The sequence below is a fragment of the Microbacterium sorbitolivorans genome (genome assembly GCF_003327285.1).
Lineage (GTDB): Bacteria > Actinomycetota > Actinomycetes > Actinomycetales > Microbacteriaceae > Microbacterium > Microbacterium sorbitolivorans.
The window spans coordinates 230,687-287,375 of the sequence record NZ_KZ848474.1 but is presented as its reverse complement, the minus strand read 5'-3'; the positions used below and the strand labels follow the sequence as shown (position 1 = coordinate 287,375).

Sequence of the window (56,689 nt, the reverse complement as noted above, 5' to 3'; positions counted from 1 at the left end):
GCTCGACTATGTCTTCCACCTCGAGATCATCGGGCATGACGACAACCGCGTCGTCGCCGAGATCTCGCGCTCGCTCGCGCCGCGGCTCTACCGGCTGACCCACCTCGCCGTCGTGAACGCGGTCGACCTCGGGCGGCTCCACGCCGAGCACGTCGCGCTCGCGGGCGCGCTGCGCGACGGCGACGCCGAGCTGTTCCGCGACCTCATGGCGCAGCACATCGGCGCCGGCCACGCGGGCTACGAGGTGGCGGAATGACCGGGGTTACTCTCCCCGCGAGATCGCACTCTTTTCGCGAGCCCTCCCCCGCGAGGTCGCATTCATTTCGCGAGGTCGCACTGAATTCGGTGCGATCTCGCGAGAAGAGTGAGATCTCGCGGGGTGGGGTCGATGCGGGCATGTGCGCGGGGTCCGGGATCCGGGGCGCGCGATGAACCGGCGCGCGTGGCTGCTGCCCGTGCCGACGGTGTTCGTACTCGCGTGGGGCGGCAACCACTTCACGCCGCTGCTGCACCTGTACGAATCGCTCGGCGGATACGCCCCGTGGCAGGCCAACCTGCTGCTCGGCATGTACGTGTTCGGGCTCGTCCCAGGCCTGCTCGTCGCGTCGGCGTTCTCGGACCAGCACGGCCGCCGGTCCGCCACCTGGATCGGCCTCGCGGTCTCCGCGATCGCGAGCGGCCTGCTCGCCGCGGGGTTCGGATCCCTCACGCTGCTCTGCATCGGCCGCATCTTCGCGGGCCTCGGCGTGGGTGTCGCGATGTCGGTGGGATCCAGCTGGATCAAGGAGCTCTCGTCCGGCGCGCCCTCGCCCACGGCGGGCGCGCGGCGCTCGTCGATGACCCTGACGCTGGGCTTCGGCCTCGGCGCCGGCGTCACGGGCGTGCTCGCGCAGTGGGGCCCGCTCCCCGCAGAGCTTCCGTATTTCGTGCACCTGGCGCTCTGCGTGGTCGCGGCGGCGGCGCTCCTGCGCGCGCCCGAATCACTGGATCCGGCCCGCCGCGCCGCGGGCCCCTGGTGGAAGGACCTGCGGGTGCCATCGGCGGCGCAGCGTCCCTTCCTGCGCATCGTTCTCCCGGCGGCTCCGTGGGTGTTCGCGGCCGCCGGCGTCGCCTACGCGATCATGCCGAGCGTCGTCGAGCACCGGCTCGGCGCGCACGCGACGCTCTACGCCACGGCGCTGACGGTCGTGACCCTCGGCGTCGGCGCGGTGTTCCAGACGCTCGTGCCGTGGATCAACCGCATCACCCGCGGCCGCGCCCTCATCGTGGGGCTGTCGGGGATGACGGCCGGTATGATCCTCGCCGCCGTCTCGGCCGAGATCGGTGATCCGGCGCTCGCGTTCCTCGTCGCCGCGGTGCTCGGGGCGTCGTACGGCGTGTGCATGGTGTCGGGCCTCGTGGTCGCGCAGAGCCTCGCGACGCCGAGCGACCTCGCCGGTATCACGGGCGTGTACTACTCGCTGACGTACGTCGGATTCCTCCTTCCGACGCTGGTCGCCGCGCTCCTGCCGGTACTGAGTTACCTGTCGAGCCTGATCATCATCGCTGCGGTCTGCGCGGCGTGCCTGCTGGTGGTGGCCCGCAACCTGCGGGTGCGGTGAGTGCTGCCCCGCCCCGCGAGCGCACAAGATTTGCCCGAACGCCTACGTTATTTCGTATCCGTTCGGGTAAAGCTTGTGCGTTCGGCGGACGTGACGCTCGGCGCGAGACAATAGACGCATGGATCGCAACGACTCCCTCAACGATCGCGCCCAGAAGGTCATCCCGGGCGGCGTGAACTCGCCCGTTCGGGCCTACGGATCCGTCGGCGGCACCCCGCGCTTCCTCGCCTCCGCGAGGGGCGCGTACGTGACCGACGCCGCGGGCCGCGAATACGTCGACCTCGTCGCCACGTGGGGCCCGGCGCTGCTCGGCCACGCGCACCCCGAGGTCGTCGAGGCGGTGCAGCAGGCCGCCGCGCGCGGGCTGTCGTTCGGCGCCCCGACCGAGGGCGAGATCCGCCTCGCCGAGATGATCGTCGAGCGCGTGCAGGCCGGCGGCCTCGCGCCCGTCGACGAGGTGCGCCTCGTGTCGACGGGCACGGAGGCGACGATGACCGCGATCCGCCTCGCCCGCGGATTCACGAGCCGCGACCTGCTCGTGAAGTTCGACGGCAACTACCACGGGCACTCCGACGGGCTGCTCGCGGCCGCCGGATCCGGGGTTGCGACCCTCGCCCTGCCCGGTACCGCCGGCGTCCCGGCGTCGGTCGCGGCGTCGACGCTCGTGGTTCCCTACGGCGACCTCGACGCGGTGCGCGAGGTCTTCGCGGCGCACGGCGACAACATCGCCGCGATCATCGTCGAGGCGGCGCCCGCCAACATGGGCGTCATCGAGCCGCCCGCGGGCTTCAACGCGGCGCTCGCCGAGATCGCGCACGCGAGCGGATCCCTTCTGATCGTCGACGAGGTGCTCACCGGTTTCCGCGTGCACCCCGCGGGCGAGTGGGGGCGCCAGGTCGAGGCGGGCCACGCCTACACGCCCGACATCATCACGTTCGGCAAGGTCGTCGGCGGCGGCATGCCGCTCGCGGCGCTCGGCGGTCGACGCGAGGTCATGGAGTACCTCGCTCCCGTCGGCCCCGTCTACCAGGCGGGCACGCTCTCGGGTAACCCGCTGTCGGTCGCGGCCGGCATCAAGACGCTCGAACTCGCGACGCCCGCCGTCTACGAGCAGCTCGACCGCGCCGCCGATCGCGTGATCGCCGACCTCACGGCCGCGCTCGACGCCGAGGGCGTCGCGCACTCGATCTCGCGCGTCGGATCCCTCTTCGGCCTCGCCTTCATGTCCGACAAGCCGGGCGACTACGACGAGGCGAAGACGCAGGACGCGCACCGCTTCACGCCGTTCTTCCACTCGATGCTCGACAGCGGTGTGAACCTGCCGCCGAGCATCTACGAGGCGTGGTTCGTCACGATGGCGCACGACGAGGAGGCGCTGGCACGCATCGCCGCGGCCCTCCCCGCGGCGGCCGCGGCGGCGGCCCGGGCCTAACCCTCCCGGTTGGGTCGCCATAAATCGTCGCCTCGGCGTGGCTTGAGGCGACGTTTTTTGGCGACCCATGTGTTGGGTGAGGGTCGCCACAAAACGTCGCCTGCGCGTGCGTTCAGACGGCATTTTTTGGCGACCCATTCGGGGCGCTACTTAAACGTCGCGCCCTCGAGCTCGAGGAGGAAGCGCTTCACGTCCTCGCGGCCGGAGAACTCTCCCGCGGATCCGTCGGCCCGGATCACCCGGTGCACCGGCACCACGAGCGTCAGCGGCGTGAAGCGGCAGGCCGTGCCTACGGCGCGGTGCGCGCGCGGGCGCCCCGCCATCTCAGCCACCTCGCCGTAGCTCGCGGTCTCGCCGTAGGGGATTTCGGTGACGCACTGCAGGGCGTCGCGCGCGAATCCGTCGGTCAGCGCCCAGTCGATCTCGACGTCGAACGCTGTGCGGGATCCGTCGAAGTATTCGCCGAGCTGGGATCCGAGACCCGCGACGTCGCCGTCGGCCGGCGCGAGGGATCCGCGGATCTCGCGCGCGACCGCGTCGACCACCCAGAGCGGATCCTCGGCCGTGCCGAGCGCGACCAGCGCGTCGGCCGGCGTGAACACCGCGACGGCGGCCCCGAAGGGCGTCGCCGTGACGGTGTAAAGGTAGCCACTCCGAGGCATGTCCCACTTTCGGTCGTTATTCCCACACTAAGTGGGACACGCTCCTAAGCATGTCCCAGTTGTGGCGGGAATGAGGGCGCTATTCCCACATTAAGTGGGACACGCTCCGGGGTATGTCCCACTTTGTGTCGGAATGAGGGCGCTATTCCCACCCAAACTGGGACACGCCCCCAGCGCCTACGCCACCGAGCGGGCGCGGGCGGCGTTCAGCAGGGCTGCGGTGCGCGGGCCGACGCCGAGCTCGTACGCCGCGTCGAGGTGCTCGACGGTGTCGACGTCGCGCCGCAGCGTGCTCGTCGCGGGCACGGGCAGGCGCACGTGGCCGGCCTCGGCGTGCTTGTCGGCGGATCCGGATCCGAAGTGCGGCTCGAACGTCGCGGGGGTGCGCCACGCGACGAAGATCGTGCCGGTCTCCTCGGCGTCGGGAACGAACGAGCGCTCCTCGGCCGACGCCGAGAGCAGCGCCCGGTCGAGGTCGGTCGGGCGTAGCGCGGGCAGGTCGCCGAGCATCGCGACGCGCGCGTCGTGCGTGGCGCGCTCGAGGCCCGCCCGGGCGGCGCCGTTGAGGCCCATGCCGGGATCCGAGATCCACGCGGCCCCGTCGATCTGGTCGACGCCGGCCTGCACGTCGGCGTCGCTCGTCACGACGAGCACTTCGCCGACGGTTTCGGCGCTCGCGGCGGCCGCAATCGTGTCGAGCGCGATCGCGAGGGCGAGCTGGGGGCGGTCGGTCCCGGGAAGTTCCAGGCGCGTTTTCGCGGCCTGGGTGGTCTTCACGGGAATGATGACGCTCCAGAGCATGGGATCCCTTCAGGGGAGGACAGGGCAGGCCCTAGGCTACCGCGGCCCGGAGCTTTGGCAAGACATCACGTCCGTAGATGTCGAGGAAGTCGGCCTGATCGTGACCCGGATCGTGGAACACGAGGTGCGTGAAGCCGAGGTCGAGGTAGCGCTGAATCTGCGCGACGTGCTCGTCGGGGTCGTCCGAGACGATGAAGCGGCTGGCGGCGCGCTCGATCGGCAGCTGCTCGGCGAGGCGCTGCATCTCGACCGGATCGTGAACGCCCGTTTTCTCCTCGGGGCTCAGCGCGAGCGGCGCCCAAAAACGCGTGTTCTCGAGGGCCTTGGCGCGGTCCGGACGGAACGACACCTTCACCTCGAGCATGCGGTCGACGCCCGTCTGGCCGCCCTTCGCGAGCCCATCCTCGAACGCGGGGATGAGCGTCTCGGTGTACAGCGACGGATCCTTGCCGCTCGTCGTGATCCAGCCGTCGGCCATGCGGCCGGCGAGCCGCGTCGCCGCGGGCCCGGACGCGCCGATGTAGATCGGCACCTCCTGCTCCGGGCGATCGTAGATCGTCGCGTTGTTCACCTGATAGAACGTTCCGTCATAGCTCACCCGTTCGCCGCGCCACAGCCCGCGGATCAACAGGATCGCCTCCTTCATCCGCTGGAACCGCTCCGGCGGATCCGGCCACGTCTGCCCCAGCGTGACCTCGTTGAGCGCCTCGCCCGTGCCGACGCCGAGGATGATGCGCCCGGGGTTCATGGATCCGAGGGTCGCGAACTCCTGCGCGATCACGCCCGGGTGGTAGCGGAAGGTTGGCGTGAGAACCGAGGTGCCGAGCAGCACGCGCGACGTCGCCTGCCCCGCCGCACCGAGCCACGGGATCGCCGCCGGCGCGTGCCCGCCCTCGTGCATCCAGGGCTGCAGGTGATCGCTGAGGAACACCGAGTCGAAGCCGTTCTCCTCCGCCCCGACGGCGTAGTCGAGCAGCTCGCTCGGGCCGAACTGCTCGCTCGAGGCCTTGTATCCGAAGCGAATAGTCATGGGAGTGTTCCTTCTAGTCTTTGCCGGAATTCGGCGACAGTGCCGGGCCATAAGAGGGCGAGTGCGCCGCTGCGTTCGTCCACATACCAATTCTGGCATCCGCCGGTGAGCCAGGGCGTGCGGGCGGCGCGACGGGCGATATCGGCCGTCGATTCGCGCTCGGCCTCGGCCGTCACCGACACCCGATCGCCGCGCGCGATGAGGCCGGCGGCGAACCGCGCCTGCGCCTCCGAGATGAGGATCGACGAGTTGTGCCCCAGCGACGCGTTCGGCCCGTTGAGCACGTACAGGTTCGGGAACCCCGACACGAGCGTCGACGCGACCGCCGTCATGCCGCGCGCCCAGTGTTCGTCGAGCGTCTCGAACTCGCCCATGACGAGCGCCGCGTACGGCTGGCGGGTGGTCTCGAAGCCGGTCGCGAGCACGACGACGTCGGCGTCGTAGCTCGCGCCGCTGGCGGCGACGAGGCGGGATCCGCGCACCGCCGCGAGCGCGGACGGTTCGAGAGCGATGGATCCGTCGGCGATCGCCGGGTAGAAATCGTCGCTCAACAGCACGCGCTTGCAGCCGAACGCGTATCCGGGGGTGAGCTGCTCGCGCAGCAGCGGATCCGCGACCTGCGCCGCGAGGTGATCTCGCGCGATGCGCTCGGCGGCTGCGGCCGCGTCCGGATCCCCGGACCGCGACGCGAAGCGCGCCTCGCCCTCGGCGTAGAGCTCGTCGCGGTGCCGGGCGAGCAGGGCCGGGTCGTCCTCGTAGGCGCGCATCTCGGATCCGTCGACGGCGCGGTCGCCGCGCGGAACGATCCACGCGGGGGTGCGCTGGAAGAGGGTGACGCGGGCGCCGAGGCGGGCGAGGGCGGGCGCGAGTTGGATCGCCGTGGCGCCCGTGCCGACCACCGCGACCCTCTTGTCTGCCAGATCGAGGTCGTGGCGCCACCGGGCGGAGTGGAACATGGGGCCCGGGAAGGTGTGGAGGCCCGGAATCTGGGGGATTTTGGGCTCAGTCAGGCGGCCGGCGGCCAGGATCAGGCTGTCGGCTACAACCTCCCGCGTACACAACGACGCAAGTTTTTGGCCCCGACCCCCGCGGGTACCGGTTTCTGACACTTTTGGCCGAGAATTTGCGTCGTTATGTACGGGGGTGACGGGGAAGGGGGTGGTGAGGGTGACGTGCCAGGTCGAGCCGTCCCACCGGGCCGAGGTCATGGTGGATCCGAGCAACAGGTGGCGGTCGAGCCCCTCCGTGACCACGACGCGCTCGAGGTACTCGCGGATCTCGGCACCCGGCGCGAAGACCCGCGACCACCCGGGCCACGGGTGGGTCTCGAGGCCGTAGAGGTGTGAGGGCACGTCGCAGGCGATGCCGGGGTAGGAGTTGTCGCGCCACGTGCCGCCGACCGACTCGGCGCGCTCCGCGATGAAGAACGACCTCACCCCGGCATCGCGCAGGGTGAGCCCCTGGGCAATACCGGCGAAGCCCGCCCCGATGATGAGGGCATCGACGCGTACGGTCACGACACCTCGCCGTAGCTGGTGGTGCGCTCGCGCAGCGGGCGGAACAGGGGCCGCACGAGCGCGCGGGCGTCGTCGAAGGTGAGCGTGGCGCCGGCCTCGACGCCGCTTCGCGGGCCCACGCGTCCGTCGAGCAGCGTGCCGCCGAGGTCGTCTCCGCCGGCATTCAGCAGGATCGCGGTCGCGGGCAGCCCGAGGCGCGTCCACGGCAGCTGGATGTGCGCGATCGTGCCCGACAGCATGAGGCGCGACACCGCGACCATCGCGCGGTGCTCGTCGATGTCGGCGCGGCCCTCGACGAGCGGGCGGCCCCAGCCCGGCATCGGGATCGGCACGAACTCCGTGAAGCCGCCCGTCTCGTTCTGGATCCGGATCAGCTCGCGCAGGTGCGCGATCCGTTCCTCCGCCGTCTCGACGTGGCCGTAGAACATCACCGAGGTCGAGGTGAAGCCGGCGCGGTGCGCGGCGGTGATCCCGCGGATCCAATCGGAGATCGCGAGGTCGCCCGGCGCGACCTCGCGGCGCACCCGCTCGGAGAGCACCTTCACCCCCGTGCCGGGGACGGTGTCGACGCCCGCCTCGCGCAGGGCCGACAGCGCAGCTTCGAGCGAGAGCCCGCTGCGGTCGGCGAAGTCGCGCACGTCCTGCGGGCGGTAGGCGTGCAGGTGGATCCCGGGGGCCGCGGCCTTGATGGCGCGCGCGATCTCGAGGTAGCCCTCGGCGGGGCCGGGCACGACGCCCTGCACGCAGATCTCGGTCAGGCCGAGGTCCGCCGCATCGCGCGCCATGTCGGCGAGCTGCGCGAGGTCGTATCCGCCGTCGTCCGCGGATCCGTAGAGCGTCGACGCGATGTTGCGGTTCGCGACGAGCGACACGGCCTCGCCGACGGTGTAGCGGCGAACATCGTCGGCGGCCTGCACGACGGCGTCGAGCTCGTCGCCCGTGGCGGTGAGAAGGCGCACCCACTCGCCGTCGTCGAGGGATCCGGGATCCTCCGCCGCCCGCTCGACGAGCGCGGCCACGAGCCCGCCCGGCGCGAACAGCACAGGCGCGTCCTCCGCCTCCGCAGGGTCGCCAAAAAATGTCGCCTCGGGTGCCCCGAAGGCGACATTTTTTGGCGACCCAAGCGAAGTGGCGCGCCCACCCGGAGCGTGGCGCGCACCCGAAGCAGACCCCGAAGCGTGGCTCACCGGCAGCGCCCCCTCGATGGCGAGGCCCGTCGCCGGGTCGGCGAGGGCGCGCGTCGCCTCGCGCATCTCGGGCGCGAGCCACTCGTCGCGCAGGTACTCGGGGTGCGCCGTCAGGCGCTCGCGCAGGGTGAAGCCGAGCTCGGCGGTGCGCGCGGCGAGGTCGTCGAGGTGCGGCCACGGCCGCTCGGGGTTGACGTGGTCGGCCGTCAGCGGCGACACCCCGCCCCAGTCATCCGCCCCGGCCCGGGCGAGCAGCGACAGCTCGACGATGTCCTGAAGGTTCGGCGGCACCTGGATCCGCATCCGCGGCCCCATCACGATCCGCGTCACGGCGACGGCCGCGGTGTACTCCATGAGCTGCGCGTCGGGCGCGTTCTGCATCGCCGTGCGGGGCTTCGCGCGGAAGTTCTGCACGATCACCTCTTGGATGTGCCCGTGCCGCTCGTGCGATTCGCGCAGCGCCACCATCGACTCGGCGCGGTCGCGCAGCGTCTCGCCGATGCCGACGAGGATGCCGGTCGTGAACGGGATCCGCGCGGCGCCCGCGTTGTCGATGACGGTGAGGCGCAGGGCGGGATCCTTGTCCGGGGATCCGTAGTGCACCTCGCCCCGGTTCTCGAAGAGCGCCCGCGACGTCGTCTCGAGCATGATGCCCATCGACGGCGCCGTGGCGCGCAGCATCGCGAGCTCGTCGGGGTGCATGACGCCGGGGTTGATGTGGGGGAGGAGCCCCGTCTCGTCGCGGATCAGCCGGGCCATGTCGGCGACGTATTCGAGCGTCGAACCGTAGCCGTGCTCGTCGAGCCAGGCGCGCGCCTCGGGCCAGCGGTCCTCGGGGCGGTCGCCGAGCGTCAGCAGCGCCTCCTTGCACCCCTTCGCCTGACCCTGCCGCGCGACCGCGAGCACCTGGCTCGCCGACATGTAGGCGGGCTTGTGCTTCGCGAGAAGCTGGTTCGGGGTGTCGACGAAAACGCAGTAGTGGCAGCGGTCGCGGCACAGCGTCGTCAGCGGGATGAACACCTTGCGCGAGTAGGTGATGATGCCCTCGCGCCCCGCGAGGCGCAGGCCCTCGTCGCGCAGGGATCCGGCGATCTCGAGCAGGCGGTCGAAGTCGGCTCCGGTGGCCGAGAGCAGGGCCTCGGCGTCGTTGGCGTCGAGGCGCTCGCCGCGGGCGGCGCGGTCGAGGACGGGTGCGAGCGAAGTCATCACTCCCAGTCTTCCACCGACCGCGCGCCCGGGGCCCGCTACGTCGCGGTGACCGTCAGCGCGACGGTCGCCTCCCCGGCGCTCGACCGGGCCGTGACCTCCGCGGGGCCCTCGTCCGTCGGCCGGATCACCGCGATCGCCCGCCCGTCGAAGGTGCGCCACGTGGTGTCGGCGAAGCGCTCGGTCGTCTTCGGGTTGGCGCTCGCCATACCGGCGAGCTCGGCGGATCCCGTCACCGTGACGGTCACCTCGGTGTCGGCGTCGGCGACGAGCACCCCGTCGGCGTCTCGCAGCTCGAGCGCGACGTAGGCGAGGTCGGAGTCGCCCGCGACGAGCGCGGAGGATCCGGCCCTCGTCTCGGAGCTCGGCATGATCGGCGCGGGCGCGCCCGCGCGAGCGATGCTCGATCTCGCGGATCCGCCGACCGCGATCTTCGCGGCGAGCGACCCCTCGGCTCTCGACGTGATCCGCAGCCTCACCCGCGACGGCTTCCGGATCCCCGAGGACGTCAGCGTCATCGGCTACGACGACACCTACGCGATGTTGCCGGCGCCGAGGCTCCTCACGACCGTGCACACGCCGGTTCCGGAGCTCGGGGCGCTCGCGGTGCGCACCGTGCTCGGGCTGCGCGACGGCGTCGCCCCGGTCTCGCACCACGTCGATCTCGCGACGTCACTCGTCGTGCGCGAGACGACAAGCCCGCCAATTCAATGAGCGGCCCGCCGCGCGAAGTGCCAGGATAGAAGGCATGGTCAGGCTGCTGGTGGATTCCGACGAACTCGAGGTTCAGCTCTCCTCGCTCGAGCGCACCCTCGCGCTCCGCAAGCTGAGCGTGCGCGTGGACCGCGCCCATATTCGCAAGGTGCAGTTGACCGACGACCCGTTCACGTGGCTGCGCGGCGTGCGCGCCCCCGGATCCCACGTGCCCGGCCGCCTCGCCTACGGCACCTGGCGATCGGTCTTCGGATCCGACTTCGCCGCAGTGCGCACCGGGCGCCCCGGCGTCGTCATCGACCTCGAGGGTGACCCCGAGTTCGAGCGCATCGTCGTCACCACCAAGCACGGCATCGGCCTGGTGAAGGCCCTGCAGCGCGAGGGCGTCGACACCGGAGACGTGTCGGAGCTCGAGTAGTTAGTCTCCGTCGCCCCCGTCGGCGTCGCCCAGACCCTCGCCCGGGAACGGGTCGACCTCGATGACGGTCGCGGTCGCGCCGTCGGCGTCGCGGGTCTCGAACATCGCCTCGATCTCGGCGACCGCGTCGACGTTGTCGGCGCGGATCTCCTGCGTCTCGATGTCGGCCTCGATGTCGCCCATCTGAGCCTCGAGCTCGCCCGCCCGCGCGAACGCGGCGGCAAGGCCGGGGGAGACGAGCCCGTCGGGGATGTCGTCGTCCGACGCCTCGTCGTCCGAGCGCAGCCCGTTCGCGAGCCCCGCGAGCCCGGCGACCCCGGGCAGGGATCCGGCGGCCACCGCCGCGGTGCGGGCGGTGGTGGTGTCGTCGAACGTCCCGGCGGGGAACACGGAGTTCGCGGCGTCGTCTTCGGCCTCGTCCGCGGGCAGCTCGAAGCTCGCCGCGGGGAACGCGGAGCCCTCGTCGTCCGCCGCAAGCGCGAAGCTCGCCGCCGGGAACCCCGCCGCCGCGGCGCCTTCGGCGCCATCCCGCGAGGTCTCACTCTTTTCGGTGTCCTCGGCGTCGTCAGCCTCCGCATCCCGCGAGGTCTCACTCTTTTCGGTGTCCTCGGCGTCGTCAGCCTCCGCATCCCGCGAGGTCTCACTCTTTTCGGGGTCCTTCGCGTCCGCCGGATCCTCGTCGGTCGCCTCGGCGTCGTCGCCTTCGGAATCCCGCGAGATCGCATTGTTTTCAGCGACCTCCGGATCCTCGTCCACCGGATCCGCCTCGCCCGACTCGGCGGGCGCGGCGTCGTCATCCGAGTCGCTACCGGCCGCAGCCGCGCCGGCAAGACCAGCGGCAGCAAGACCGGCACCCGCGGCGGTACCCGCAGCGGCAGCACCAGCACCCGCGGCACCCCCGGCCGCCACCCCGGCAGCCCCGGTCGCAACAACAGCGGCCTCACCCTCGGCATCCGCGGGCTCGCCCACCAGCACGTCGTCGAACGACAGCGGCGCCGGCGCGAGAGCGGCGGTGCGCGCGGGGGCGACCCAGGATCCGTCGATGATCTGCAGGTAGACGTCCTCGAGCGTCGGCCCGCGGTGCGTGAGCGTCGTCAGCGCGATGCCGGCGGTCTTCGCGAGGGATCCGATCTCGGAGGTCGTCGTGTCGTCGATCGCGAGGCCCGAACGCAGCACGCGGTACGAGAGCCCGGCGCTCGTGAGCGCCTTCGCGAGCGCGGCGCGGTCGTCGGCGTCGACGGTGACCATGCCACCCTCGGCCTCGGCGAGCAGCTCGATGGGGCCCTCGAAGAGCACCCGGCCCTCGTTGAGAATCAGTAGCGCGTCGGCGACCTGCTCGACCTCGCTCAGCAGGTGCGACGACATGAGCACGGTGCGGCCCTCGTCGGCGAAGCCGCGCATGAGCAGGCGGATCCAGCGGATCCCCTCCGGATCCAGCCCGTTCGCGGGCTCGTCAAAAACGAGCACGCCCGGGTCGCCGAGGAGCGCCTCGGCGACGGCGAGGCGGTGCTTCATGCCGAGCGAGAGGCTGCCGATGCGCATGTCGCCCATCTCGCCGAGGCCGACGATCTGTAGCACCTCGCGGACGCGCGAGGATCCGACGCCGATGCGGCGCGCGGAGCGCGTGAGGTACTTGGTGGCCGTCTTGCGGCGCGCGCGCTCGAGCGGCGCGATCGACATGACGGCGCCGATGGAGGAGGCCGGCTTCGCGATGCGCGTGTACTCGGTGCCGCCGATCGTCGCGGTGCCGTTCGTGGCGCGCAGGTCGCCGAGGAGCATGCGGAGCGTCGTCGTCTTGCCGGCGCCGTTCGGGCCGAGGAACGCGGTCACGCGCCCGGGCTCGACGCGCGCGGTGAGGTCTTCGACGGCGGGAGTATCGCCGAATGTCATCGACACTCCGACGAACTCGATCACCTTGCCTTCGCTCACGGCACCCTCCTTATAACCAGAACGTCTTCCCATCTTTGCGGATAAGGCTGGATCCTTGCGTAGCAGGGGCGTGTTTTATTTGCGGGAACGCGGATCCGGTGCGGGGCGACTACCGTGAAGAACGTGACCCAGACTGTCTCCGACGAGCGGATCCTCGTCAAGAAGCACACCGCGCTCGGACGCATCACGATCGACCGCCCCCGCGCCATCGGGGCGCTCGACACCGGCATGGTCGAGGCATTCGCCGAGGCCCTCGCGGCCCTCGCGACCGACACCGACATCGACACCCTGCTGCTCGACGCGACCGACGACCGGGGCTTCTGCTCGGGCGGAGACCTGCGCCGCCTGCACCAGCAGATCACCGATGGCGACATCGAGGCCGTCGACCGATTCTTCCGTGCGGAGTACACGCTCGACGCCGCGATCGCCGACTTCCCGCACCCCGTCGTGACCTTCGCGAACGGCGTGACGATGGGCGGCGGCGTGGGCCTCGCGTGCCACGCCCCCGTGCGCATCGTGACCGAGACCTCGCGCCTCGCGATGCCCGAGACCCGCATCGGATTCACCCCCGACGTCGGCGGCACGCTGCTGCTCGCCAACGCCCCGGGCCGCATCGGCGAGTACCTCGCCCTGACGAGCGCCGAGATGGACGCCGCCGATGCAATCTACGCCGGATTCGCCGACCACCTCGTGCGCTTCGAGGATCTCGCGGCCGTGCGCGAGGCGCTCGAGACCCGCGCGGATCCGTCGACCCCCGGCGAACTGATCCTCCTCTTCGACGAGACCCCGGATCCGGCGGCCCTCGCCGCGGCACGCGGCTGGGTCGACGACGCCTTCTCTCGCGGATCCGTGCCGGAGATCCGCGCCCGGCTCGCGGAGCTCGCGGCGGATCCGGCTCTCGCAGAGCAGGCCGATCTCGGGCCGCATACGCCCGCGGCGGCGCTCGCTCTGCTGGAGCAGCGCCCGCCGCTCGCGCTCGCGATCACGCTCGAATCGGTGCGCCGGGCCCGCGAAAACGGCGACCTGAAGGCCGTCATCGAGCAGGAGTACCGCCTCATGATGTGGTACGTGACGACGCAGCCCGACATGGTCGAGGGGATCCGCGCGCAGATGATCGACAAGGACGCCGCGCCCCGCTGGCAGCTCACGAGCGACACGCAGGTGACGCGCGAACTCGTCGAATCGGCGTTCGAGCACGAGGCCACGCCGCTCTTCGGCTGACGTTTCCAGGGGGTCCGGTGCGTCCCAGGGTTGCGCCCGGTTACGTCATAGACACCACATTGAAACCTCTAGTGCGTAGGGTGGGCTACTCAGCGACCAGGAGGGGAGACCATGGTCAGCAAGAAGCAACACGGTCACAGCGGAGCCTTTGGTGCATTCGGCGTCTGGCTTGGCGAGGGTGCGTGGGTACCCGGCACCGCGGCCGTGGCGGAGCGACTCGGCTACCGCACGCTCTGGATCGGCGGTTCCCCCGCCGCTGGCCTGGAAAGCGCCTCCGCCATCCTCAATGAGACCGAGCACGTCACCGTCGCGACGGGGATCGTGAACATCTGGAAGGCCGACGCGCTCGAGGTCGCCGAGTCGTACCTGCGGATCCAGGAGGAGCACCCGGGGCGCTTCGTGCTGGGTATCGGATCCGGGCACCGCGAACGCGATCAGCAGCGCGTGCGTCCGCTCGCGGCCCTGAACGACTACCTCGACGTGCTCGACGACGCCGGCGTCCCGGCGCACGCCCGCGTGCTCGCGGCGCTCGGCGACAAGACGCTCGCGCTCGCGGCTACGCGGTCGCTGGGCGCGCACCCCTACCTGACGACGCCCGCCCACACGGCCCACGCCCGCGAGATCCTGGGCGAGGCGCCCCTCCTGGCGCCCGAGCTGAAGGTCACGCTCGACGCGAGCCCCGAGGCCGCGCGGCGTCGCGCCCGCGACTACCTCGCGAGCTACTTCGCCCTCGAGAACTACGTGGGCATGCTGAAGCGTTTCGGTGCAAGCGACGCCGACTTCGAGGGCGGCGGATCCGACGCCCTCATCGATCAGGTGTGCGCCGGCCCGAGCGCCGAGATCGCGGCCGCGGGCCTGCGCGCCCACCTCAAGGCCGGCGCCGACCACGTCGCCGTGCAGCCCGTAGGCCACGACCCCCTCGGTGACCTAGAACGCGTCGCCGACGCCCTGGGGCTGACGAAGTAGGCTCGTTGTGTCGTTTTGGCGGGGCGTGGCGCGTCGCTCCCGCCAGGGGATGCCGTCGTGTCGTTCTGACGCCCCATAGCGACACGAACGCATCCTTCAAGGCGTCGCCAGGGGTCAGGCGCGCCTGAGGGATGTCGTTGTGCCGTTCTGGCCGTTCATAACGACATGAAGGCATCCCGCAGGGTGTGGCTCCCACTTGGGGGATGGCATCGTGTCGTTATGGCGCCTCGTAACGACGCGAACGCATCCCGCAGTGATGGTGGGGCCGCCTACCGAGCGCAGCGGGCGCCGGCTTGGCGCCGCCGGCATCGGGATTGGCGGTGAGAGGCCGCGGAGCGGACTCGAGGGGACTGCGGCGACAAGTCGGCGCCCGCGAAGCGAACGCAACGAAGCGAACGCAACGAAGCGAACGCAACGAAGCGAACGCAACGAAGCGAACGCAACGAAGCGAACGCAACGAAGCGAACGCAACGAAGCGAACGCAACGAAGCGAACGCAACGAGGTGGGGCAACGCAACGAAGCGGGACGACCCAACGGCAACAGGGGCCACCGCAAAAGCTCCAGCAAGCCCCCACAAAGCACAACGCGGGCGCCCCAACGGGGCGCCCGCGCGGGGGAGTGGCGCGTTAGTCGTCGCCCTCGGCGGCGTCGGCGGCGTGCTCGAACTGGCTCTGGTAGAGGCGCCAGTAGGCGCCCTGGCGGGCGATGAGCTCTTCGTGGTTGCCCTGCTCGACGATGGATCCGTGTTCCATGACCAGGATCAGGTCGGCGTCGCGGATCGTCGAGAGGCGGTGGGCGATGACGAAGGAGGTGCGGCCCTCGCGGAGGGCGGCCATGGCCTTCTGCAGGAGGAGCTCGGTGCGGGTGTCGACGGAGCTGGTGGCCTCGTCGAGGATGAGCACCTGGGGCCGGCGGACGAATGCGCGCGCGATGGTGATGAGCTGGCGTTCGCCGGCGGAGACGTTCGCGGCGTCTTCCTCGAGCACGGTGTCGTAGCCGTCGGGCAGCGAGTGCACGAAGCGGTCGACGTAGGTGGCCTCGGCGGCGGCGTGTACCTCGTCGTCGGTCGCGGAGGCGTTGCCGTAGCGGATGTTCTCGCGGATGGTGCCGGCGAAGAGCCAGGGATCCTGGAGGACCATTCCGGTGCGGGAGCGGAGGTCGGCGCGGCTCATCTCGGCGACGGGCTGGCCGTCGAGCAGGATGGCGCCGCCCTTGGTCTCGTAGAACCGCATGAGGAGGTTCACGAGGGTCGTCTTGCCGGCACCGGTGGGGCCGACGATCGCGACCGTCTGGCCGGGCTCGACGCGGAACGACACATTGTCGATGAGCGGCTGGTCGTCGGAGTACGAGAAGCTGACGTCGCGGAACTCGATAACGCCGCGGCCGTCTTCGGGAACGGTCGGCGCGTCGACGGCGTCGGGCTCTTCCTCGTCTTCGTCGAGCAGCGCGAAGACGCGCTCGGCGGAGGCGGTGCCGGACTGGACGACGGGTAGCATGCCGCCGAGTTCGGTGAGGGGCTGGGTGAACTGCTGCGAGTACTGCACGAAGGCCTGCACGTCGCCGATGCGGATCTGGCCGTTCGCGACCATGACGCCGCCGAGCACGGCGATGCCGGCGTAGCTGAGGTAGCCGACGAACTGCATCGACGGCATCATCACGCCGGAGAGGAACTGGGCCTTGAACGATGCCTCGTAGAGCTCTTCGTTCTCGCCCTCGAATGCCTCGCTCATGGCCTTCTCGCGGCCGTAGACCTTGACGAGCGCGTGGCCGGAGAACGACTCCTCGACGCGGGAGTTGAGGCGGCCGACCTTCTTCCACTGCGCCTGGAAGGCCTTCTGCGACTTCGGGCCGATGACGCCCATGATGACGCCGATGAGCGGCAGCGCGATGAGGGCCACGAGGGCGAGCTGCCACGAGATCGAGAACATCATGGCGATGACGCCGACGACGGTGAGCATCGAGGTGATCGCACCCGAGAGCGACTGCTGCAGCGTCTGCGTCATGTTGTCGACGTCGTTGGTGACGCGGCTAATGAGCTCGCCGCGCTGCACCTTGTCGAAGTACGACAGGGGCAGGCGGTTGATCTTGCGCTCGATGTCTTCGCGCACGCGCCACATGGTGCGGACCATGATGACGTTGACGATGTAGCCCTGCAGCCACTGCAGGATCGAGGCGACAACGTACACCGCGACGGCCCAGAGGACGACGACGCGCAGGCTCTCGAAGTCGATGCCCGAGCCGGGGTTGAAGTTGTCCATCTTGGCGATGATGTCGGCGACGTCGCCCTGGCCGGCGTCGCGGAGCGCGGCGACGGCCTCGGCCTTCGTCATGCCCTCGAACTGCGCGCCGTAGGTCTTCGAGAGCACGCCCTCGAAGACGATGTTGGTGGCCTCGCCGAGGATCTTCGGGCCCGCGACGGCGAGCACGACACCGATGGCGCCGAGCAGCGACGCGAACGCGAAGGCCCACTTGTAGGGCGCGAGCAGGCCGAGGAAGCGGCGGAAGCTTGGCCAGAAGTCTTTGGCCTTGCCGCCCATAGCTCCGGGCTCGTTGGCGCCCGCCGCGATCATGGCGTCTTGCGCGGCCTGATCTTCGTCGTGGAGAGCGGTGTTGTCGCTCATGCCCCGACCTCGCTTTCGTCTGCGCCCATCTGCGATTGCGCGATCTCTTGGTAGGTGGTGCTCGACTCGAGCAGCTGCTCGTGCGTGCCGTAGCCTGCGACCTTGCCATCGTCGAGCACGAGGATCCGGTCGGCGTCGACGATCGTCGAGACGCGTTGCGCGACGACGATCTTCGTCACCTGCGGCAGCTCGCGCCACAGCGCCTGCCGCAGGCGGGCGTCGGTCGTGAGGTCGAGCGCCGAGAACGAGTCGTCGAAGACGAGAATGTCGGGCTGGCGCACGATCGCGCGGGCGATCGCGAGGCGCTGGCGCTGGCCGCCCGAGACGTTCGTGCCGCCCTGGGCGATCGGCGCGTCGAGGCCCTCGGGCCTCTCACGCACGAAGTCGGCCGCCTGGGCGATCTCGAGCGCGTGCCAGAGCTCGTCGTCTGTGGCCTCCTCGCGCCCGAACCGGAGGTTCGAGGCGATCGTGCCTGAGAACAGGAACGGGCGCTGCGGCACGAGGCCGATGCCCTTCCACAGCTCGTCGAGGTCGGCGCGCGCGACGTCGACGCCCTGCACGCTCACGGATCCGCTGGTCGCGTCGAAGAGGCGCGGGATCAGCGAGACGAGGGTCGTCTTTCCGGATCCGGTGGAGCCGATGACGGCGACGGTCTCGCCGGGGTCAGCGCGGAACGTCACGTGCGAGAGGATCGGCTGCTCGGCGCCCGGGTAGGTGAACGACACGTCGTCGAAGGCGACGACGCCCGGCTCTGCCATCTCGGTGACGGGATTCTCGGGGCGCACGAGCGACGACTCGCTGTCGAGCACCTCGCCGATACGGTCGGCGGAGACGGCCGCGCGCGGGATCATGATCGCCATGAAGCTCGCCATCATCACGCCGCCGAGGATCTGACCGACGTACTGCATGAAGGCGAACAGCGTGCCGATCTCGGTCGTGCCGGCGTCGACCTCGACGCCGCCGAACCACACGACGCCCACGATCGTGACGTTGAGCACGAGCATGACGAGCGGGAACATCAGCACGAAGAGCGAGCCGACCCTGCGGCCCACGAGGTAGATGTCGGTGTTGGCGAGGCGGAAGCGCTCTTCCTCGATCGACTCGCGCACGAAGGCGCGCACGACGCGGACGCCGGTCAGCTGCTCGCGCATGACGCGGTTCACGGCGTCGAGCTTGCCCTGGAAGCTGCGGAACAGCGGCACCATGCGGCTGATCACGAGCGCCGCCACGAGTAGCAGTACGGGGATCGAGACCGCCAGGATCCAGCTCAGGCTCACGTCTTGGCGCAGCGCCATGATGATGCCGCCGATGGCCATCATGGGCGCCATGATGAGCATCGTCGCGCTCATCATCGCCAGCATCTGCACCTGCTGCACGTCGTTGGTGTTGCGGGTGATGAGCGAGCCGGCGCCGAAGCCCGACACCTCGCGCTCGCTGAACCCGCTCACGCGCTGGTACACGTCGCGGCGGATGTCCCGGCCGAGCCCCATCGCTGCGCGCGCGGCGCAATACGTCGCGATGATCGCGGCGAGGATCTGACCCAGCGCGACCAGCAGCATCCACAGGCCAGTGCGTACGATGTACGGCACATCGCCCGTCGTCACGCCGGTGTCGATGAGGTCGGCGTTGAGGGTCGGCAGGTAGAGCGCGGCGAGCGCCGACGCGAATTGGAACACGAGCACACCCGCCAGGAGGATCTTGTACCTGGCGAGGTACCGCACGAGGAGTTTGAGGAGCACGATAAGAAGCCAACCACGGACCACTGACAAACGAAACGTTCCGGGCAGTATTTAGGGTCGATCGGACAGAATGGGCCCATGGCCCTCACGTTCCGCGCCGCGCACGACCAGACCTCCTCGCTCCATGAGTCAGACGGAGCCCCCGCGGCGAATGAGTCGCACTTCGCCCCGATCGCGGGGCTCGCGGAGGCGGTCGACGCCGAACTCGCGCACAACGGCGAGCACGGATCCCGCGTCGAGCAGGCGACCCGCGCGATCGCCCGCGCGCACGGAACGGATCCCGAGCGGGTGCTTCTCGGATCCGGGCCCGCGGACCTGTTGCGTGCCCTCGCGGGCGCGGTGTGCGGGCCGGGCGACGAGGTCGTCGTGAGCGGGCTCGGGTGGGGATCCGCGACGCGGGTCGCGACCGCACCCGACGGATCCCATGACGTCGACGCGCTGCTCGCCGCGATCACGCCGCGCACGCGGATCCTGTTGATCGCGAGCCCCCACGCGCTCACGGGCAGGGCGCTGACGCGCGACCAGCTCGCGCGGCTCATCGCCGAGGTGCCGGGCGACGTCATGCTCGCGCTCGACGAGGCGCACAGCGAGTTCGCCTCGAGCCCCCGCGCGGCCTTCGTCGCGCCCCTCGAGCGCGATCTCATGCGCGTGCCCGAGAACGTCGTCGTCGTGCGGTCGATCTCGACCGTCGTCGCGCTGGCGGGCTTCGGGATCGGGTACCTGATCGCGGATCCGCGGGTCGTGGAGGCCATCGCCGGCGCGCAGGAGGCCGTCGACCGCCTCGCGATCGCGTCGACGGAGCACAGTTTTTCGCCCGACGGCCTCGCCCAGATCGAGGACCGGGTCGAGTGGATCAAGGCCGAGCGCCAGCGCATCGAGCGCACGCTCCGCGACCGCATGGAGCGCGCCGAGATCGACGGCAAGCCGTTCATCGAGATCGTGCACTCGGACGGGAACTTCGTGTGGATCCCGGTCGGCGAGAGGGCCGACGAGCTGCGCGATCACCTGGCAGGCACCGGCCTTGCCCCGCGGTCGTTCGCGGGCGAGGGCGTGCGCTACACCGTCATCGACGAGGCCCACAACGACGCGTTCATCGACGCCGTCGCCGAGTGGGCGACCCGCTAGGAGCTCTCCCCGGCCCTCACGGCCATGCCGACGAGGCCGCCCGCGATGACGATCGCGAGCAGGGCGCTGCCGATCATCGCGATCGTGATGACGAGCGGGGCGTGGGCGAAGACCACGACGGCGCACAGCACACACGCGAGGGCCGCGATGATGGCGGCGCTTGCCGCATACGTTGCGCGCATATTCATGTCGGAAACCCTAACCCCGTCTCGTTATGAATGGGAAGAGATTACTTCCCGAATCCCAGCAGCTCGAGGGGGTGCGAGAGGCGCCACTCGACCGACGGCCGCGGCAGTTCCTTCGTCGTGGTCAGGGGAATTGTCGTGGATCCGAACTCGCTCGTGAGCGTCACGGTGCCCACCTCGGTTCCGGCCGCGGTGCCAAGCGGAACGTCGTAATCGACCGTCACGTCGGCCTCCTCGCCGTTCCAGAGGCTGAGGTCGGCGGTCTCGGACGCGATGATGTTCGTCGACTCGCCCCACGGCGTCGTCACGGTGCCGACGACGGTTCCGGCCGCCATCACCTCGACGGGCTGGAGGGCGTCAGTGATGGCCTGCAGCAGCTCGCGGGTCTCCTCGCCGAAGGGGCTCTGCTCCGTCGGCTCGGGCTGGCCCGTCACGACCGAGTAGACGCGCACCGTCTCGGCGCCCGCCTCGTCGGACAGCGGCACGTCGGCGGCCGTCATGAGGTTGTAGCTCACCAGGCTCCACGTGTTGAGGTGGCCGGTCTTGATGCCGATTACGCCCAACTCGCCGAGCAGCGGGTTCGAGTTTTCGACCACGCCGGCGCCCGGCAGGACCACCTGATCCTCGCCCACGATCTCGGCGAAGGTCGGGTTTTGCATTGCGATCTTCGCGATCTGCACGAGGTCGGTCGCGGTCGACTGCGTCAGCGGGTTGATGCCCGTCGGGTCGACGAGGTTCGTGTCGCTCAAGCCGTTCTGCTGCAGCCACGTCAGGGCGTCGTTGCGGAAGGCGTCGCGGTTGTAATCCCACAGATCGTCGACGAGCTTGTTCACGTAGTTTCCGGCCGAGGCCAGCATGATTCCCTCGAGCACCTGGCGGTACGTGAGCGTGCCGTCGACGGGCACCTCGAGCACCGACTCGCCGCTCCAGAGCAGGTTGTCGTACTGCTGCTTGTCGGCCCAACCGAACTCGTAGTCGGGGCCGTCCTCGCCCTCGGCGAGCGGCTGCTTGTTCAGGATCGTCATGACCGTGATGACCTTCGCGAGGCTCGCCGTCGCGGCGGGGCTGAGCGTCGCGTCGGCATCGCCCGACGTCAGCGGGGTCTCGTCATCGCCCACGAGCAGCGCCGCCTGGCCGGTCTCGGGCCAGGGCAGGTTCGCGACCGGCGCGACCGGCGTCGAGATCTCGGCGTTCGCCGCCGTCGGGTTGACGTTACTGAGCGGCCAGACCGCGAAGGCGACGAGGTAGACGACCGCGAGGATCAGCGCCGTGACGAACGGCGCGACGACCGCCGCCACCCAGCGGCTGCGGCGGCGAGGAACGATCGACACCGCGGATCCGATGGCCGGGGCCTGCCCCGACGCCACGTTCTCGGACGCGAGCCAGGCGAGCGCCTGCTCGGTCTCGTTGTTCGCGTCGCTCGGCACGTAGGTGGTTTTGACCGGGCGGGCGGTCGCGGGGCCGGACGGCTCGCTGCTCGACACGTCGTTCTCCTTGCTGGTGTGCGTCGTCGGGGCGGCGGATCCGGAAATCACCGTCGCGAAGTCGGCCGGCGTCGCGGCCGCGGCGGCTGCCGCAATCACCGCGATGGATCCGGTCGCCTCGTCGCCCGCGGCGTCGTCGACCGACTCCGCGTCGGCCTCGTCGTCGGTGCCGTCGTCCGCGCCGGCGTCGGGCTCCTGCGGCGCCTCGGCGGCGGATCCGCGACGGAAGCCGCGGAACATCTCGGCGAAGATCCGCACCGAGTCGGTATCGGTCGATTCGGCCGGGGCCGCGGGCGCCTCGGGCGCCACGTCGATCTCCGGATCCGGTGCCGGCTCGCTCGCGAACAGCCCGAGGAACGTGGGCACCGCGTCGGTCTCGGGGGCGGGGGCGGGATCCTCCGGGTCGGGGGCGATCTCGGTCGGCTCGGGCTCGCTCGGCTCAGGTGCGACCTCGGTCGGCTCGGGAGCGGCCTCGGCCAGTTCGGCCTCGACCTCTTCGGACGCGACCTCGACCGGCGCAGGCTCGGTCGGCTTGGGGCTGACCTCGGTCGCCTGGGTAGCGAACTCGATCGGCTCGGGCTCGGTCTGCTCGGGCTCGGTCTGCTCGGGGGCGACCTCGCTCGTCTCGGGAGCCTCCTCCGGGACGTCGTCGACCGGATCCGGCACGATCGAGTCCTCGGGGGTCTCGTCCACTGGATCCGCGGGCGCGCCCGCCTCGATCTCGTCGGCCGGTGACGCGCCGGCGGGGTCGCCGATCACATCGCGCTCGTCGCGCCCGTCCGTGTCCTCGAGACTCCCCACGCGGTCAACTTACTGGATCCTGGCTGTGATACAGGCGCGGGCCCGCCGGTTGCGTCTCACGATTCGGTGACATTCGCGGAATAACGGGCATCGCGGGCTATCCGAGCGTGATGCAGGCGCGGTGAGCGGAGAGCCCGAAGCGCTCCTCGACGGCGCGCCGAAGCGCCTCGACGTCGGGGCTCGGGCAGTCGATCGCGAACGCCGACATCATGTCGTCGGTGATGAGCGATCCCATCGCCGACCACTCGCCGCGCCGGCTTGCAGCGTGAAGCGCGTCGGCCGTGTCCTCCCAACCATGCAGCTCCATGACGCCGCGGTAGCTGGGCGTGGATCCGTAGAACGCGATCTGCTCGCGCACCGCCCGCTCGCTGGCGGCGCGGGCGGCCTCGTCGGATCCGGTGACGACGAACGGGGTCACGATGACGTCGGTGCTCTCGCGGCCGGTGCGGTCGCGGCCCTCCGCGAGCGCCGGCAGGCTGACCTGCTCGATGTAGTCGGCGGTCGTGAACGCGTGGGCGATGAATCCGTCGGCGGCCTCGCCCGCGAGCTTTGTCATCGCGGGGCCGACGGCGGCGAGCCAGATGTCGGGGGATCCGTGCGGGTTCGGACCCGGCGAGAACATCGGTGTCATGAGCGAGTGCGAATAGTGCTCGCCCTCGAATGCGAGCTTCTCGCCCGACTCCCACGAGCGCCAGATCGCCCGCACGGCACCGATGAACTCGCGCATGCGCGGCGCGGGGGCCGTCCACGGCATCGAGAAGCGGCGCTCGATGTGCGCCTTCACCTGCGATCCGAGGCCCAGCGAGAAGCGGCCGTGCGACGCGAGCTGCGCGTCGTTCGCCGCCTGCGCGACGACCATTGGGTTGCGCGCGAACGCGACGGTCACGCTCGTCGCGGTGCGGATCCGTTCGGTCGCGGAGCCCGCCAGCGCGCACGCGACGAGGGGATCGTGCGCGAGCTCGGGGAACTGGATCCCATCAAAGCCGCCGGCTTCTGCGCGGCGGGCGGCGGCGAGGGCATTATCTGGTGCGGCGTCTCTGACGCCCAGATCGATCTGCATGCGTCCAGCCTGCCAACATTTGCTGTCACGGCCGCTTCGTTTGTGGCGGCCCCACAACCGGCGGGCGGGCCGTTCCGGTCGCCCAATCGGCTGTTCGCCGCGGTTCCGGTCGCGCAATCGGTCCTTCGTGGTGCCCGGGAAGAGCAGTTTGCGCGACGGGAGCGGGCGGGCGGCTGGTTCCGGTTCGGAAATCTGCTCCAAAACCGGCGAGGAGGAGCAGATTCTCAAACGGGAGCGGTCGGGCCGTGCCTCCGGTCGCGCAATCGGTCCTTTGTGGTGCCCGGGAGGAGCAGCCTGAGCGACGGGAGCGGCGGGTGGGCGGTTCCGGTCGCGTAATCGGTCCTTCAGCGGATCCGGGAAGAGCAGTTTGCGCGACGGGAACAGGCGGGCGGCTGGTTCCGGTTCGGAAATCTGCTCCAGATCTCGCCGGGAGGAGCAGATTTTCAAACCGGAGCGGGCGGGCCGCGGTTCCGGTCGCGCAATCGGTCGTTTGTGGTGCCCGCGAGCAGCAGTTTGAGCGACGGGAGCGGCGGGGCCGCGGTTCCGGTGCGGAAATCTGCTCTAAAACCGGCGAGGAGGAGCAGATTCTCAAACCGGAGCGGCCGGGCCGCGCCTCCGGTCGCGCAACCTGTCCTTCGGCGGATCCGGGAGGAGCAGTTTGCGCGACCGGAGGGCCGGGGGAGAGCACGGCAGAAGGACGGGCGTTCATCAGGCAGAACCCGTACCGTAGAAGGCATGACGACGTCGGGAATTCGCCAGGTCAAGCCCAAGGCCGAGGGCTGGGAGCAGCGCAAGGACAACAGCGGGCGACCGCTGCTGCAGTTCGCGAGCCCGAAGCGCGGCAAGCCGCCGGTGCACCTCGCGGATCTGACCCCCGAGCAGCGCGTCGAGAAGGTGAAGGAGCTCGGCCTGCCGGGCTTCCGTGCCAAGCAGCTCGCGAAGCACTACTTCGAGCGCTACACGCGCGACCCCGAGCTCATGACCGACCTCCCGAAGGACGGCCGCGAGGAGCTCGTGAACGGCATGCTCCCGACGCTCCTGACCGAGGTACGACGCCTGCAGACCGACGGCGGCGACACCATCAAGTTCCTCTGGAAGCTGCACGACGGCGCCCTCGTCGAGTCGGTTCTCATGCGCTACCCCGGCCGCATCACGCTGTGCGTGAGCTCGCAGGCCGGCTGCGGCATGAACTGCCCCTTCTGTGCGACGGGCCAGAACGGCCTGACCCGCAACATGTCGGCGGCCGAGATCGTCGACCAGGTCGTGCGCGCCAACGAGATCATCGCCAAGGGCGAGCTCGGCGGCAAGCGCGAGGACGACAATAGCGCCGAGCGCGTCAGCAACATCGTCTTCATGGGCATGGGCGAGCCGCTCGCGAACTACGCCCGCGTCATGCAGGCCGTGCGCACGATGGTCGACAAGAAGGAGGGCCTCGGCATGAGCGCCCGAGGCATCACGGTCTCGACCGTCGGCCTCGCGCCCGCGATCCGCAAGCTCACCGAGGAAGACATCCCCGTCACCTTCGCGCTCTCGCTGCACGCTCCCGACGACGAGCTGCGCGACGAGATGATCCCCGTGAACTCGCGCTGGAAGGTCGACGAGGTGCTCGACGCCGCGCGCGCCTACTTCGACAAGACCGGCCGCCGCGTGTCGATCGAGTACGCCCTCATCAAGGACATGAACGACCACCCGTGGCGCGCAGACCTCCTCGCCGAGAAGCTGCTCGCCCGCGGTAAGGGATGGGTGCACGTCAACCCGATCCCGCTGAACCCGACCCCCGGATCCGTCTGGGATGCCTCGACGCTGCCCGCCCAGCGCGAGTTCGTGCGTCGCCTCAATGACAAGGGCATTCCGACGACGATCCGCGACACCCGCGGCAAGGAGATCGACGGCGCCTGCGGTCAGCTCGTCGTGACGGAAGAGGACGAGCGCGCCTCGGAGGCCGCCGCGGTCTAAGCGGGGTTGTAACTCCGCACTTTCCCGCTCAGCCGTCAATTCTCCGCGCGGTCATCTGCGAATAGCAGATGACCGCGCGGAGAATTGCAGAGTTAGCGCTTCGGGAGCACCTTCACGTTGCCGAAGATGCGGGCGGGGCGCGCGATCCAGTCGTCGCGCATCGCCGCGCGCCAGCCGAAGACCATGAGCACGATCGAGCCCGCGAACACCGCGAAGCCGATCCAGCTCACGTCGTCGCGCCCCGCGTACATGTGGTTGAGGTTGCGCAGTACCCCGGTCGTCAGCACGAGCCCGACGTGCACGATGACGAAGGCGACGAAGAAGAGCATGGTGGGGAAGTGGATCCGCTTCGCGAGGTCCCATGAGAACGCGCGCTCCCACTTCGGCGGGTAGAAGGTGCTCAGCCGGAAGCCCGTGATGGCCGCGAGGGGAGCCGCGAGGAACACGATCGCGAAGTAGCTCAGCTGCTGCAGCGCGTTGTAATAGGCCCAGCTGTTCTGCGTCGGCCAGTCGAGCGACACGTACTGCAGCAGCGCCGAGAGCGCGTTCGGGAAGACCTCCCAGCTCGTCGGCACGATGCGCGCCCAGTGGCCCGTCGCGAAGAGCAAGACGACGAAGACGACGCCGTTCAGGATCCAGAAGCAGTCGACCGCGATGTGCCCCCAGAGCGCGAGCGACATGCGGCGCTTCTTGACGCGCGTCGACGTCCAGAGCCCTCCCGCGCGCTTCTCGGTGCGCACGCGGATGCCGGTGCGCACGATGAGGACGAGGAAGAACGCGTTGAGGAAGTGCGTCCACGACAGCCACGCCGGGAAACCCTCGGGCGTCGACGCTGGCTGCGGCGCGTCTCCCGGATAGCGGTCGAGGAAGCCCTGCAGCTCCGGCGTCGATAGCACGCCCCGCACGATAAAGACGACGCACCAGGCGGCGAGCACGAGCGCCGCGGCGCCGAAAAGGCCGGCGACGACCTGGACCCAGGTCGGACGCGGAAGGTTGTCACTCACCCGAATATTCTCACCGATTTCGCTGGGCGGGCGCGGAGTTCGCCCTCTTTCGGGGTGTTCTCTGCGGCTGCGGATCCCGTCACAGACACGAGCGCGGGCCCGCTCCCCGAAGGGGGCGGGCCCGCGTGGGATCCCGTGGGATCAGGCCTTGCGGCGGCTGCGGAGTCCGATCACGAGACCCGCGGCGATGAGCGCGGCGGCGCCCATCGCGAGGCCGTAACCCATGTCTCCGCCGGTCGGCGAGAGCTCGTCGTCGGGGCTGGCCGTGGGTGCGGCGGTCGGCGAAGGATCCTGCGGACCGGCCGTCGGCTCGGCCGTGGGCTCGGCGGTGGGCTCAGCCGTGGGTTCGGCGGTGGGCTCAGCCGTGGGTTCGGCGGTGGGCTCAGCCGTGGGTTCGGCGGTGGGCTCAGCCGTCGGTTCGGCGGTGGGCTCAGCGGTCGGCTCCGAAGTGGGCGCGGCGGTCGGCTCAGCCGTCGGCTCCGAAGTCGGCTCGACGGAAGGCTCCGTCGTGGGCTCCACCGAAGGCTCCTCGGAGGGCTCCTCGGAGGGCTCGACCGAGGGCTCGACCGTGGGCTCCTGCGTGGGCTCCGTCGGCTCTCCGGTCGGCTCTTCCGTCGGCTCCTCGGTCGGCTCCGCAGTCGGCGCCCCATCCAGCGTGAAGAGCGTCGTCGTGCCCGAGACCTCGTTGCCCGTGACGATCATCGGGATGCCCGTCGGCGAGTCGTCGGCGGCGATGAAGTCGAGGCCCTCGGGGCCGAGGTCGCCGACCGAGTTGACGAGCTCGGCGAGTTCCTCGTCCGTGGCGCCGGCGTCCTCGAGCTCCTCGTAGGCGTCGCCGAGCGACACGTCGAAGGAGCGGTTGTTGATGTACTCGACGTACGTCGGGGCGGCGGGCGTCGTGATGTCGTAGACGGCGACGCCGCCGAGGCGCTCGAAGCCGATGAAGGCGTAGGTGCGGCCGTCGATCTCACCGATGGTGAGGTTCTCGGGCTCGACGCCCTTGGCGTCGCTGCGGCTGTCGAACTCGTTGTCGTCGTGGCCCGAGTTGAAGACGAGGTCGGTCGACTCGGAGAGGCGCGCCTCGAGCTCCTCGAACTGCGAGCCCGAGTCGAAGACGAGTTCGCCGTCGGTCGTGTAGATCGCGAACGAGCGGCCGCCGAAGGCGTACAGCTCGTCGTAGCAGCCGCGCTCCTCGTTGAAGCCCATCTCCTTGGTGACCTCGAGGCGGCCGAGGGCCGCATCGTCTGCGTAGTCGGCGATCTCCTCGCACAGCGGCCCCGTTCCGGGGGCCTCTTCCTCGTCGCCGAGGTGCTTCACGCGGGCGGGCTCGACGTAGTCGCCCCACTCGCGGGCATCTCCCTCGTTGGCCGTGACGATGTAGGTCTCGCCGCCGGACTGGAACGAGTGGATGCCGTCGGGCATCGGCACGCCGTAGAGGCCCGGGTAGGTGGCGATGTTGATCGTCGGGTCGTCCTTGGGGTCGCGGTCGGACGCGTCGAGCGGCACGACGCCGCGGTCGATGAAGCCGAGGCCGAAGACGTCGGTCACGGTCGCCGAGTCGAGGTCGACCGTCGCGATGGCGTTGGCCTCCTGCAGCGAGACGTAGGCGACGCCGTCCTGCACCGTGATGTACTCGGGCTCCCAGTTGGTCGAGCGCGGGAACTCGTCGTTGAGGATCGGGCCGAACGCGTCGCGCACCGACTCGTCGAGCTCGACGTCTTCGTACGCGTGGAAGTCGGCGACGCGCACATCGGCCTGCGTCGGCGCCGCGATGCCGGCGGGCAGCGCGATGACGCCCACGGATCCCTCGGGGTCGCTCGAGAAGTCGTCGGCCGGCTCGCCCTCGTTGGCGACGACGGCGTAGGCGCCGTCGGGCGAGACGGTCACCATGTCGGGCAGGGATCCGGCAACCACGGTGCCGAGGATGGTCGGCTCGTCGGCGTTCGCGTCGAAGAAGAGCACGCGGCCGGGGGCCGTCTTGTCGTTCGCGTCTTCGAGCGCGACGACGCCGAGGCCGTCTGCGCGGATCGCGACCGAGTTGGCGACGGCGCCCTCGGCACCGACCTGGTACAGCTCGGTCATGTTGGCGGGGTCGCTCATGTCGATCGCGAACACCGTGCCGGCGTCGGCGTTGACCGAGAAGAGGCGGTCCTTGTAGGCCTGCACGATCTCGCTCGCGCCGGCGTCGAAGATGCCGGTCTCGAAGGTGCCGGCAACGGAGAGGTCGAAGGGAGCGTCGTCGATCGCGTCGTAGATCGGCTCGATGCTGCCCGGCTGCGCCGCGAAGGCGACGACGGGGCTCAGTGCCAGGGCGCAGGCAGCGCCGGAGGCAAGCAGAATGCGTGGGAGTCGGGACATGCGTGCAATTTTTGTGGCCACGGGTAGTCACGGGGTGTCTGCCCGGTGAACACAGCGTGTACGCGGAACGGGCCCGCACCTCGGAGGATGCGGGCCCGTTCGGGCGATGGATCCGGCGCTTAGGCCTTGCGGCGCATGCGCGTCGCGATTACGAGACCGGCCGCGATCATGAACGCGGCACCGAGGCCGAGGCCCCAGCTCATCTCGCCACCGGTCGGCGAGAGCTCGTTGCCCGGGGTCTCGCTGGGCGTGGGCTCGGCGGTCGCGGTGGGCTCAGCGGTAGCGGTCGGCTCGGCCGTGGGCTCCGTGGTGGGCTCGGTCGTCGGCTCAGCCGTGGGCTCCGCGGTCGGCTCAGCGGTGGGCTCGGCGGTCGGCTCAGCGGTCGGCTCGACCGTGGGCTCGGCGGTGGGCTCAGCGGTCGGCTCGACCGTGGGCTCCGGCGTGGGCTCTTCCTCGACGTACTCGACGGCGCGGCCCAGCGGGGCCGGGTCGACAACGTCGTGCTCGCTCAGGTAGTCGACCGAGGCCTCGAGGTCGATGAGGCCCGTGTCGCGGTACGGGGCGTTCGAGAACGAGGTGAAGCCGTCGCCACCCGCGGCGATGAACGAGTTGGTCGTGACCGTGTAGGTCGCGGCCGGGTCGATCTCGGCGCCGTCGAGCGTCATCGAGACGACGTGCTCACCGGCGGCGGCGTCTTCGATGTACTCGTAGCTGAAACCGTCCGACACACCGAGGTGAAGCTTCGGGCGGTCGTTGCCGGGCTGCCACTGCTCCTCAAGGATCTCCTTGATGTCGGCACCGGTCAGCTCGCTCGTCGTGAGCGTGTTGGCGAAGGGCTGCACGGCGGCGGCCTCGGCGTAGGTCACCACACCGTCGCCCTCTCCGACGTTGCTCGACGCGAAGATGAGGTCGTCGCGCAGACCACCCGGGTTCATGAAGGCGATGTCGGCCGCTTCTCCGCCGTACTTGGCGTAGTCGGTCGTGGCCCAGAGGTACATGTCGGCGACGAGGTTACCCATCGTCGACTCGACACCGCGGTCGTCACCGGGAACCTCGCCACCGCGGAGGATGTCGGCGCTGATCGTGCCGACGGGCTCGTTGCCCTGAATCTCGGCGTAGGCGACGGCGTCGTCAACGACGGCCTGCACGTCTTCGGCCGGGGCGTAGGCGGGGTTACCCTCTTCGTCGGTCAGGGGCAGGAGCGACGAGTCGATCGACACGAGCGAGGTCACGCCGGCGTTGTCGGTCGAGACCTGGATATCGAGCTTCGACAGGTTGGCGCCGTAGCTGCCGGTCTGCAGAACGGGGCGACCCTCGATCGTGCAGGGGTAGTTCTGGTGCGTGTGACCCGAGAGGATCGCGTCGACGGCCGGCGAGGCGCCGCGAACGAGTGCGCCGAAGTCGGTGTCTTCGTTCTCGATGTCGGTGCAGGTGGTGTCGTCGGATCCGGAAACCTCGGCACCCGAGTGCGTGAGGAGGATCGTCACGTCGACCTGGTCGTCGATCTCGGCGGCGACGCGGTTGACGGCCTCGAGCTGGTCGCCGAACTCGATGTCGGCGATGCCGGCGGGCGAGACGAGCGTCTGCGTGTCGGCGGTGATCGTGCCGATGAAGCCGATCTTGATGCCGTCGACCTCGCGGATCGCGTACTCCTTGAGGGCGGGCTCGGTCGTGCCCTTCTTGTACACGTTCGCACCGAGCGTGAGGTCGGCGCCGTACTCTGCGTTGTCGCCACCGAACTGCTGGTAGAACGGCTGCACGCGGTCGGTCAGGTCGGCGAAGCCCTGGTCGAACTCGTGATTACCGACAACGCTGACGTCGAGGCCACCGAGGCCGAGCGACTCCATCGTCGGGGTGTCCTGCTGGATGAACGACGTGAACGTCGAGGCGCCGATGTTGTCGCCCGACGAGACGAAGAGCGTGTTCGGGTTCTCGGCTTCGAGCGCGCGAACGGCGCCGACGAGGCCCGAGGCGCCCGGCAGTCCGCCGTAAGCGTCGGCCTCGATGCGGCCGTGGAAGTCGTTGATGCCGACGATCTGAATGTCGGTCGTCGATGCGACGATGGCGTTCAGGTCGGTGTCGCCGTCAGCGGCGAGCGCCGCCTGCGGCACGAACAGCAGCGCGCCGGCGGTCGCGAACGCCGCGCCCGCGCCGATGCAACGCCGAACCGACGCTCGGGGGAAAGTGTGCGATGTGATTCGCATGGGGTCCTCACAGGTCCTCACGGTTAGAAACGTGCCCCAGAAGGAGGCATCCCCACTTTTCTAGTGCTTCGATATGCTCCGCGCGAGACTCCTGGGTGAAATGTTTATGAAGAAGCCTCGAAACCGGCCTCATATCCCTCTGAGTACCCGGCCTCGTACCCGTCCGCGTACGCCTCGTCGTACCCTTTGCGGAACATGTCGCTCGGGCCCGTGCGCGGGATCGTCCGCGCGCCCGGCAGGTCGAGCGAGCCGACGAGGTCGCCGCGTCCGCGCACGACGGCGACCGGGATCCCCGTCGCCTTGCCCTTCACGAGCTCGGCGGCCGAGCAGAGCTCGTCGGCGACGCACGGCAGGGTGACGACGAGGGGGCGCCCCTGCGCGTCGGTGGATCCGCGCAGGTCCTCGAAGACCGTCACCCCCGCGGATCCGATCGCCTGGTCGATCTGCCCGTCGCGCCAGGCGCGGCCGAGGGTGTCGCTGACGAGCACGCCGACGTCGCAGCCGAAGCGCTCGCGCAGCGCGGCCGCGATCCGGCGCGCCGACGCGTCCGGGTCCTCGGGCAGGAGCAGCACCGTGCCCTCGGGGGTGTTCGACGCGTCGACGCCCGCCGCGGCCTGCACGATGCCGAGCCGGTTCTCGACGATGCGGGTCGTGGATCCGGTGTTCGGGTTCGTGCGCGACGCCACGACGCGCACGGTTTCGGCCGTGATCGCATCCTCGCGGTCGTCGGCGGTGACGAAGCGCCCCTCGGCCTTCGAGACGATCTTGCTCGTGACGACGACGATGTCGCCGCCCGCGAGCCCCGGATCCGCGTGCTCGGCCGCGTCGCCGATGATCGTCGCGAGGTCGTCGCCCGTGACGATCTCGCCGATGCCGTGAAGGCCCCAGATCTGCATCATGATGTGTCCTTACTTTGCGTCGCGTTCATGCGCGAGGGGCGGGCACCGACCTGTCGATGCCCGCCCCTCGCAGCCGGTGGATCACCGGCTGAAACGGATCTCCGTGAGCTCCTCGCCGAGGAACGGCTCGGAGCGCTTCGTGCCGTCGATCTCGAAGCCGCGCTTCGTGTAGAAGTCGGTTCCGCCGGGGTAGTTCTCGGCGATCCAGCCGTACAGCGGCTCGTCATCGTCGACGACGGCGTCGAAGAGCTGACGGCCGATGCCCTTGCGGTGCCAGCTGTCGAGAAGGAACACGAAGTAGAGCTCGCGCTCTGCGGGGGCGTCGTCGTCGCGGGCGGGGCCCGAGGCGGCGAAGCCGACGATCTCGCCGTCGACGAGCGCGGCGGCGTGGCGGTGCTCCTCGCCGCGGTCGGCGTAGTTGCTCCACAGGTCGGCGAGACGCTTGGGTGAAACGGCCTCGAGGGCCGCCGTCGAGATCATGCCGTCGTAGGTCTCGTGCCAGACCTTGGCGTGAACCTTGCCCATCTCGACGGCGTCGACATCGCGTATGGGGCGGATCAGAACCTCGAGTTGTGCTGTACTGCTCGTGTCGGTGCTCATGGCGCGAGCCTATTGCGCACCCGCCCCGGATGCGAATCGAGGGGCACAATATGAAAAAGGCGTGCTCGAGCGTAGGCGTTTAGTTGCTCCGCCGGGCCCCAGGACAGCGTCCGCCAGTGGTGAACAACGAGGAGCAAAAGACGATGGCTCTTAACCGCAGGACCTACCTCATGAGTCGGCCGGATCACTTCACGGTCTCGTACTCGATCAACCCGTGGATGCACCCCGCGGATCCGACCGACACGGCCCGCGCCGTCGCGCAGTGGCAGAAGCTGTACGACGCGTACATCGCGCTCGGCCACGAGGTCGAGCTGATCGAGCAGGCGCCGGGCCTTCCCGACATGGTCTACACCGCCAACGGCGGTTTCGTGATCGATGGCAGGGCGTACATCCCGAAGTTCCGCTACGCCGAGCGGCAGCCCGAGTCGGCCCTCTTCGCCGACTGGTTCCGCGACAACGGCTACGAGGTGCTCGAGCCCGAATACACCAACGAGGGCGAGGGTGACTTCCTGCTCGCGGGCGAGCGAATCCTCGCCGGCCGCGGCTTCCGATCCGCCGACGACAGCCACCGCGAGATCGCCGACCTCTTCGGCCGCGAGGTGCTCTCGCTGACCCTCGTGGATCCGCGGTTCTACCACCTCGACACGGCCCTCAGCGTGCTGGATCCGGTCGTCGCGCCCGGCGCCGAACCCACCATCGCGTACCTGCCCGGCGCGTTCGACGACGCCAGCCGCGAGGTGCTCGAGGAGCACTTCCCGAACGCCATCCGGGTGTCGGACGAGGACGGATCCGTCTTCGGCCTGAACTCGGCCAGCGACGGCGAGAACGTGTTCCTCTCGCCGCGCGCGACGGGCTTCATCGCCCAGGTCGCCGAGCGCGGGTACACGCCCGTGACGGTCGACCTGTCGGAGCTGCTGCTCGGCGGCGGCGGCATCAAGTGCTGCACCCTGGAGCTGAGGAAATGACCTCCCACCTCGCGCGGAACTACGCGCCCCTGCCCGTCGACATCGACACCGCCGAGGGCGCCTGGGTGACCGACGTCACCGGCAAGCGATACCTCGACATGCTCGCCGGATACTCGGCGCTGAACTTCGGGCACCGCCACCCCGGCCTCATCGCGGCCGCGCGCGAGCAGCTGGGCCGCGTGACCCTCACGAGCCGCGCCTTCGGATCCGCCGCCCTCGAACCCTTCGCCGAGGCGCTCGCGGCCCTCTGCGGCAAGGACCTCGTGCTGCCGATGAACACCGGCGCCGAGGCGGTCGAGACCGGCATCAAGCTCGCCCGCGCCTGGGGATACCGCGTCAAGGGGATCCCCGCCGGCCGCGCGAAGGTCGTCGTTGCCGCGAACAACTTCCACGGCCGCACGACCACGATCGTCAGCTTCTCGAGCGACCCCGACGCCCGCGAAGACTTCGACCCGTTCACGCCCGGATTCGTCACGGTGCCCTTCGGCGACGCCGACGCGCTCGCCGCGGCCATCGACGACGACACCGCCGCCGTGCTGATCGAGCCGATCCAGGGCGAGGCGGGCGTCATCATCCCGCCCGAGGGATACCTCGCCCGCGTGCGCGAGATCACCGCCGAGCGGGGCGTGCTGTTCATCGCCGACGAGATCCAATCGGGCCTCGGCCGCGTCGGCGAGACCTTCGCGTGCGACCGCGAGGGCGTCGTGCCCGACGTCTACCTGCTCGGCAAGGCGCTCGGCGGCGGCGTCGTTCCCGTCTCGGCGGTCGTCGCGGACGAGGAGGTGCTCGGCGTCTTCGAGCCGGGCCAGCACGGCTCCACCTTCGGCGGTAACCCGCTCGCGGCGGCCGTCGGCCTCGAGGTCGTGCGCATGCTTGAGACCGGCGAGTGGCAGGAGCGCGCCCGCCTTCTCGGCGAGCACCTGGGTGAGAAGCTGGATCCGCTCATCGGCCACGGCGTCACCGCGGTGCGCCGCGCGGGCCTGTGGGCCGGTATCGACATCGACCCGGCCATCGGCACGGGCCGCGAGGTGTGCGAGCACCTCATGGCGCGCGGCCTGCTCGCGAAGGACACGCACGGCCAGACGATCCGCTTCGCCCCGCCGCTGTCGATCCGCACGACTGAGCTCGACTGGGCGGTGGAGCAACTGAGCATCGTGCTGGCGTAGGGCGAATGCGGGGGACGAGCTTGTGTGGGACGAGATCGACTCTGAGTGGTACGTGCTGGATTTGACAGGCGCGCTCGACCGTATCGATCTGCGCGCGTTCTCGACGGCGCCATAGCGGCTACCCGCCGGTGTGGGCTGCAGGGCAGACTCCCGCCCTGCAGCCCACGCACCCGCTAGGCACCGGGCGGTGCGGGCTCGCCTCGTCGGCGGCGCCGAATTTCCTCGCGGAGGCTGCGGCGATTGATGACGCGCCGGAAGACCTCGCGATCGTCGACCCAGTGCGGGGCCTTCACGTGGGGGACGCCCTCGCGCATCTCAATTTCCCAGCCGGAGCGGTCGATATCGTGATGGTGGGCCCAGCAGAGGAGAACGCCGTTGTCGGTGTGCGTTGCACCGCCTGCAGAGTGCTCTTCGACGTGATGGACTTCGCACCAGGCGGCGGGGATTGTGCACCCGGGGATGACGCATCCGCCGTCGCGAAGAGAGATCGCGCGGCGCTGATGCGGCGTGAAGAGTCTTTGTGGGGATCCGAGGCTGATGATTCGGCCGGTCGCGTCGAGCATGACCCGCTGGATCGCGCCCGTGCAGGCGACGCGATGCGCGATCTTGGCGGGGATCGAGATGTCAACGCCATCGATGTCGGCGACCCCCGAGGGGTCTGCGAGCTGGTCTGCGTCGATCGTGACGACGAGGGTCGGGGCCGCACCGCCGATCGTCGGGGAGTCTTCCGACGCGGCCGCGGCCTGCACGATCGAGATGAGCGCATCGTGGCGTCGCTGGCCCGCCGTTCGGGTGTCGGTCGGTGCTTGGTCGTCTGACCAAGGCTCATCGTCGGCCGCGCTCGCGGCGTGTGATGAGAACTGTACGGGCGAACCGACGTGTGCGTCGAGCAACCGCTTCAGCGAGCCCGCGGCTTCAGGGGTGATGTTGCCCGAAAGGCGCACGAGGCCACCTCGAACGCGGCCAACCGACACATAGCGATAGCGCGCCGCGGTGTCGGCGGTGGGCTCGATGCCGTCGCGCGTGAGGTACTCGAGCCACACGCCCGCGATCGCCTGGTAGTCGTCGAATGTCTGCGGCAGTGCCTCGTCGGAGCCTGCGAGCGGGCCCTTACCCGTGAACCCCGCGGCGGTGGCGTAGACGATCTCGCGTTCGGCGGTCTCGGCCTCGATCGGGTCGATCACTGAATCGCGCGAGGCCTTCTCGAGAGCGCGAGTGAGGTCGGAAGCGACGTCGACGCCGATCGCCCCCGCGTGGAGCGCCGCGGCGACTGCGGGGAATGCGGCCGGGAGCGGCTCGCCCGTGAGAGCGACGGATCCGCGGGTGCGGCGATCGAGCGCGATGCGCTCCCGGATCTCGGAAGGGGAAGCGTGCGTTGTCAGGGCGAGGAGATTGCCGGCAGTGGTGCAGTCGTATTGGCGGGCAAGTGACCGGTCTCATTCGCCGGCGGAGCGGGCATCAACCTCGCCCGCCACGCGCACGCGAGCCGCGTCGACGTGGCGCCCGAGGTCTTCGAGGAGCGTCGATGCGGCAACAAGTTCGGCGCCAGACAGATGGGAAACTTCGTTCTATAGTTTCTCGAGAAAGGGAAGCGCGGACGTGATGCGATCACACATGGGGAGTGCTGTGATCTCGGGGTTCTGCGTCGTTGCCATGTCTCCAGTTTAGAAGAAATCTTCTATAAAAGGAAGAGTGAACACGAGCTTTCTTTCGATGTGCCAGGGTGGCGGGACACTAATCGTCAGGTGTCGCGGTGTACACTCTCCCCTCGGCACTGAATCGTTTCATGCCAGAGCGGTCTCAGTCGCAAGATTTCAACGGAGAAGAAGGCAACACAATGGCACGCATCGGTGCGAAGAAGACGACGGGGTGGAAGGCCACCGCAGCCGTCGCGATGTCCAACTACATCGAGGCCGGGTCGATCATCGCGATCGCCACCTCGATGGTCTTCTGGCAGGGCCAGTTCGGTTTCGACGAGGCCTTCAAGGGCCTGCTCGCCGCGCTGAGCGCCAACGCCTTCGGCGCGGCGATCGGCGCCATCATCGGCGGCCCGCTCTGCGATAAGTACGGCCGCAAGTTCATCTACACCTACGACCTGCTCGTCTACATGGTCGGCGTACTCGTCGCCGCGTTCGCGGTGAACCAGTGGATGCTGCTCGGCGCGTTCATCGTGACGGGTATCGCGGTCGGTGCCGGCGTTCCCGCGTCGTGGACCTACATCGCCGAGGAGGCGCCGAGCGACAGGCGCGCCGCGCACGTCGGCATGGCCCAGCTCGCGTGGTCGGTCGGCCCCGCGATCGGCTTCTTGCTCGCCGCGCTCCTCACGCCCGCGGGCCTGCTCGGATCCCGCATCATCTTCCTGCACCTCTTCGTCGTCGCGTTCATCACCTGGTGGGTGCGCCGCGGCCTCGAAGAGTCGAAGAACTGGAAGGACACGCAGGCCATCCGCACCCAGCAGGGCAACAAGGCCGCGGCCGGCCAAGGCTTCAAGGCGCTGCTCGGGCGCAAGCAGAACATCCTCGCGCTGCTCTTCCTCGTCGGCGTCTACGCCTTCTGGAACACCGTCGCGGGCCAGGCGGGCATGTTCATGCCCGACGTCTACAACGCGACCGGCCTGACCGACTCGGCGCAGCAGTACTTCCTGCAGTCGTTCCTCTGGACCATGACCGTCGTCGGTACGTTCACGTTCATGTGGCTCGGCGACCGCATGTCGCGCCGCCTGCTGTTCTTCATCGGCGCCGTGCTCGGCATCGCCGGTTGGGTCGTGCTCGTGTACCTGCCGAGCGGCCCGGTCTCGCTCTTCGGCTTCGCGATTCTCTGGGGCTTCGCCTCGGGTATCGGCGCCCAGGCCTTCTACGGCCTCTGGACCGCCGAGCTGTTCGCGACGCAGTACCGCGCCTCGGCGCAGGGCGTGCTGTTCTTCACCGCCCGCATCATGGTCGGCGTGCTCAGCTACGGCTTCCCCGTCTGGCTCGAGGTGCTCGGCCTGCACACGCTCGCCGCGATCCTCATCGCGATCCTCGCGGTCTCGATGCTCGTCGGCACCATCTGGGCGCCGAACACCCAGGGCAAGAGTCTCGAGGAGATCGAGGAAGAGCGCTACGGCAAGGTCGGCGCGTAACCAAGCCGCCAGAACTACGGAGATGGCCCCTTACTGCGGAACAAAAGCTGTTCCTCTTCCGCAGTAAGGGGCCATCTCCGCGCAGGGGGATCACCCCAGAGGCCGCGCCTACGCGACGTCCTCCGGCACGGTCCACTTCGCCGCCGGCGGCTCCCAGGCCGCGAGCTTCTCGAGAAGCTCGTCCGGATCCGACGCGACGATCAGGCGGTCGCGGAAGCGCGGGGCGATGAAGCCCTGCGCGACGATGTTGTCGAGCATCGTGATCAGCGGATCCCAGAAACCGTTCACGTCGTAGACCGCGATCGGCTTCGCGTGGATCCCGAGCTGCTGCCACGTCCACGCCTCGAAGAACTCCTCGAGCGTGCCCGCGCCGCCCGGAAGCATCACGAACGCGTCGCTCAGCTCGGCCATGCGCATCTTGCGCTCGTGCATGTCGGCGACGACCTCGAGGCGCGTCAGGTCGTGGTGCGCGATCTCCTTGTCGACGAGGGCCTCGGGGATCACGCCGACGACCTCACCGCCCGCCGTGCGACCGGCGCTCGCGACCGCGCCCATCAGGCCGACGTTGCCGCCGCCGTAGACGAGGCCGAGGCCCGCGCGGGCGATGGCCGTGCCGACGGCGGTCGCCGCGGCGAGGTATGCGGGGTCGGTGCCGCCCGCGGATCCGGTGAAAACGACGACGCGAGATAAAGCACTCATGCTCCACACCCTAGAAGGTGCGGGTGAATTGTCGCGAAACTGCGACATCGCGGCGATATGGCGGCGACATCGCTTCGATACTCTCAGATCATGAACATCCCCGCCCGCGCCGGTATCGCCCTCCTCGGCGCCGGAATGCTCGCCGTATCGCTCACCGCGTGCGGATCCGCGAACGACGCAGACGCCGACGCGGCGCCTGCGACGACGACGTCGGCCGAACCGGTGACGGAGGCGGTCGCGGAGACCGAGGCCCCCGAAGAAACGGAGGCCCCGGAGGAAACCACCACCCTCCCGACCGTCCCCGGCTACGACGTCGGCGAGTTCCCCGCCGTGCCGCTCTTCCAGCTGCCCGACCTGTCGCTGCTCGACACCGCATCGGCCGACGGCTTCACGCTCGACCTCCGCGACGACGTCGCCCCGATCCCGGGCGTCACGGTCTCGCCCGCGCACTGTGACGAGGCCGGCACGGTGTCGGCGGGCAACGGATCCGCGTATCTCTACGGCGACGGATCCGGCACGTTTACGGGCCCGGACGGCGCCTCCGTGAACTACGGCGACGGATCCGGAACCTTCACGCTCAACGGCGTGACCGTCACCAACTACGGCGACGGAACCGGCGTGTACGAAGACGGCACCGTCACGATCACGAACTACGGCGATGGATCCGGCGTCTACAGCGACGCCGACATCATCGTGAACATTTACGGCGACGGATCCGGAAACTACACCGCCGGCGCCACGACGATCGAGAACTACGGCGACGGCGCCGGCAACTTCACCGACGGCACGGTCACGATCGTGAACTACGGCGACGGATCCGGTAACTACAGCGACGACGAGATCACCATCACCAACTACGGCGACGGCACGGGCCTCGTGAACGGGCAGGCGGTCGAGCTGGATCCGATCGCGCGCGTGCCCGAGCTCGGCGTCTTCCCGACGCTCGACGCGTTGCAGCCGATCGAGTCGTGCGGCACCCTCATCACGTTCGAGGACGGCGTGCTGTTCGACTTCGACAAGAGCGACGTGCGGGCCGACGCGGCCGAGACCCTTGGCGTCGTCGCCGAGGCGCTCGAGACCTACGACGTCACCGAGGCCGTCGTCTCGGGCCACACCGACTCGATCGGCGACGACGACTACAACCAGACCCTCTCCGAGGCCCGCGCGGCGTCGGTCGTCGCGGCGCTCGAGGGCGCCGGCGTCACGGCGCAGCTCACCGCCGAGGGCTACGGCGAGAGCCAGCCCGTCGCGGCGAACGAGATCGACGGCGCCGACAACCCGGCCGGCCGCCAGCTCAACCGCCGCGTCGACATCTTCATCCCCACCTTCTCGTGACCCGCGAACGGAACCCGATCATGCGCGTACTTTCCGCCCTCGCCCTGTCCGCCGTCCTCATCGCCGGCCTGACCGGCTGCTCGGTGTCGGTCAGCGAGCCCGACGACGAGCAGACCAGCACCGACAACGCGTCCTCCGACGCGTCGGAGAACACCTCCGAGAACGGATCCGCGACCGAGCCCGCGGGCGAGGCGGGCGAGCCCGCCGAGACGGTGACGGAGGATCCGGAAACCGAGGAAAGCACGCCGACGTCGAACGACGAGGCGGGCGCCGATAGCGACGCCGTCGCGACCGCCTGGAGCGAGGAGGAAGCCGCGTACCGCGAGTCGATGCTCGACGTCGTCACCCGCACCCTCACGTGCGACGGCGAGCTGGTGTTCGGCCAGAACGAGCCGGGCCAGATCGTGCAGATCGACGGGCCGTGCGACCACGTCGTCGTGCACATGGACGCCGGCGTCGTCGTCGCGGGCGAGGTCGGCACGATCGACGTCACGGGCGCGGGCAACGTGATCTACCTCGACGGCGCCGAGACGATCAACGTCGGCGGCGACGCCAACTCGATCTCGTGGCTCGGCGCCACCCCGAAGGTGACCGACACGGGCGCCGGAAACGTGGTGATCTCGGGGTCATGACCGAACGCACGCGGCTGCTCATCGTCGACGACGACGCGGCGATCACGGCCCCGCTCGCCTCGTTTCTCGAGCGCAGCGGGTATGCCGTGCGCGTCGCCGGCGATGGACAGGAGGGGCTCGAGGAGGTCGCGCGCGAGAAGCCAGACCTCGTCGTGAGCGACGTGCTCATGCCCCGCATGGACGGTCGCGAGTTCGTGCGTCGGCTGCGCGAGGGCGACCCGTGGCTGCCCGTGATCCTGCTGACGCAGGTGGGGGAGTCGTGGGAGCGAAGCGCCGCCCTCGACGAGGGCGCGGACGACTACCTCAACAAGCCGTTCGATCCGCAGGAGCTGCTCTCGCGGATCCGCGCGGTGCTGCGCCGCGCGACGCGCGGGGTGCCGACGAGCCAGCGGATCCGCGCCGGCGAGCTCGTGCTCGACCGCACCTCGCGGCGGGTGTGGCTGGGTGAGCGCGAGGTGACGCTCACGCCGAAGGCGCTGACGCTGCTCGAGTTCCTCATGACGCACCCGCAGGAGGCGCACTCGCGCGAGCGCCTGCTCGCCGGTCTCTGGGGCTTCGACTTCGCGACCTCGAGCCGCGCCGTCGACCATCGCATTTCTGAGCTGCGGCGCGTGCTCGCCGACGACGCCGCCAACCCGCGGTTCATCGACACCGCGCAGGGGCTCGGATACCGCTTCGTCGCACAGGTCGTGGCGGCGTGAGGCGGTGGTGGCTCGCCGCCGCGCCCCTCGCGCTCGGCGCCCTGCTCGGCGGCGTCCTCGCGCTGCTCGGCGAGCGCCGCATGATCGAGGTCGCCGTCGCGATCCCGCTCGTCTTCCTCGCTGCGGGCGCGCTCGCGAGCATCGCGATCGCCGCGGTGTTGCTCGCGCGGCGCTCGCGCGAGGCACGGATCCGCGAGCGCGAGAGCGCGCGGGCTGCAGGATCCGCCGACACGATCGTGCTCGAGCGCGAGCGGCACCGCCGCTTCCTCGCGCGGCTCGACCACGAGCTGAAGAACCCGCTGACCGCGATCCGGGCGACGGCCGCGGCGGCCGGCACGGCGGATCCGCACTGGTCGCTCGTCGACTCGCAGGCGCGCCGGCTCAGCGAGCTCGTGCGCGATCTGCGCAAGCTCGCCGAGCTCGAGACGCGCGCCCTCGAGCGCGAGCACGTCGACCTGGAGGCGCTGATCGTCGAGGCCGTCGACGCGCTCGCAGCTCGCGACCCGGGCGCCGGCGGGCGGATCCGGTTGGAGATCACGCGGGTGCCGTGGCCGGTTCCCGCCGTCTCGGCCGACCTCGACCTGCTCTCGCTCGCGGTCGACAACGTGCTCGGCAACGCCGCGAAGTACTCGTCGGCCGGGCCCATCGAGGTGCGGCTGCGCGAGGAGGCCGGCGCCGCCGTGATCGAGGTCGCCGACTCGGGCCGCGGCATCCCCGCGGCCGACCTGCCGCAGGTGTTCGACGAGCTCGCGCGGGCGACGAACGCGCGCGACGTCGCCGGATCGGGGCTCGGGCTGACCCTCGTGCAGACCGTCGTCGAGCGGCACGGCGGATCCGTGTCGCTGCGCTCGGTCGAGGGTTCGGGTAGCGTCGTGGGGCTGCGGATCCCGCTACTTTCTTCTCCGGAAGATCTCGATCCGGATGAGCGGCTCGCGCCGCGGGGCCTCGGGTGAGGGCTGCGCCTCTTCTTCTTCGCCGAACTCGCGCTGCACGGCCGCGTGCCAGGCGTCGGCGCGCCGGATCCGCCGCAGGGTCGCGTCGTGCCGGATCGTCTTCATGAACGGGATCCGCTCGGCCGCTGCCGGGGTGGCGTAGATCACGTTCGCGAGGATCGCGGCCAGGGCCGACAGCGAGGCGAAGGATCCGAGGCCCGCGCCCATGGCGCCCAGCACCACGATCGCGATGATGATGAGGCCCGTGAGGTGGAGGGTCACGGTCAGGGCGCGGTCGCTGATCTTGTGCGGCGGGATCGACGCCGTCACGCGCCAGCTGACCGCGATGAGCCCCGTGCCGCTCGCGAGCACGAGCACCAGCGGAAGGGCGTGCCGATTGATGTCGAGGGCGCCGGAGTCGACGGCGAGGCCGAGGAGGCCAAGGAGCGGAAGGCCGACGAGGGCGATCGACCAGTATGCGAGCTCCGCGCGCACACGCTGCCCCGCGGTGATCGTCGCCTTCTCGTCGAAGCTCGACCGCGCGATGGCCTCGCGGAGCCGCTCTGCCTCGCGCCGGGCCGCGGGCACGCGCTCGGCCGCAGGGCGCTTGAGCTCGACGAGCCCCGCCACGACCGACACCAGCCAGGCGCTGAGCAGCAGCAGGACGAGTTCGAACGTCGTGTCGCGCCAGAATACGACCCAGAGCACCATCGCCGAGAACAGCGACAGCGTGAGCGTGACGCCGAGGGTGAGGAACTCGACGAGGTCGCGCGTCTTCTTCGGCAGCCCCCAGACGCCGTCGGCGGGCAGCGAGAACGCCAGGCCGATGACGATCGTCGCGATGACGCCGAGGAAGCTGAAACCGACGGTCATCTCGACGTTGGGGCCGGCATCCTCGATGAGCGACCAGGCCGCGACGAGGTCGGCAGCCTCGTCGAAGGGTATCCCGGTGCTGTCGGCGACGACCATGGTCGCCATCCACGGAATGAGCACGAACGCGAGCGTCATGGCCGGCCACATCAGCAACCGGTTGAGCCCGGAGGACTGCGGTGCGGCGGTGCGGGGTGTGTCGGCCATGTCGCTCGGCCTCCTCTCGGGGTTGAGGCCATCGTGGCAGAGATCTGGGTGGCGCACGGCACATTGACGACGCATCCCGCTCACAGAAATACGGGAGCACAATGACACTGTGTTCGATTTCGCGCCCCGTTCCGCAGCCTCCCATCACGCACAGGACACCTCGTCCGTTGACACGTCGGTTCTCGACAGTCCGGCCTGGTCGGCGCTGAACGGGGCACACGCTCGCTTCGCGGAGGGCAACGAGTTCGTCAAGCGCTACCAGGACGATGTGTCGCCGTTCGTCGGCGTCGTCTCGTGGGACGAGCCGGCCGTCTGGGACGCGCTCATCGAGATGTTCGGTCGCGGATCCGCCGTGATGCTCTCGCACTTCAGCGGCTCGCTTCCCGAGGGCTGGAGCGAGATCTCGCGCGGCCAGGGCCTGCAGCTCGTCGCCTCGCCGCGCGTCACGGGCGAGCGCTTCGACGAGGCCGTCGAGCTCGGCGCCGACGACGCCGAGGAAATGCTCGCGCTCGTCGCGCGCAACGAGCCGGGCCCCTTCCGCCCGCGCACGCACGAGCTCGGCCGTTACGTCGGCGTGCGTCGCGACGGCAAGCTCGTCGCGATGGCGGGGGAGCGACTGCGCCCCGACGGATTCACCGAGATCAGCGCCGTCTGCGTCGACGAGGACTACCGCCGCCAGGGCCTCGCGTCGGCGCTCGTGCTCGACGTCGCCCACGGCATCCGCCAGCGCGGCGACATCCCCTTCCTCCACGTCTCGGCGACCAATCTCGGCGCCGCCGCGGCCTACGAGAAGATCGGCTTCGAGCTGCGCCGCAAGGTCGACTTCCTGGCGGCGCAGACCCCCGCCTGACCCCTTCGGGAGGAGATGAGCCCTTCGCGCGGACGGATCCACTCCGCACGAAGGGCTCATCTCCGTATTTAGGGGTCGCGCGGCCCGCATCTGCGGAGATGGCCCCTTATTGCGGACCCCAGACCCCATTGGATCCGCAGTTCGGGGTCACCTCCGAAGTTGGGGCCCACGCGGGCCCCGCGGCCCGGATCTGCGGAGATGACCCGCAATTGCGGATCCGCACCCCGATCGGATCCGCAGTTCGGGGCCATCTCCGAAGCTACGGCCCACACTCCCGCCTGCGCGAAGCTAGCCTGTCCGTATGGGTCGGGTGAGCTGGGGGCAATCATTCGCATTCGGCATGACGGCCGTCATGGTGCCGTGGGTGTTCGTGGCGGTGATATCGGCGACGTTGCTGTTGGCGTCGGGCGAGAGTGACGCGGTCGCGTACTTCATCCTGCCCCTCACGGCGGTGGTCGCCGTGATCGCGGCCGTGATTGCGGCGCTCATCACGCGCGCGTGGCGCCCGCTGAACCGCCTCGGCGCGGGGCTGCACACGATCCTCGCGAGCGTCCTCTCGTTCGCCGTCGTCGCGGCGGCGGCCGGGATCTTCGTCTCCGACGGCTTCATCAGCCTCTTCACGATTTTTTTGCTCTTCGGCGGCGGCACCTTCCTCATCGGCGGAGGAACCCCGTGGGCGCTCGCGGGTGGCATCTTCGCGAGCCGGATCCTGCCGACGGCACGCGCCACCCGCCCGCGCTGGGCGCCGGCGGGCTGGATCCTGGTCGGGATTGCCGCGGTGATCGTCGCCGTCATCCTGATGACGCCCTACCTCTCGGGTGACTGGCACTGGTTCCCGCTCGGGCGCAGCCCGGAGGGGAACGGCGGGCCGTCGTGGGTGCCGACCTTCATCCTCGCGAACGGGCTCGGCGTCATCGCGATGGGCGCGGCGCTCTGGATCACCCGCGAACCGGATCCGGGATCCGCACCCGTGAGCTCGCTGGGGAGTGCGGATCCGGCTGGTTCGTGAGCCGCGGATCCGGTAGGCTGGTGAAGTTGTCCCGTGTCGGGTTCGTTCTGGATCCGTTCGGACAACGTGCATTACACCCTCCTGGTGTCGGGAAACGCCCGGCATCCGTTCGAGTCCGAAGGAGGTGGGATAGTGACGCACGCACACCAGTACGAGATGATGGTTATCATCGCGCCGGAGATGGACGAGCGCCAGGTTCCCGCGTACCTCGACAAGTACCTCAAGGTCATCACCGACGCTGAGGGCACGATCGAGAACGTGGACATCTGGGGCAAGCGCAAGTTCGCTTACGAGATCCAGAAGAAGAACGAGGGCATCTACGCCGTCGTCAACTTCACCGCTACCAGCGAAGCCACGCAGGAGCTCGACCGCCAGCTCGGTCTTGCCGATGACGTGATCCGCACCAAGATCCTGCGTGCCGAAGAGGCCATCGCGATGATCGCCTCCGAGGCGAAGCGCGCTGAGGCCAAGGCGGCCCGCAAGACGGCGGCAAAGGCCTAAGGTAATCCCATGGCAGGCGAAACCGTAATCACAGTCGTAGGCAATCTCACCGCCGACCCCGAGCTGCGTTACACGCAGTCTGGAGTTCCCGTGGCGAACTTCACGATCGCCTCGACTCCTCGCACGTTCGACCGCGCGTCGGGCGAGTGGAAGGACGGCGACGCTCTGTTCCTGCGGGCTAGCGTGTGGCGCGAGTTCGCCGAGCACGTCGCGGGTTCGCTGACGAAGGGCATGCGCGTGATCGCGCAGGGCAACCTCCGCCAGCGCAACTACGAGACGCGTGAGGGCGAGCGTCGCTCGTCGATCGAACTGGATGTCCAGGAGATCGGCCCCTCGCTCCGTTACGCAACCGCACAGGTTACGCGTTCGGCCGCACCCGCTGGTGGATTCGGTGGAGGTCGCTCCGGCGGCGCTCCGCAGCAGATCCCCGGCGGCGCACCTCAGGCCGCTCCGCAGTCGGCTGGTGAGCCCTGGGCAACGCCCGGCTCGACCGGCGCAGACGCGTGGAGCACCCCGGGTTCGTTCTCTGACGACGACACCCCGTTCTAAATCTCTAAATCTCTGTAAGGACCCAAAATGGCTGGAAAGTCAAGCGGCGACCGCCGCAAGCCGCGGAAGGGCGCGAAGAACGCCGCTCCCGCGAAGCACATCCGGGTCGGCCTCATCGACTACAAGGATGTCGCCACCCTTCGCAAGTTCGTTTCGGAGCGCGGCAAGATCCGTGCCCGTCGTATCACCGGTGTGTCGGTGCAGGAGCAGCGCCTCATCGCTCGCGCGATCAAGAACGCGCGTGAGATGGCTCTCCTTCCCTACGCTGGCGCCGGCCGGTAAGGAGCCCCCACATGTCGAAGCTGATTCTCACGCATGAGGTCGACGGCCTGGGTAGCGCCGGAGACGTCGTCGAGGTCAAGAACGGTTACGCCCGTAACTACCTCGTTCCCCAGGGCTTTGCTGTCGCGTGGACGCGCGGCGGTCAGAAGCAGGTGGACCAGATCCGCGCCGCCCGCGAGGCACGCGCGATCGCGACCCACGAAGAGGCCGAGGCTCTCAAGCAGAAGCTTGAGCAGGCTCGCGTCAAGCTCGCTGTGAAGTCGGGCGCCGAGGGTCGTCTGTTCGGTTCGGTTAAGCCGGCCGACATCGTTGCCGCGGTTGCCGCTGCCGAGCTCGGTGAGCTCGACAAGCGTCGCGTCACGATCCCCGCACCGATCAAGACTGTGGGCGACCACGAGGCGCTCGTTCGTCTGCACGACGACGTGACCGCCGTGATCAACCTGCAGGTTGTTTCGCTCAAGAAGTAACGCTTCTTATGCGTCGGGAAACCGGCGCCGCTCCTCGGGGCGGCGCCGGTTTCTGCGTCTGATGGCAGCGTCTCTCCACAAGCCGCAATATCGACGCGCCCGACCTCGGAAAGGTCGGGAAACACACAGCCTGTGGATTCAATAAAAGCCAGGTCAGGTCGTGTTTCGCGCAACCGGAATGTTGATCTATCCATAGTTTTCCACAATCGGATTCCACAGCATGCGCGGCGTTTTACCCAGGTCTCTCCACAGAGTTTTCCACAGGGTTGGCACGGTACGCTAGCGCTCAGGAGGAGCACAGATGTCGATGGATATTCCCGAGCCCCCGTACGGCGAAGACGAGTATGCGGGCGGCTATTCGGGCGGGGGATCCGGCGGTGGTCGCCGCGGGGGGAATCGCGAACAGGAGCGCACCCCACCCCACGACCTCCTGAGCGAGCAATCAACCCTCGGCGGCATGCTGCTGTCGAAGGACGCGGTCGCGGACGTCGTCGAGACGCTCCGCGGATCCGATTTCTACGTGCCCAAGCACGAGGTGATCTTCGAGGCGATCCTGTCGCTGTACTCGCACGGTGAGCCCACCGACGTTATCGCGGTCACCGACGAGCTGATGAAGTCGGGCGACCTGCAGCGTGCGGGTGGCGTCGACTACCTGCACTCGCTGACGTCGATCGTGCCGACCGCCGCGAACGCCGGCTACTACGCCGGAATCGTGCAAGAGCGCGCGCTGCTGCGCCGCCTCGTCGATGCCGGAACCCGCATCGTTCAGATGGGTTACGACGGCGAGGGCGAGGCCGTCGAGCTCGTCAACCAGGCGCAGGCCGAGGTCTATGCCGTCACGGGGCAGGAGCAGTCGGAGGACTACGTTCCGCTCGAGGTCGCCATCGGCGCCGCCGTCGAGGAGATCGAGCTCGCCAAGGGCCGCGACGGCCAGATGACGGGCGTGCCGACGGGCTTCACCGACCTCGACAACCTCACCAACGGCCTGCACCCGGGCCAGATGATCGTCGTCGCGGCGAGGCCCGCGATGGGTAAGTCGACGCTCGCGCTCGACTTCGCGCGCGCCGCCGCGATCTCGCACAACAAGCCGGCCGTGTTCTTCTCGCTCGAGATGGGCCGATCCGAGATCGCGATGCGTCTCTTGAGCGCCGAGGGTGGCATCTTCCTGCAGAAGTTGCGCAAGGGCGACCTCGATTCGCGCGACTGGACGACCCTCGCCGCCACCCGCGGACGCATCAACGATGCACCGCTCTACATCGACGACAGCCCCAACATGACGCTCGTCGAGATCCGCGCGAAGTGCCGCCGACTGAAGCAGCGCGTGGGCCTCAGCATGGTCATCATCGACTACCTGCAGCTGCTGACGAGCGGTAAGCGCGTCGAGTCGCGCCAGCAGGAAGTGTCGGAATTCTCGCGTGCCCTGAAGCTTATGGCGAAGGAGCTTCAGGTGCCCGTGATTGCGCTATCGCAGCTGAACCGTGGACCCGAGCAGCGCACCGACAAGCGCCCCATGGTCAGTGACCTGCGTGAGTCGGGATCGATCGAGCAGGACGCCGACATGGTGATCCTGCTGCACCGCGACGAGGTCTACGACAAGCAGTCGCGCCCCGGCGAGGCCGACCTGATCGTGGCGAAGCACCGTAACGGCCCCACCGCCGACATCGCCGTGGCGTTCCAGGGCCACTTCAGCCGCTTCCACGACATGGTGCAGGTGGCCGACAGCTTCGGCGAGGATGTAGGTTCCGCGTGAAGATGGCAAAATCCACCGCCACTTGGCAGTCGCTTGGCAGTACTGCCATGTGCGGTGGAAGATGATTCGATCGCGACGGGGGACGGGTGGTGACGGGGTCGATCTATCTGTTTGATGACAACCCTGCGACGCAGGATCTGACGGGGTTGAGCGCGGTTGCGGTTGCGGTTGCGGTCGCGGATGTGGCTGTGGACGACCGGTTCGAGACGCTCACCGTCGGCCTCAATTCTCCTTGGGGCGGGGGCAAGAGCACCGCGCTCAACTTAATCGAGGCGGAACTGCGGCGCCGAGACGATGTTGTCGTGATCGTGATTGATCCATGGGAGTTCGTCGACTCCGGAGATCCGCGTGGCACCCTGATCAATCGTGTTCTGGAGGGCATCGCGGCAGAGCTGTCCGCGGAGCGCCTCGCAGAGCGTCAGAGCGGTTCGGCGAAGCTCGCGGGGGTGGCCTCGGACCTGGTCGACAAACTGAACGAATTCCGCAAGCGCGTGTCCTGGAGCAAGGTTGCGCAGGTCGCGATCACGTCCGCCGTGACTCTGACACCGAACATCGCAGAGTTGGTCAATGCGCTCACGCCCGAGCCGGCCGCGGCGCCGGCCGCGAAGGGGATGCGCGACTTTCGTGCAGACTTCGGAACCTTGCTCGCTGGGATGGGTGATGGGTCTGCTGCACGGATAGGTGACATCTTGACCTGCCCCACGGATTTGGTGCCAGTCCGGGTCGCTAACTCGCGGCGGGGATGTTGTTCTCTCTGAGTGTCTCGTATTCGATCGGGGTGCGGTAGCCGAGGGCGGAGTGTCGGCGTTGGCGGTTGTGGAAGATCTCGATGTACTCGAAGATCGCGTTGGCGAGCTCGACTCGTGTTTTCCACTTCTTCCGGTTCAACAGCTCGATTTGCATCGATGACCAGAAGCTCTCCATCATCGCGTTGTCGAGCCCGTCGCCGACTGTCCCGCACGAGGGAAGGAGCCCGGCGGAGCGGATCTTCTCCCCGAAGAGCCACGAAGTGAATTGAGTTCCGTGATCCGCGTGAACGATCCCTCCCGGCTCTGGGCGACGATTTCGGATGGCCATATCGAGCGCGTTGATGACAAGTGTGGTGTCCTGCTTGGAGTCGATCGACCAGCCGACGATCCGGCGACTGTAGACGTCGAGGACGGCGGCGCAATAGACCCAGCCTTCGCGCGTGCGGTGCTGCGTGATGTCCGTGACCCAGAGCTCGTTCGGACGCGGCCGGGCGAACTTCCTGTTCACGAGATCGTCCGCTGTGACAATACCGCGGAGTCGTTTCGTGCGGATAGGGCCGGGGAGCCCATAGATTCCGGCGAGACGCATCAACTTGTGCACTGTCCGTTCACTGACGGTGACGCCCATCGCCATGGTCAGCTCGGCGTGGACTCGGCGGTATCCGTAGGTGCCGCGTGAGGTCACATGCACTTCACGGATCAGCCCGGTCAGCCACTGTCTGCGCAGCTCCGACTGGGTGAGGGGTTTCCGTTTGACGCGGTAGTAGTGCTGCCTGGCGACTCCGAGGACGCGGCAGCAGCGGTCGATCGGGATCCCGGCGTCGGCGAGACGGTCGATCACCGGGAAGAGCTGTAATGGATTCTGGCGGGCCTGCGGCCGGCTGACAGGCTGGGCCTCGGCTCGGTCGTGTGACTCCGGGTAGAACCGACCCGCCGCTCGCGGCGGTGTCTTGAAAAGGACGTGTCCGCGACCGTGCCGCGGCTCGGCCTGCCCGCGCAGATGCCTTGATCAGAAGCCTGTCCGCCCGCAATGGCGTGACTCATTACAGATGTGTCTCTGAGCGACCCCACCCGAGCCAGCCCGCCGAAGTGCTGATATCCCAGAGGAGCTCGCATGACCACGGTCACCGATCAGTTCGAACACGTCGTCGGCATCGACACTCACGCCCGAACACACACCTACTGCCTCGTCGAGACCCGCACCGGCGGCATCATCGACACGGCCACCTTCCCCACCACTTCTGCCGGCACCAACCGCGCGCTCTCCTGGATCGCGCGACGCTCCCAGGGGACGACGACACACGCTGCCATCGAGGGGACGTCCTCCTACGGCGCGGGCATCGCGGCGGCGTTGGCTGCGAGCGGGTTCGAAGTTACGGAGATCCGACCGATCGCCAGACCGTCACGCGCCCGCACCGGGAAGTCCGACCCGATCGACGCGGAAGCCGCCGCGAGAAGCGTGATCAGAGAAGACCTCGACAAGCTCGCCCAGCCACGGCGAACCGGGGACCGGACGGCGTTGCGCGTGCTCCTGGCTGCCCGCGCGCTCGTCGATCAGCAACGCACCGCGAACCGCAACGCCCTCACCGCCCTTGTCTGCAGCATCGACCTCTCGGTCGACGCCCGCAAGCCGCTCACAGACGCCCAGATCGCGACGGTAGCAGCCTGGCGCACGAATCGCGACGACGCGACAGCTCGGGTGTTCCGCGAAGAAGCACGGCGACTCGCCAGAGCCGTGCTCGAGCAAACCGAAGTTCTGCGAGAGAACCACCTCCAGCTCGGGCAGCTCACTGAAGCGCTGGCGCCGGGGCTGCAGGCAGTCCCCGGAGTCGGAGCCGTGACCGGCGCGATCCTGGTCGCGGCCTACTCCCACCACGGCCGCGTTCGATCAGAAGCTGCATTTGCCGCCCTCGGCGGCATCGCCCCGTTGCCCGCGTCATCCGGCAACACCACCCGCCACCGCCTCTCCCGGTCCGGCGATCGCCAACTCAACCGCGCTGTCGACGTCGTCGTCCGCACGCGCCTGAGCTACGACCCCACCACCCGCGAGTACGCCTCCCGCCGCCGCGCCGAAGGACTCTCCAACCGTGAGATCCGACGCTGCCTGAAACGCTACGTCTGCCGAGCGCTCTACCGTGAACTACGCACCCGCATGACTTGACACGAGGCATAGAAGCGTCCTTTTGGGCGGGGACGCTCCTCATCGAGGAACTTCGCCGCCTGTCGGACGATCAGCAGCTCCGTCTCGAGCTCTCGAATGCGGCGTTTCGCGGCCCGCAGCTCCGCCGACTCCAATGAGGGGATGCCGGGCCTGCGGCCGTGGTCGATGTCATCCTGCCGGATCCAATTCGAGAGCGTGACAGGGTGGATGCCGAGTTCGACGGCGGTCTGCTTGGCCTGTTTGCCGGCCCGCACGAGCGCGACAGCGCGCGTACGGAACTCCGGCGGATAGGGAAGGGGCATGTGGATGAGCCTTCCGGATCAGGCCACCAGTTAGCCAGCGAAACTGGAACGATTTCCGTGGGGCAGGTCAAACTGTCACCTAAACGTGCAGCAGACCCGAGTGCCGAGGGCTCTGGCCGCGTTGTTCATTCGATAGCCGAGTTCGTCCATGGCGGCGGCGACGCGTTCGCGGGTCGAGGCGGCGACCTCGGGATGATCGTTGAGGACGCGCGAGACCGTCTGACGGGAGACCCCGGCACGTGCGGCGACGTCGCGGACGCCGATGATGGACCGGGGCCCACTGTTCGTGTCGCTCACGCCGTCGAGTGTATGCCGGCCGGCCGTCGACGATCACCGAGGTGCCGAACGGCCGTCGTAACCCGCCATCGGTTGCCTCTGGTCTCGGCGCGCGCCGCAACGACATTCAGCCGACCATCTCGGCCGAGAGCGCGCCGGCCGTGCGCGACAGCATCGTCTCAGGCGCCCCCAGGCTGACGCGACCATCGACGGGGCAATTGACAGCGCGATCAATTTGGACGTATCCTCGGAGTTGACAGCGCGGTCAATGGAGGTTCACATGAGCGAAGTCAAGCTGCCAACCATGGTCGATGTAGCCCGCAGGGCTGGCGTGGCGCCGAAAACGGTGTCGCGAGTGGTGAACAACGAGATCAATGTTTCGGACTCAGTCCGAGAGAAGGTGCAGCTGGCGATCGGCGAGTTGGGCTACCGCCCCAACCGCGCCGCACAATCTTTGATGAACAAGAGGTCGGACGTCATTGGAATCGTTGCTTATGGCAGCCCCTTGTATGGCCCGTCGATGTCTCTTCTTGGGCTGACGGAAGCGGTGAAGCACCACGGCCTCTTGCCCTCAGTCATCACAACAGAGGCAAACGACCCCGCCGAGATCCACAACGCGATCAGCCGCCTTATCGATATGGGCGTGGACGGTGTGCTCGTCGCCGAGCCTGTCATCGACATGGATTTTGATGAAGATGCACGATTCGCTAAGACCCCGATTGTGACTGTCGGTGGACGTTCCCTCCAGAAGTCCGCAACGGTGAGCACGTCCATTCGCTCGGGTGTACATCAGGTGGTCGAGCATTTGCTGAGCCTTGACCACGAGACCGTTCATCACCTGGCTGGCGCTCCGAATTGGTACGCGACGAGTGCGCGGATCTCGGCGTGGCAGGAGGCGTTGGAGCAATCAGGTCGCGATGTTCCACCGGTGGTGTTCGGCGATTGGACTCCTTCATCCGGCTATGAGGCCGGTCTAGTTCTGCTTGCCGAGCGACCGACTGCTGTGTTCGTGGCCAACGATCACATGGCGATCGGGCTGCTCAAGGCCTGCCACGAGATGCGAATCCGTGTTCCCGAGGACCTCTCGGTGGTGGGATTCGATGATCTCCCGGAAGCGACGTACCTGACCGTGCCTCTGACCACGGTGCGAGTCGACGTGGCGCAGAACATGGCCCGCGCGGTCGACGATCTCCTGCGCCAGGTTGACCGGTTTGAAGAGTTGATCAACACCACCCCTCAACACAACGCGGAACTGATGATCCGTGAAACCACAGCTCGGCGGGCCCGGTGAGAAGAGCTCGCCGCCTCTAGAGAAATTCTCTGCCCAACCCATCACAGGAGAAATCAATGAAGATACCCCGCAAGTTCGCCGCCATTCTGACTGCGGCGGCCCTCGTAGCGATAGCCAGTGGCTGCAGCGGCCAGACGACAGAACCCGCCCCGGACGTCAACGAGGCGGACTTCGACACTGCGATGTCTACCCCCACAAAGCTCACCTTCTGGTCGTGGCTCCCTAACATCCAGGAGCAGGTCGACCTTTTCGAGAAGAAGTACCCGGCTATCGAGGTTGAGGTGGTCAATGCCGGCGGCGGCGCAACGGGCCACTATCAGAAGCTCCGTACCGCGATCTCGTCGAAGACCGGCGCTCCGGACGTCGCGCAACTGGAGTATCCCTACATCAGTTCATTCGATCTGACCGGGGCGCTTCTTGATCTCGCCCCGTATGGTGGCGATAAGCTCAAGGATCAGTATGAGCCCTGGTTGTGGGACCTGGTGAGCAACGACGACCGCGTTCTCGCCGTTCCCCAGGACACCGGCCCGGTGGGCTACCTCTACCGCGATGATCTCCTGTCCGCCTCCGGAATCGAGCCTCCCACCACATGGGAGGAGTTCTCCATCGCCGCGACAGCGTATGCCGAGGCGAACCCCGGGAAGTTCCTCACCAATCTTTCCACCAACGATGCCTCAGAGTTCCTCGCGTTGCTCTGGCAGGCCGGGGTCAAGCCGTTCGATTTCGATGGCAACGAATCGGTGTCAATTGACCTGACCTCTTCCGAAGCCACAAAGGTTGCCGACTACTGGACCAAACTCCTTGAGTCGGGATCGATCTCCAACGAGGCCGCCTGGACGGATGGCTGGTATCAGAGCTTCGCAAATGGTCGGTTCGCGAGCTGGATGGTTGCCGCCTGGGGCCCTCTCAAGCTTGAGGGGCCTGCAACCAACACGTCCGGTACGTGGCGCGCCACGCAGATGCCGCAATGGTCAGAATCTCAGCCCGCAGCCGGGAACTGGGGCGGCTCGGCTGTAGCCGCACTCAAGTCCACGAAGAACCCGATCGTGGCCGCCGAGTTCGCCAGGTTCATCACCGCTGACAAGTCGGCAGCTCTCCTCGCCGCAAACGAGCAGTCTCTGTTCCCGGCCAGCAGAGAGATCCTGTCTGATCCCGATTTCCTTTCAACCACGTCCGAGTTCTTTGGCGGCCAGGAAGTCAACGCTGAGTTCGCCAAGATCTCCGAGACGGTCGATGACGGATTCGTTTGGCTACCTTTCGCCGACTACGTGTTCAGCAGCTATAAGGAGACCGTCGGCACCGCCATCGCGAACCGCAGCGACCTGAGCGCTGCGCTGGGCGAGTGGGAATCCTCGCTCAAGACCTACGCAACCCAGCAGGGCTTCACTGTCGAGTGAACTCACAGGGGCGGGGCGGGGACAGCCCCCGCCCGCCCTGTTGCTTGCTTAATCCGAGATGAGACCAGAGATGACTATCACCGATACACCAACGAGGTCCGCGCCCGCGGACGCTCGACGACGACGCACCTCGTTCTGGCGTCGCAACGGAGCAGCCTACATTCTTGCCGGCCCGTTCTACCTGCTGTTCCTGCTGATGCTCGTTGTACCACTGGGGTATGCCGGATACTTGTCGGCCTTCACCGACCCACTTGTGGGAGGTATCGAGTTTGTCGGCTTCGGCAATTTCGTCCGTGCACTTACCGACCCACTGTTCCTTGGTGGCGTCGGGCGAATGTTCTGGTTCCTCGTCATTCAGGTGCCGATCATGCTCGCGCTGTCCCTCTTCTGCGCGCTCGCACTTGACTCAGGCCGGCTTAGGTTTCCCCGATTCGCTCGACTCATGATCTTTGTTCCCTACGCCGTCCCGGGCGTGGTTGCTGCTCTGATGTGGGGGTACCTGTACGGGCCCGAGTTCGGCCCGCTGGCGCAGATTTCCAAGTTCTTCGGTGCGCCGGTGATCCCGTTCCTTTCCGGCGATTTGATGCTGTATTCGATCATGAACATCGTGACCTGGGGGTACGTCGGTTACAACATGATCGTCATGTACTCGGCGTTGACCGCTATCCCCGCCGAGCTCTATGAAGCCGCGAAGATGGATGGTGCTAGCCAGTGGCGAATTGCTTGGTCCATCAAGATTCCGAGCATCCGCCCCGCGATTCTGATCACTGTCATCTTCTCGGTGATCGGAACGTTCCAGCTTTTCAATGAGCCAAACCTCCTGCGGACGATCGCACCGAACGTCATTGGGAGCTCTTACACGCCGAACCTGTACGCCTACGACCTCGCGTTTGTCAGCCAGGACGTGAACTATGCCGCAGCGGTAGCGTTCCTGCTCGGAATCGTCACCATGGCAATCTCCGCCGTCACGCAGCTGCGATCACGTCGGAACACCAAGGAGGCCGCAGAATGAGCGCTGGCTACGCAATCAAACCGGAGAAGGCGAAGCCCAAGAGCTTCTCGCTGACCGTTGTCATCCTGCTTCTGGTGGGCTACTTTCTTCTCCCGCTTATCTGGCTGCTCATCGCGTCCACGAAGTCGAACGCGGACCTGTTCACGACGTTCGGGTTCGCCTTCGGTGACTTCAACCTCTGGCAGAACATCATGGACGTCGTTGGCTACGACAACGGGCGGTTTCTGACCTGGGCTCGCAACTCCCTCTTCTACTCAGGGTCGGCGGCGTTTGGCGCAACGATGTTGGCCACGGCCGCGGGGTATGCTCTCGCGAAGTACGACTTCCCTGGCAAGAAGTTCATGTTCGCATCGGTGCTCGCCGCGGTGATGGTTCCCACTACCGCTCTCGCGATTCCTACCTACTTCCTCTTCGCGCAGGTGGGTCTCACCAACACCCCCTGGGCCGTGATCTTGCCATCCATGATCAGCCCCTTCGGGTTGTACCTGATGAGGGTCTACGCCCAGCAGGCCGTGCCCACCGAGCTGATCGAAGCGGGCCGCATCGATGGCGCCTCTGACCTTCGGGTGTTCTTCTCGCTAGGTCTTCGGCTGCTGGTGCCCGGCGCAGTAACCGTGTTCCTGTTCACGCTCGTCGCGACCTGGAACAACTACCTGCTGCCACTGATCATGCTCAACTCACCGGACCTGTTCCCGCTGACTGTAGGACTCGCGCAGTGGCAATCAGCAGCTGCAGGCGGGACAA

General features: G+C 68.5%; 49 protein-coding genes and 3 pseudogenes (2 of these 52 cut by a window edge). 29 read left to right on the top strand and 23 right to left on the bottom strand.

What is annotated here, in order from left to right:
• The 3 genes from DTO57_RS07020 to hemL form a co-directional block, all read left to right on the top strand.
• Positions 1 to 256 carry the 3' portion of a GntR family transcriptional regulator gene (locus DTO57_RS07020; protein ID WP_114117512.1) on the top strand. The gene continues 404 nt to the left of window position 1, outside the view, so the window shows 256 of its 660 coding nt (coding positions 405-660); its start codon lies off the left edge, out of view; its stop codon occupies positions 254 to 256.
• A gap of 172 nt (positions 257 to 428) precedes the next feature.
• Positions 429 to 1,601, top strand: coding sequence for an MFS transporter (locus DTO57_RS07015; RefSeq protein WP_114117511.1), 1,173 nt, complete (start codon positions 429 to 431; stop codon positions 1,599 to 1,601).
• 118 nt (positions 1,602 to 1,719) lie between these two features.
• Complete coding sequence (hemL, locus tag DTO57_RS07010; protein WP_114117510.1) at positions 1,720 to 3,033, top strand: glutamate-1-semialdehyde 2,1-aminomutase; 1,314 nt, start codon at positions 1,720 to 1,722, stop codon at positions 3,031 to 3,033.
• 146 nt (positions 3,034 to 3,179) lie between these two features.
• Here hemL and DTO57_RS07005 read toward each other — a convergent pair whose 3' ends face one another.
• From DTO57_RS07005 to DTO57_RS06980, 6 genes are all read right to left on the bottom strand, one after another.
• The gene (locus DTO57_RS07005; protein ID WP_114117509.1) at positions 3,180 to 3,695 is read right to left on the bottom strand and encodes a methylated-DNA--[protein]-cysteine S-methyltransferase; all 516 of its coding nucleotides are present in this window, start codon (positions 3,693 to 3,695) and stop codon (positions 3,180 to 3,182) included.
• Positions 3,696 to 3,872: 177 nt separating this feature from the next.
• Positions 3,873 to 4,496 carry a 2-phospho-L-lactate guanylyltransferase gene (gene cofC, locus DTO57_RS07000; RefSeq protein WP_114117508.1) on the bottom strand — a complete coding sequence of 208 codons (624 nt, stop codon included), beginning with the start codon at positions 4,494 to 4,496 and terminating at the stop codon, positions 3,873 to 3,875.
• A 31-nt stretch (positions 4,497 to 4,527) separates the two neighbouring features.
• Complete coding sequence (gene fgd, locus DTO57_RS06995; protein ID WP_114117507.1) at positions 4,528 to 5,526, bottom strand: glucose-6-phosphate dehydrogenase (coenzyme-F420); 999 nt, start codon at positions 5,524 to 5,526, stop codon at positions 4,528 to 4,530.
• Positions 5,523 to 7,043, bottom strand: coding sequence for a flavin-containing monooxygenase (locus DTO57_RS06990; RefSeq protein WP_114117506.1), 1,521 nt, complete (start codon positions 7,041 to 7,043; stop codon positions 5,523 to 5,525). The genes fgd and DTO57_RS06990 overlap by 4 nt, the downstream gene beginning before the upstream one ends.
• On the bottom strand, positions 7,040 to 9,436 hold the full coding sequence (gene cofG / locus DTO57_RS06985; protein ID WP_114117505.1) for a 7,8-didemethyl-8-hydroxy-5-deazariboflavin synthase CofG: 2,397 nt from the start codon (positions 9,434 to 9,436) through the stop codon (positions 7,040 to 7,042). The genes DTO57_RS06990 and cofG overlap by 4 nt, the downstream gene beginning before the upstream one ends.
• 38 nt (positions 9,437 to 9,474) lie before the next feature.
• The gene (locus tag DTO57_RS06980; protein ID WP_114117504.1) at positions 9,475 to 9,807 is read right to left on the bottom strand and encodes a hypothetical protein; all 333 of its coding nucleotides are present in this window, start codon (positions 9,805 to 9,807) and stop codon (positions 9,475 to 9,477) included.
• On the opposite strand from DTO57_RS06980, the gene DTO57_RS06975 reads away from it, so the two are divergent.
• Both DTO57_RS06975 and DTO57_RS06970 read left to right on the top strand, forming a co-directional pair.
• Positions 9,806 to 10,150, top strand: coding sequence for a substrate-binding domain-containing protein (locus DTO57_RS06975; RefSeq protein ID WP_114117503.1), 345 nt, complete (start codon positions 9,806 to 9,808; stop codon positions 10,148 to 10,150). The genes DTO57_RS06980 and DTO57_RS06975 overlap by 2 nt on opposite strands.
• A 34-nt stretch (positions 10,151 to 10,184) precedes the next feature.
• Positions 10,185 to 10,568 (top strand): hypothetical protein, encoded by a 384-nt coding sequence (locus DTO57_RS06970; RefSeq protein WP_114117502.1) that lies wholly within the window; start codon positions 10,185 to 10,187, stop codon positions 10,566 to 10,568.
• Here the strand turns inward: DTO57_RS06970 and DTO57_RS14685 are convergent, their stop codons facing one another.
• Complete coding sequence (locus DTO57_RS14685; protein ID WP_229730459.1) at positions 10,569 to 12,497, bottom strand: ATP-binding cassette domain-containing protein; 1,929 nt, start codon at positions 12,495 to 12,497, stop codon at positions 10,569 to 10,571.
• A 123-nt stretch (positions 12,498 to 12,620) separates the two neighbouring features.
• Here DTO57_RS14685 and DTO57_RS06960 point away from each other — a divergent pair, with 123 nt between their 5' ends.
• Together DTO57_RS06960 and DTO57_RS06955 are read left to right on the top strand one after the other, a co-directional pair.
• Entirely contained in the window at positions 12,621 to 13,718 is a 1,098-nt protein-coding gene (locus DTO57_RS06960) for an enoyl-CoA hydratase/isomerase family protein (protein ID WP_114117857.1), read from the top strand.
• Positions 13,719 to 13,829: 111 nt separating this feature from the next.
• The gene (locus DTO57_RS06955) at positions 13,830 to 14,684 is read left to right on the top strand and encodes a TIGR03620 family F420-dependent LLM class oxidoreductase (RefSeq protein ID WP_114117501.1); all 855 of its coding nucleotides are present in this window, start codon (positions 13,830 to 13,832) and stop codon (positions 14,682 to 14,684) included.
• A 627-nt stretch (positions 14,685 to 15,311) separates the two neighbouring features.
• On the opposite strand, the gene DTO57_RS06950 is transcribed toward DTO57_RS06955, so the two are convergent.
• Positions 15,312 to 17,306: an ABC transporter ATP-binding protein gene (locus DTO57_RS06950; RefSeq protein ID WP_114117500.1), complete on the bottom strand. Its 1,995-nt coding sequence runs from the start codon at positions 17,304 to 17,306 to the stop codon at positions 15,312 to 15,314.
• Positions 17,303 to 19,045, bottom strand: a complete 1,743-nt coding sequence (locus tag DTO57_RS06945) for an ABC transporter ATP-binding protein (protein WP_114117499.1) — start codon at positions 19,043 to 19,045, stop codon at positions 17,303 to 17,305. The genes DTO57_RS06950 and DTO57_RS06945 overlap by 4 nt, the downstream gene beginning before the upstream one ends.
• 78 nt (positions 19,046 to 19,123) lie before the next feature.
• Between DTO57_RS06945 and DTO57_RS06940 the strand changes: the two genes are divergently transcribed.
• The gene (locus DTO57_RS06940) at positions 19,124 to 20,170 is read left to right on the top strand and encodes an aminotransferase class I/II-fold pyridoxal phosphate-dependent enzyme (protein ID WP_114117498.1); all 1,047 of its coding nucleotides are present in this window, start codon (positions 19,124 to 19,126) and stop codon (positions 20,168 to 20,170) included.
• Here DTO57_RS06940 and DTO57_RS06935 read toward each other — a convergent pair.
• The 3 genes from DTO57_RS06935 to DTO57_RS06925 form a co-directional block, all read right to left on the bottom strand.
• Positions 20,167 to 20,358, bottom strand: coding sequence for a hypothetical protein (locus tag DTO57_RS06935; RefSeq protein ID WP_114117497.1), 192 nt, complete (start codon positions 20,356 to 20,358; stop codon positions 20,167 to 20,169). The two genes, DTO57_RS06940 and DTO57_RS06935, sit on opposite strands and share 4 nt — an antisense overlap.
• Positions 20,359 to 20,399: 41 nt before the next feature.
• Positions 20,400 to 22,640 (bottom strand): D-alanyl-D-alanine carboxypeptidase family protein, encoded by a 2,241-nt coding sequence (locus DTO57_RS06930; protein WP_114117496.1) that lies wholly within the window; start codon positions 22,638 to 22,640, stop codon positions 20,400 to 20,402.
• A 97-nt stretch (positions 22,641 to 22,737) separates the two neighbouring features.
• Positions 22,738 to 23,700 (bottom strand): TIGR03617 family F420-dependent LLM class oxidoreductase, encoded by a 963-nt coding sequence (locus DTO57_RS06925; protein WP_114117495.1) that lies wholly within the window; start codon positions 23,698 to 23,700, stop codon positions 22,738 to 22,740.
• A 735-nt stretch (positions 23,701 to 24,435) separates the two neighbouring features.
• Between DTO57_RS06925 and rlmN the strand changes: the two genes are divergently transcribed.
• Positions 24,436 to 25,656 (top strand): dual-specificity RNA methyltransferase RlmN, encoded by a 1,221-nt coding sequence (gene rlmN, locus DTO57_RS06920; protein WP_114117494.1) that lies wholly within the window; start codon positions 24,436 to 24,438, stop codon positions 25,654 to 25,656.
• A gap of 92 nt (positions 25,657 to 25,748) precedes the next feature.
• Here rlmN and DTO57_RS06915 read toward each other — a convergent pair whose 3' ends face one another.
• The 5 genes from DTO57_RS06915 to DTO57_RS06895 form a co-directional block, all read right to left on the bottom strand.
• Positions 25,749 to 26,660 (bottom strand): cytochrome b/b6 domain-containing protein, encoded by a 912-nt coding sequence (locus tag DTO57_RS06915; RefSeq protein WP_229730458.1) that lies wholly within the window; start codon positions 26,658 to 26,660, stop codon positions 25,749 to 25,751.
• Between the two features lie 141 nt (positions 26,661 to 26,801).
• Positions 26,802 to 29,018: a choice-of-anchor I family protein gene (locus DTO57_RS06910; RefSeq protein ID WP_114117492.1), complete on the bottom strand. Its 2,217-nt coding sequence runs from the start codon at positions 29,016 to 29,018 to the stop codon at positions 26,802 to 26,804.
• A 119-nt stretch (positions 29,019 to 29,137) separates the two neighbouring features.
• Complete coding sequence (locus DTO57_RS06905) at positions 29,138 to 31,222, bottom strand: 5'-nucleotidase C-terminal domain-containing protein (RefSeq protein WP_114117491.1); 2,085 nt, start codon at positions 31,220 to 31,222, stop codon at positions 29,138 to 29,140.
• Positions 31,223 to 31,326: 104 nt separating this feature from the next.
• On the bottom strand, positions 31,327 to 32,121 hold the full coding sequence (cofE, locus tag DTO57_RS06900; protein ID WP_114117490.1) for a coenzyme F420-0:L-glutamate ligase: 795 nt from the start codon (positions 32,119 to 32,121) through the stop codon (positions 31,327 to 31,329).
• 81 nt (positions 32,122 to 32,202) lie between these two features.
• Complete coding sequence (locus tag DTO57_RS06895; protein WP_114117489.1) at positions 32,203 to 32,721, bottom strand: GNAT family N-acetyltransferase; 519 nt, start codon at positions 32,719 to 32,721, stop codon at positions 32,203 to 32,205.
• 143 nt (positions 32,722 to 32,864) lie between these two features.
• On the opposite strand from DTO57_RS06895, the gene ddaH reads away from it, so the two are divergent.
• Both ddaH and rocD read left to right on the top strand, forming a co-directional pair.
• Positions 32,865 to 33,686 carry a dimethylargininase gene (ddaH, locus tag DTO57_RS06890; RefSeq protein ID WP_114117488.1) on the top strand — a complete coding sequence of 274 codons (822 nt, stop codon included), beginning with the start codon at positions 32,865 to 32,867 and terminating at the stop codon, positions 33,684 to 33,686.
• Entirely contained in the window at positions 33,683 to 34,852 is a 1,170-nt protein-coding gene (gene rocD, locus DTO57_RS06885; protein WP_114117487.1) for an ornithine--oxo-acid transaminase, read from the top strand. Before ddaH ends, rocD begins: the two co-directional genes overlap by 4 nt.
• Positions 34,853 to 35,025: 173 nt before the next feature.
• Here the strand turns inward: rocD and DTO57_RS06880 are convergent, their stop codons facing one another.
• Positions 35,026 to 36,234, bottom strand: a complete 1,209-nt coding sequence (locus DTO57_RS06880; protein ID WP_114117486.1) for an HNH endonuclease signature motif containing protein — start codon at positions 36,232 to 36,234, stop codon at positions 35,026 to 35,028.
• Positions 36,235 to 36,689: 455 nt separating this feature from the next.
• On the opposite strand from DTO57_RS06880, the gene DTO57_RS06875 reads away from it, so the two are divergent.
• Complete coding sequence (locus tag DTO57_RS06875) at positions 36,690 to 37,973, top strand: MFS transporter (RefSeq protein ID WP_222843236.1); 1,284 nt, start codon at positions 36,690 to 36,692, stop codon at positions 37,971 to 37,973.
• A gap of 108 nt (positions 37,974 to 38,081) precedes the next feature.
• On the opposite strand, the gene DTO57_RS06870 is transcribed toward DTO57_RS06875, so the two are convergent.
• Positions 38,082 to 38,672, bottom strand: a complete 591-nt coding sequence (locus tag DTO57_RS06870; protein ID WP_114117485.1) for an LOG family protein — start codon at positions 38,670 to 38,672, stop codon at positions 38,082 to 38,084.
• Between the two features lie 90 nt (positions 38,673 to 38,762).
• Here DTO57_RS06870 and DTO57_RS06865 point away from each other — a divergent pair, with 90 nt between their 5' ends.
• The 4 genes from DTO57_RS06865 to DTO57_RS06850 are packed head-to-tail and all read left to right on the top strand — an operon-like array spanning position 38,763 to position 42,293.
• Entirely contained in the window at positions 38,763 to 40,007 is a 1,245-nt protein-coding gene (locus tag DTO57_RS06865; protein ID WP_229730457.1) for an OmpA family protein, read from the top strand.
• A 20-nt stretch (positions 40,008 to 40,027) separates the two neighbouring features.
• Positions 40,028 to 40,639 (top strand): DUF3060 domain-containing protein, encoded by a 612-nt coding sequence (locus DTO57_RS06860; protein ID WP_114117484.1) that lies wholly within the window; start codon positions 40,028 to 40,030, stop codon positions 40,637 to 40,639.
• A complete protein-coding gene (locus DTO57_RS06855) occupies positions 40,636 to 41,340 on the top strand; it encodes a response regulator transcription factor (RefSeq protein ID WP_114117483.1) in 705 nt (234 codons plus the stop codon). Before DTO57_RS06860 ends, DTO57_RS06855 begins: the two co-directional genes overlap by 4 nt.
• Entirely contained in the window at positions 41,337 to 42,293 is a 957-nt protein-coding gene (locus DTO57_RS06850; RefSeq protein ID WP_229730456.1) for a sensor histidine kinase, read from the top strand. Before DTO57_RS06855 ends, DTO57_RS06850 begins: the two co-directional genes overlap by 4 nt.
• Here the strand turns inward: DTO57_RS06850 and DTO57_RS06845 are convergent.
• Entirely contained in the window at positions 42,231 to 43,349 is a 1,119-nt protein-coding gene (locus DTO57_RS06845; RefSeq protein ID WP_114117482.1) for a hypothetical protein, read from the bottom strand. The two genes, DTO57_RS06850 and DTO57_RS06845, sit on opposite strands and share 63 nt — an antisense overlap.
• Positions 43,350 to 43,458: 109 nt before the next feature.
• Between DTO57_RS06845 and DTO57_RS06840 the strand changes: the two genes are divergently transcribed.
• The 8 genes from DTO57_RS06840 to DTO57_RS06805 all read left to right on the top strand — a co-directional run bounded on the left by DTO57_RS06840 (position 43,459) and on the right by DTO57_RS06805 (position 49,515).
• On the top strand, positions 43,459 to 44,199 hold the full coding sequence (locus DTO57_RS06840; protein ID WP_114117481.1) for a GNAT family N-acetyltransferase: 741 nt from the start codon (positions 43,459 to 43,461) through the stop codon (positions 44,197 to 44,199).
• A 301-nt stretch (positions 44,200 to 44,500) separates the two neighbouring features.
• Positions 44,501 to 45,208, top strand: coding sequence for a hypothetical protein (locus DTO57_RS06835; protein ID WP_162785694.1), 708 nt, complete (start codon positions 44,501 to 44,503; stop codon positions 45,206 to 45,208).
• Positions 45,209 to 45,364: 156 nt separating this feature from the next.
• The gene (gene rpsF / locus DTO57_RS06830; RefSeq protein WP_229730499.1) at positions 45,365 to 45,709 is read left to right on the top strand and encodes a 30S ribosomal protein S6; all 345 of its coding nucleotides are present in this window, start codon (positions 45,365 to 45,367) and stop codon (positions 45,707 to 45,709) included.
• Between the two features lie 9 nt (positions 45,710 to 45,718).
• Positions 45,719 to 46,258 (top strand): single-stranded DNA-binding protein, encoded by a 540-nt coding sequence (locus DTO57_RS06825; protein WP_114117479.1) that lies wholly within the window; start codon positions 45,719 to 45,721, stop codon positions 46,256 to 46,258.
• Positions 46,259 to 46,285: 27 nt separating this feature from the next.
• Positions 46,286 to 46,540, top strand: a complete 255-nt coding sequence (gene rpsR / locus DTO57_RS06820; RefSeq protein WP_114117478.1) for a 30S ribosomal protein S18 — start codon at positions 46,286 to 46,288, stop codon at positions 46,538 to 46,540.
• Between the two features lie 11 nt (positions 46,541 to 46,551).
• Positions 46,552 to 47,007, top strand: coding sequence for a 50S ribosomal protein L9 (rplI, locus tag DTO57_RS06815; RefSeq protein ID WP_114117477.1), 456 nt, complete (start codon positions 46,552 to 46,554; stop codon positions 47,005 to 47,007).
• Positions 47,008 to 47,308: 301 nt separating this feature from the next.
• Complete coding sequence (dnaB, locus tag DTO57_RS06810; RefSeq protein WP_373285653.1) at positions 47,309 to 48,757, top strand: replicative DNA helicase; 1,449 nt, start codon at positions 47,309 to 47,311, stop codon at positions 48,755 to 48,757.
• A gap of 89 nt (positions 48,758 to 48,846) precedes the next feature.
• The gene (locus DTO57_RS06805; RefSeq protein ID WP_162785693.1) at positions 48,847 to 49,515 is read left to right on the top strand and encodes a P-loop NTPase fold protein; all 669 of its coding nucleotides are present in this window, start codon (positions 48,847 to 48,849) and stop codon (positions 49,513 to 49,515) included.
• Here the strand turns inward: DTO57_RS06805 and DTO57_RS06800 are convergent.
• Positions 49,484 to 50,365, bottom strand: a pseudogene (locus DTO57_RS06800) (IS3 family transposase); the annotation flags it as partial. The gene DTO57_RS06805 and the pseudogene DTO57_RS06800 sit on opposite strands and share 32 nt — an antisense overlap.
• 255 nt (positions 50,366 to 50,620) lie before the next feature.
• Here DTO57_RS06800 and DTO57_RS06795 point away from each other — a divergent pair.
• A complete protein-coding gene (locus DTO57_RS06795; protein ID WP_114117475.1) occupies positions 50,621 to 51,667 on the top strand; it encodes an IS110 family RNA-guided transposase in 1,047 nt (348 codons plus the stop codon).
• 35 nt (positions 51,668 to 51,702) lie between these two features.
• On the opposite strand, the pseudogene DTO57_RS06790 reads toward DTO57_RS06795, so the two are convergent.
• Positions 51,703 to 51,969, bottom strand: a pseudogene (locus DTO57_RS06790) (transposase); the annotation flags it as partial.
• Between the two features lie 99 nt (positions 51,970 to 52,068).
• Positions 52,069 to 52,266, bottom strand: a pseudogene (locus tag DTO57_RS06785) (LacI family DNA-binding transcriptional regulator); the annotation flags it as partial.
• Between the two features lie 259 nt (positions 52,267 to 52,525).
• On the opposite strand from DTO57_RS06785, the gene DTO57_RS06780 reads away from it, so the two are divergent.
• From DTO57_RS06780 to DTO57_RS06765, 4 genes are all read left to right on the top strand, one after another.
• On the top strand, positions 52,526 to 53,536 hold the full coding sequence (locus tag DTO57_RS06780; RefSeq protein WP_162785692.1) for a LacI family DNA-binding transcriptional regulator: 1,011 nt from the start codon (positions 52,526 to 52,528) through the stop codon (positions 53,534 to 53,536).
• A 56-nt stretch (positions 53,537 to 53,592) separates the two neighbouring features.
• Positions 53,593 to 54,933 (top strand): extracellular solute-binding protein, encoded by a 1,341-nt coding sequence (locus DTO57_RS06775; RefSeq protein WP_114117472.1) that lies wholly within the window; start codon positions 53,593 to 53,595, stop codon positions 54,931 to 54,933.
• A gap of 70 nt (positions 54,934 to 55,003) precedes the next feature.
• Positions 55,004 to 55,945: a carbohydrate ABC transporter permease gene (locus DTO57_RS06770; protein WP_187346606.1), complete on the top strand. Its 942-nt coding sequence runs from the start codon at positions 55,004 to 55,006 to the stop codon at positions 55,943 to 55,945.
• A protein-coding gene (locus DTO57_RS06765) for a carbohydrate ABC transporter permease (protein ID WP_114117470.1) crosses the window boundary here: on the top strand, positions 55,942 to 56,689 show its 5' portion. Its footprint extends 128 nt past the window's final position; only the first 748 of its 876 coding nucleotides appear in the window; the start codon lies at positions 55,942 to 55,944; the stop codon falls past the right edge of the window. Before DTO57_RS06770 ends, DTO57_RS06765 begins: the two co-directional genes overlap by 4 nt.

Bases quoted from the DNA above. Each gene is read 5' to 3' on its own strand.
- DTO57_RS07015 (WP_114117511.1), top strand. From the start codon at position 429: ATGAACCGGCGCGCGTGGCTGCTGCCCGTGCCGACGGTGTTCGTACTC.
- hemL (WP_114117510.1), top strand. From the start codon at position 1,720: ATGGATCGCAACGACTCCCTCAACGATCGCGCCCAGAAGGTCATCCCG.
- DTO57_RS07005 (WP_114117509.1), bottom strand. From the start codon at position 3,695: ATGCCTCGGAGTGGCTACCTTTACACCGTCACGGCGACGCCCTTCGGG.
- cofC (WP_114117508.1), bottom strand. From the start codon at position 4,496: ATGCTCTGGAGCGTCATCATTCCCGTGAAGACCACCCAGGCCGCGAAA.
- fgd (WP_114117507.1), bottom strand. From the start codon at position 5,526: ATGACTATTCGCTTCGGATACAAGGCCTCGAGCGAGCAGTTCGGCCCG.
- cofG (WP_114117505.1), bottom strand. From the start codon at position 9,436: ATGACTTCGCTCGCACCCGTCCTCGACCGCGCCGCCCGCGGCGAGCGC.
- DTO57_RS06975 (WP_114117503.1), top strand. From the start codon at position 9,806: ATGATCGGCGCGGGCGCGCCCGCGCGAGCGATGCTCGATCTCGCGGAT.
- DTO57_RS06980 (WP_114117504.1), bottom strand. From the start codon at position 9,807: ATGCCGAGCTCCGAGACGAGGGCCGGATCCTCCGCGCTCGTCGCGGGC.
- DTO57_RS06970 (WP_114117502.1), top strand. From the start codon at position 10,185: ATGGTCAGGCTGCTGGTGGATTCCGACGAACTCGAGGTTCAGCTCTCC.
- DTO57_RS06955 (WP_114117501.1), top strand. From the start codon at position 13,830: ATGGTCAGCAAGAAGCAACACGGTCACAGCGGAGCCTTTGGTGCATTC.
- DTO57_RS06950 (WP_114117500.1), bottom strand. From the start codon at position 17,306: ATGAGCGACAACACCGCTCTCCACGACGAAGATCAGGCCGCGCAAGAC.
- DTO57_RS06940 (WP_114117498.1), top strand. From the start codon at position 19,124: ATGGCCCTCACGTTCCGCGCCGCGCACGACCAGACCTCCTCGCTCCAT.
- DTO57_RS06935 (WP_114117497.1), bottom strand. From the start codon at position 20,358: ATGAATATGCGCGCAACGTATGCGGCAAGCGCCGCCATCATCGCGGCC.
- DTO57_RS06925 (WP_114117495.1), bottom strand. From the start codon at position 23,700: ATGCAGATCGATCTGGGCGTCAGAGACGCCGCACCAGATAATGCCCTC.
- rlmN (WP_114117494.1), top strand. From the start codon at position 24,436: ATGACGACGTCGGGAATTCGCCAGGTCAAGCCCAAGGCCGAGGGCTGG.
- DTO57_RS06910 (WP_114117492.1), bottom strand. From the start codon at position 29,018: ATGTCCCGACTCCCACGCATTCTGCTTGCCTCCGGCGCTGCCTGCGCC.
- DTO57_RS06905 (WP_114117491.1), bottom strand. From the start codon at position 31,222: ATGCGAATCACATCGCACACTTTCCCCCGAGCGTCGGTTCGGCGTTGC.
- cofE (WP_114117490.1), bottom strand. From the start codon at position 32,121: ATGATGCAGATCTGGGGCCTTCACGGCATCGGCGAGATCGTCACGGGC.
- DTO57_RS06895 (WP_114117489.1), bottom strand. From the start codon at position 32,721: ATGAGCACCGACACGAGCAGTACAGCACAACTCGAGGTTCTGATCCGC.
- ddaH (WP_114117488.1), top strand. From the start codon at position 32,865: ATGGCTCTTAACCGCAGGACCTACCTCATGAGTCGGCCGGATCACTTC.
- rocD (WP_114117487.1), top strand. From the start codon at position 33,683: ATGACCTCCCACCTCGCGCGGAACTACGCGCCCCTGCCCGTCGACATC.
- DTO57_RS06875 (WP_222843236.1), top strand. From the start codon at position 36,690: ATGGCACGCATCGGTGCGAAGAAGACGACGGGGTGGAAGGCCACCGCA.
- DTO57_RS06870 (WP_114117485.1), bottom strand. From the start codon at position 38,672: ATGAGTGCTTTATCTCGCGTCGTCGTTTTCACCGGATCCGCGGGCGGC.
- DTO57_RS06865 (WP_229730457.1), top strand. From the start codon at position 38,763: ATGAACATCCCCGCCCGCGCCGGTATCGCCCTCCTCGGCGCCGGAATG.
- DTO57_RS06860 (WP_114117484.1), top strand. From the start codon at position 40,028: ATGCGCGTACTTTCCGCCCTCGCCCTGTCCGCCGTCCTCATCGCCGGC.
- DTO57_RS06855 (WP_114117483.1), top strand. From the start codon at position 40,636: ATGACCGAACGCACGCGGCTGCTCATCGTCGACGACGACGCGGCGATC.
- DTO57_RS06845 (WP_114117482.1), bottom strand. From the start codon at position 43,349: ATGGCCGACACACCCCGCACCGCCGCACCGCAGTCCTCCGGGCTCAAC.
- DTO57_RS06835 (WP_162785694.1), top strand. From the start codon at position 44,501: ATGGGTCGGGTGAGCTGGGGGCAATCATTCGCATTCGGCATGACGGCC.
- rpsF (WP_229730499.1), top strand. From the start codon at position 45,365: ATGATGGTTATCATCGCGCCGGAGATGGACGAGCGCCAGGTTCCCGCG.
- DTO57_RS06825 (WP_114117479.1), top strand. From the start codon at position 45,719: ATGGCAGGCGAAACCGTAATCACAGTCGTAGGCAATCTCACCGCCGAC.
- rpsR (WP_114117478.1), top strand. From the start codon at position 46,286: ATGGCTGGAAAGTCAAGCGGCGACCGCCGCAAGCCGCGGAAGGGCGCG.
- rplI (WP_114117477.1), top strand. From the start codon at position 46,552: ATGTCGAAGCTGATTCTCACGCATGAGGTCGACGGCCTGGGTAGCGCC.
- dnaB (WP_373285653.1), top strand. From the start codon at position 47,309: ATGTCGATGGATATTCCCGAGCCCCCGTACGGCGAAGACGAGTATGCG.
- DTO57_RS06795 (WP_114117475.1), top strand. From the start codon at position 50,621: ATGACCACGGTCACCGATCAGTTCGAACACGTCGTCGGCATCGACACT.
- DTO57_RS06780 (WP_162785692.1), top strand. From the start codon at position 52,526: ATGAGCGAAGTCAAGCTGCCAACCATGGTCGATGTAGCCCGCAGGGCT.
- DTO57_RS06775 (WP_114117472.1), top strand. From the start codon at position 53,593: ATGAAGATACCCCGCAAGTTCGCCGCCATTCTGACTGCGGCGGCCCTC.
- DTO57_RS06770 (WP_187346606.1), top strand. From the start codon at position 55,004: ATGACTATCACCGATACACCAACGAGGTCCGCGCCCGCGGACGCTCGA.